This window comes from Microcoleus sp. T2B6, assembly GCF_036700475.1.
Classification (GTDB): domain Bacteria; phylum Cyanobacteriota; class Cyanobacteriia; order Cyanobacteriales; family Microcoleaceae; genus Microcoleus.
Window position 1 is genome coordinate 3,928 of the sequence record NZ_JAUBOZ010000040.1, and the last position, 48,725, is coordinate 52,652.

At 44.7% G+C, this 48,725-nt stretch carries 28 protein-coding genes; 10 read left to right on the forward strand and 18 right to left on the reverse strand.

Annotated features, from left to right (window positions below):
* Nucleotides 1-283 precede the first annotated feature (283 nt).
* The 5 genes from QUA00_RS18310 to QUA00_RS18330 form a co-directional block, all read right to left on the reverse strand.
* The gene (locus QUA00_RS18310; protein WP_333146062.1) at nucleotides 284-637 is read right to left on the reverse strand and encodes a slr1659 superfamily regulator; all 354 of its coding nucleotides are present in this window, start codon (nucleotides 635-637) and stop codon (nucleotides 284-286) included.
* 66 nt (nucleotides 638-703) lie between these two features.
* Entirely contained in the window at nucleotides 704-1,312 is a 609-nt protein-coding gene (locus QUA00_RS18315; protein WP_333104315.1) for a DUF6272 family protein, read from the reverse strand.
* 31 nt (nucleotides 1,313-1,343) lie between these two features.
* A complete protein-coding gene (locus tag QUA00_RS18320; protein WP_333146060.1) occupies nucleotides 1,344-2,579 on the reverse strand; it encodes an adenylate/guanylate cyclase domain-containing protein in 1,236 nt (411 codons plus the stop codon).
* A 360-nt stretch (nucleotides 2,580-2,939) separates the two neighbouring features.
* A complete protein-coding gene (locus tag QUA00_RS18325; protein WP_333410648.1) occupies nucleotides 2,940-3,974 on the reverse strand; it encodes an RRXRR domain-containing protein in 1,035 nt (344 codons plus the stop codon).
* A 200-nt stretch (nucleotides 3,975-4,174) separates the two neighbouring features.
* Complete coding sequence (locus QUA00_RS18330; RefSeq protein ID WP_333410650.1) at nucleotides 4,175-6,334, reverse strand: SpoIIE family protein phosphatase; 2,160 nt, start codon at nucleotides 6,332-6,334, stop codon at nucleotides 4,175-4,177.
* A 176-nt stretch (nucleotides 6,335-6,510) separates the two neighbouring features.
* Between QUA00_RS18330 and QUA00_RS18335 the strand changes: the two genes are divergently transcribed.
* Both QUA00_RS18335 and QUA00_RS18340 read left to right on the forward strand, forming a co-directional pair.
* Nucleotides 6,511-6,870, forward strand: a complete 360-nt coding sequence (locus QUA00_RS18335) for a VOC family protein (RefSeq protein ID WP_333410652.1) — start codon at nucleotides 6,511-6,513, stop codon at nucleotides 6,868-6,870.
* A 3-nt stretch (nucleotides 6,871-6,873) separates the two neighbouring features.
* Nucleotides 6,874-8,154, forward strand: a complete 1,281-nt coding sequence (locus QUA00_RS18340) for a recombinase family protein (RefSeq protein ID WP_333410654.1) — start codon at nucleotides 6,874-6,876, stop codon at nucleotides 8,152-8,154.
* A 158-nt stretch (nucleotides 8,155-8,312) separates the two neighbouring features.
* Here QUA00_RS18340 and QUA00_RS18345 read toward each other — a convergent pair whose 3' ends face one another.
* From QUA00_RS18345 to QUA00_RS18355, 3 genes are all read right to left on the reverse strand, one after another.
* Nucleotides 8,313-9,452 (reverse strand): adenylate/guanylate cyclase domain-containing protein, encoded by a 1,140-nt coding sequence (locus QUA00_RS18345; protein WP_333410681.1) that lies wholly within the window; start codon nucleotides 9,450-9,452, stop codon nucleotides 8,313-8,315.
* A gap of 170 nt (nucleotides 9,453-9,622) precedes the next feature.
* Nucleotides 9,623-13,327 carry a GAF domain-containing protein gene (locus tag QUA00_RS18350; RefSeq protein ID WP_333410656.1) on the reverse strand — a complete coding sequence of 1,235 codons (3,705 nt, stop codon included), beginning with the start codon at nucleotides 13,325-13,327 and terminating at the stop codon, nucleotides 9,623-9,625.
* Between the two features lie 91 nt (nucleotides 13,328-13,418).
* Nucleotides 13,419-14,969: an ATP-binding protein gene (locus tag QUA00_RS18355; RefSeq protein ID WP_333289010.1), complete on the reverse strand. Its 1,551-nt coding sequence runs from the start codon at nucleotides 14,967-14,969 to the stop codon at nucleotides 13,419-13,421.
* Nucleotides 14,970-15,639: 670 nt separating this feature from the next.
* Here QUA00_RS18355 and QUA00_RS18360 point away from each other — a divergent pair.
* Nucleotides 15,640-16,962 carry an AAA-like domain-containing protein gene (locus QUA00_RS18360; protein WP_333410658.1) on the forward strand — a complete coding sequence of 441 codons (1,323 nt, stop codon included), beginning with the start codon at nucleotides 15,640-15,642 and terminating at the stop codon, nucleotides 16,960-16,962.
* Here the strand turns inward: QUA00_RS18360 and QUA00_RS18365 are convergent, their stop codons facing one another.
* A complete protein-coding gene (locus QUA00_RS18365) occupies nucleotides 16,963-17,589 on the reverse strand; it encodes a Uma2 family endonuclease (RefSeq protein ID WP_333309320.1) in 627 nt (208 codons plus the stop codon). It abuts the gene before it with no gap.
* Between the two features lie 232 nt (nucleotides 17,590-17,821).
* Between QUA00_RS18365 and QUA00_RS18370 the strand changes: the two genes are divergently transcribed.
* On the forward strand, nucleotides 17,822-21,553 hold the full coding sequence (locus QUA00_RS18370; RefSeq protein ID WP_333410660.1) for a WD40 domain-containing protein: 3,732 nt from the start codon (nucleotides 17,822-17,824) through the stop codon (nucleotides 21,551-21,553).
* A gap of 35 nt (nucleotides 21,554-21,588) precedes the next feature.
* Nucleotides 21,589-21,762, forward strand: a complete 174-nt coding sequence (locus QUA00_RS18375) for a hypothetical protein (protein WP_333146037.1) — start codon at nucleotides 21,589-21,591, stop codon at nucleotides 21,760-21,762.
* An 836-nt stretch (nucleotides 21,763-22,598) separates the two neighbouring features.
* Here the strand turns inward: QUA00_RS18375 and QUA00_RS18380 are convergent.
* Nucleotides 22,599-22,931 carry a DUF4870 domain-containing protein gene (locus QUA00_RS18380; protein ID WP_333146328.1) on the reverse strand — a complete coding sequence of 111 codons (333 nt, stop codon included), beginning with the start codon at nucleotides 22,929-22,931 and terminating at the stop codon, nucleotides 22,599-22,601.
* 529 nt (nucleotides 22,932-23,460) lie between these two features.
* Between QUA00_RS18380 and prfC the strand changes: the two genes are divergently transcribed.
* The 5 genes from prfC to QUA00_RS18405 all read left to right on the forward strand — a co-directional run bounded on the left by prfC (nucleotide 23,461) and on the right by QUA00_RS18405 (nucleotide 32,914).
* Nucleotides 23,461-25,089 carry a peptide chain release factor 3 gene (gene prfC, locus QUA00_RS18385; protein WP_333146331.1) on the forward strand — a complete coding sequence of 543 codons (1,629 nt, stop codon included), beginning with the start codon at nucleotides 23,461-23,463 and terminating at the stop codon, nucleotides 25,087-25,089.
* A 766-nt stretch (nucleotides 25,090-25,855) separates the two neighbouring features.
* Nucleotides 25,856-26,125 carry a hypothetical protein gene (locus tag QUA00_RS18390; protein ID WP_333395752.1) on the forward strand — a complete coding sequence of 90 codons (270 nt, stop codon included), beginning with the start codon at nucleotides 25,856-25,858 and terminating at the stop codon, nucleotides 26,123-26,125.
* Between the two features lie 293 nt (nucleotides 26,126-26,418).
* Complete coding sequence (locus tag QUA00_RS18395; RefSeq protein ID WP_333410663.1) at nucleotides 26,419-28,323, forward strand: glycosyltransferase family 39 protein; 1,905 nt, start codon at nucleotides 26,419-26,421, stop codon at nucleotides 28,321-28,323.
* Between the two features lie 399 nt (nucleotides 28,324-28,722).
* Entirely contained in the window at nucleotides 28,723-31,230 is a 2,508-nt protein-coding gene (locus QUA00_RS18400) for a zinc metalloprotease HtpX (protein ID WP_333410665.1), read from the forward strand.
* Between the two features lie 1,117 nt (nucleotides 31,231-32,347).
* Nucleotides 32,348-32,914: an RNA-binding protein gene (locus QUA00_RS18405; protein ID WP_333146347.1), complete on the forward strand. Its 567-nt coding sequence runs from the start codon at nucleotides 32,348-32,350 to the stop codon at nucleotides 32,912-32,914.
* A gap of 286 nt (nucleotides 32,915-33,200) precedes the next feature.
* Here the strand turns inward: QUA00_RS18405 and QUA00_RS18410 are convergent, their stop codons facing one another.
* The 8 genes from QUA00_RS18410 to QUA00_RS18445 form a co-directional block, all read right to left on the reverse strand.
* The gene (locus tag QUA00_RS18410; protein ID WP_333410667.1) at nucleotides 33,201-34,208 is read right to left on the reverse strand and encodes a tellurite resistance TerB family protein; all 1,008 of its coding nucleotides are present in this window, start codon (nucleotides 34,206-34,208) and stop codon (nucleotides 33,201-33,203) included.
* Nucleotides 34,209-34,524: 316 nt separating this feature from the next.
* On the reverse strand, nucleotides 34,525-41,370 hold the full coding sequence (locus tag QUA00_RS18415) for a CHAT domain-containing protein (protein WP_445305752.1): 6,846 nt from the start codon (nucleotides 41,368-41,370) through the stop codon (nucleotides 34,525-34,527).
* Between the two features lie 917 nt (nucleotides 41,371-42,287).
* A complete protein-coding gene (locus QUA00_RS18420; RefSeq protein ID WP_333146942.1) occupies nucleotides 42,288-42,851 on the reverse strand; it encodes an REP-associated tyrosine transposase in 564 nt (187 codons plus the stop codon).
* A 369-nt stretch (nucleotides 42,852-43,220) separates the two neighbouring features.
* Nucleotides 43,221-44,327: a hypothetical protein gene (locus QUA00_RS18425; RefSeq protein WP_333410670.1), complete on the reverse strand. Its 1,107-nt coding sequence runs from the start codon at nucleotides 44,325-44,327 to the stop codon at nucleotides 43,221-43,223.
* Nucleotides 44,324-46,177: a CHAT domain-containing protein gene (locus tag QUA00_RS18430; RefSeq protein ID WP_333410672.1), complete on the reverse strand. Its 1,854-nt coding sequence runs from the start codon at nucleotides 46,175-46,177 to the stop codon at nucleotides 44,324-44,326. Before QUA00_RS18430 ends, QUA00_RS18425 begins: the two co-directional genes overlap by 4 nt.
* Nucleotides 46,178-46,208: 31 nt before the next feature.
* On the reverse strand, nucleotides 46,209-47,369 hold the full coding sequence (locus tag QUA00_RS18435) for a DUF1822 family protein (protein ID WP_333410674.1): 1,161 nt from the start codon (nucleotides 47,367-47,369) through the stop codon (nucleotides 46,209-46,211).
* Nucleotides 47,370-47,387: 18 nt separating this feature from the next.
* Nucleotides 47,388-48,179: a hypothetical protein gene (locus QUA00_RS18440; protein WP_333410675.1), complete on the reverse strand. Its 792-nt coding sequence runs from the start codon at nucleotides 48,177-48,179 to the stop codon at nucleotides 47,388-47,390.
* 237 nt (nucleotides 48,180-48,416) lie between these two features.
* On the reverse strand, nucleotides 48,417-48,725 hold a 309-nt coding region (locus tag QUA00_RS18445; RefSeq protein WP_333410677.1), incomplete at its 5' end, for a hypothetical protein.

Here is a 48,725-nt window from a genome sequence, read left to right on the forward strand (position 1 = left end):
GCCTGTGTTAACTGTGTGTGGCACGGGCGTCCCGCCTGTGTTAACTGTGGCACGGGCGTCCCGCCTGTGTTAACTGTGGCACGGGCGTCCCGCCTGTGTTAACTGTGTGTGGCACGGGCGTCTCGCCTGTGTTAAATGTGGCACGGGCGTCCCGCCTGTGTTAACTGTGTGTGGCATAGGTGTCCCGCCTGTGTTAACTGTGTGTGGCACGGGCGTCCCGCCTGTGTTAACTGTGGCACGGGCGTCCCGCCTGTGTTAACTGTAGTTAAAATTTACACATATCCTACGCTAATTCGAGCTTCAAAGTTGGCAACAGCTTTTCTAAATTTCTGAGAGATTTCTGTTGCCAAGGAATATCATTTGAACCCAATACCAAAAGTTGAATCGTTTTCTTTTTTCGGACGCTAATGACAAATTTAGACAGCATACTGATACCAGAACTGTTAACAAATTCCAATTGTTTTAGGTTCAAGGTAATAGTAGGCGGTTCGCCATTGGCTACCTCATCTAACAACTCGGCTATTGGTGCATATTCGGGAGGGCCGCTCAGGCTGAGTTCCCCTTGGAAAGTGAGTGTGACTGATGCTGGTTCGTATTGAATGCTGTAATCTTCACCTTTAATTTCTTGAATGCCCATTGTGATTTGGTTTCCTGACTAAAATATTGCGATCGCACAAGAGAGTAAATATTGAAATGCTAGAAACTAGACCCTAATTTGAACCACAGTCGTAACACTGATGGTATCACTATCTGGCCTGGGCTCGAATTTCCAACCTATCTTAGCTGAATAGTCATTAATCATCGTCAGCAATCCCAATCCCGATGTATCACTTTCCGATTCCGCATTCTTTTCAAGCTGCTGCAAATAAAGTTCATTTGGATCGGAAGCCATAATTTCTTCAATAAACTCCTTCAACTTCTTCGCCCCTTCTGAAGTGACACTATTACTGGCAAAAATTACCGCCGTCACCTCTGTTTCACCAATAAAATGTATGCCAAATCTGACCTTGTAATGAGTATCATCGTTATTAAATTTTATCGCATTTTCTAACAGTTCGTTGGCTACGTAACTCACAGCTCCCTTGCTTTGTTTGATCCGTTTCTCGCTGCTAGCATCCTCCTCATCCACCGGTAGAAAGCTAGACAAATAATCTGCTACAAAATGAGCTGAAAGCCTGTTGTTGCGCCAGCGCTGTTTGATCGGGCGAGAACTGGGAGTAAATGTAAGTTCTAGGGAGTCGTGTTCAGGAGGAAATTCTTCAATGAATTCTCCAAAGATTTGTGTCATTGTTCTTAAGCTGCCAGATGTCATGATTTTTCTCGCTCCAATTGATGTATTAAGGTCACTTCTTGGTGAATTTCCACACGCCATTCCAGTTAGCAGGAATACTTTTTTGTAACAGCGATTGGATGCGTTTTAGGTAAAGTTGACTGGGCTTGTCATCTGGATTTAGGGCTACTATCTGTTCAAAACAAACTATGGCCTTAGCAAAATTTCCCTGACAATATTCTTGGAGTCCCTCCTCAAATATAGGCAAAGTTTGAATTTTGAGCGATCGCACTGGTTCTACTTCAACATCTAACACCTCACAAACTGTAATGGCTTCTTGTCTACCTTTAACAATAGCCCGATCCAAAAAACGGATATGATACTTTTCGGGTTGACTCAAACGTTGTACCACATCTCCAGAAATTAATAAAGATACGCCATAATACTTAGTCAAACCTTCCAGACGAGCGGTGAGATTGACATGATCTGAGAGCGCATCTGCTTGCATCCGATTCGCATCTCCAATAATCCCAACCATCGTATCACCCACATGGATACCAATGCCAATATTCAGCGGTATATCCCCATTTATTTTACGGCTTTGATTGTATTTTTGCAACTGCTCCAACTTCACAATTCCTGCCTGAATAGCATCATCAACGCCATCGGGAAAAACTGCCATGACTCCATCTCCAATATACTTGACAATAAAACCGTTGTGCTTACGAATTTCCGGACTAATTTGCTGTAAATAATTATTGATGAAGTCAAAGTTTTCTTGAGGAGTCATTTGCTCCGCCATCGTGGTGAACGAACGCATATCGGAAAACATAATTGCCATCTCTTTGCTCACGTGATCTCCAAGCTGGAAATCAACCATGCTTTGCTTGCCGAGAAATTGGAGAAATTCATCGGGAACGAAACGTCCGTAAGCCTGCAAAAGATTCTCTAATTCTTGTTCCCGCGCTTTCACCGTTTGCACCATATGGGAAAATACCTGTGCCAGTTCTCCCAGTGCATCACTGCGCGCTGCCACATCTGACAATATCTGGGGTTGAAAGCTATTGTTTTTTACAGCAATAGCTGCATCTATAACCTTTTTTACCTGCTCGATGTAAGTCTGCATCTCTCGGTTTTTATGATGGATCTGGTTTTCCAGATCCGTGGAGTGTTCCGTGATAATTTCTACTAAGGTTTCATAGCTATTTTTTTCATCCTCTACTTCCTCAAGTTTTTCGCTCAACTCCCGTAGCTGGGTATGGAGTTCTTCTGGACATTTAGATGATGCTAAATTTATTTGTGGTTTCATAATTTATACTTCCGAATCTGGAAGCGCAAAATTGTTTGACTCGCTCGCTGTAAAATATTAGAAGTTACAGGCGCGGAACTCGAAATCCGGTTTCTGCTTCGATGCTTGACCACTAAATCCAAGACCCCTCGTCCTAGGAACCGCGTTGACGACCGTCAATCGATTTTAGATTTTAGATTTTAGATTTTAGAGGCGACCCCACGGATAAATTCGGGGGGCAAGTTTCATGGGATACAGGTTTTTTATTTCTGGGTCCTGAGTCTGCGAAGGAATGAATCCGGGGGCTTGTATCCTGGATGCTTTCGGTCACTCATCAGAAAAATGGGTAGAAACCCCGTCCTTCTAGGACGGCTTTACAATTTAATTTGCAATGCGCCACGAGTTGTAGGACAAAAACTTACAATCTGCGGGCGATGCGTTTTGAGTTAGACGCTTGCCTGTTTTTAAATCGTGCAAGCTAATTGTTTTCCGGTACGGGTCTTTCTTCGTTGGAGATTCTTGCCAACCGCCAACGTAACAAAATCCGTATTTAGGGTGCTTGACGACTGAACCGCGCTTAAACCCCACACTCAAAGTGCCGCCATAACGGGGGCGAATATGACCTGTGGAATGCTGCAAGCGATGGAGTTGTCTGCGATGAAACTCAAGAGAGATTACTTCTATTAGCTTGGTATTGTCGGGTTGAGTATGCCCGCCCACGTACCAATTAGCCAATACCCAAGAATCAACGCAGTGAGCCTCAAACTTGTTTGATAGCTTCTGTTTTGATTTTTTAAGTCCAAGTTCTTGACGCAGGTTGTAAGTATCATTGCCCGATTTAATCTCAAGATGGGCAATCTTTCTAAGCTCAGAGTAAAACCAGTGCTTGCCAACCTCTAAAGGACTAAACGATACGTTCCACTTACGTCCGTTTTTCCACGTTCGCGCTTTGATGTCCTCCACAACAAATGTTGATATCGGAAACATCAACGTTAGCCAGTTAACTATCCTTAACTTCCACTGCCATCTCGCCTTAGTAGATGGAGGGAGCCGATTTTTGTTAACCAACCTGTTAGCTCGGTTTTGACGGCACGGTGTCTTCCGAAACCGCCGAGCACGTCGCATATTTCGCCTTACTTCAACATGGTCTTTTACCCAATCAATTGCATGGGTCTGGATGTTTAAGTAGGTATGCGATTTGGATTTAATGGTAAATCCTTCGCGTTTGCTACCTGGATCGATGCCAACCGCTATGGGTTGATAGTTGTGGCTTGAAGGTTCTATATTCAATCGCACACAAAATACCCCCTTTTTCCAGAATGGTGTTGCCTTACCTGACTTAATCCAGCGCTTAGCGCGGCTTGAGGTAGTCGGCATTAACGGTCTATTTTCACTGTTTACAACGGGTACAAACATTTACGGTAAGTCCTATCTATAGGTATATATTTCCCTTCGCCACTGGCACATCCGAGCGGTTAAAAACTAGGGAGGCATTCTTAACGTCCGGTGGGATACCACTCCCAGATGGCTCAGTTTGTCTTAAAGACGCAGGCTAGACACTGTTTTAGTCTTGAATTAAGAAGACGGTGAATCTTCCTCTTTCAAGCCCCATGCCTTTAGGCTGGGGTTAGTGACAAATTATGCACAATATTTCCCTGTTGCTTCAATACTAGCAAAGTAATGTCATCAAAAACTTTTTGTTCTCCAATAAAGTCTCGCAAATCAGCGATGGTGGCTTCCTTGATTTGTTCGGCGCTCAAATGCCAGTTTTGAGAAACCACCTCACAGAGTCTTTCAATACCGTAGAATTTTTTGTGCATATTTCTAGCTTCGGGGATGCCGTCAGTATAAAGCACCACCCCGTCCCCCGGCTCTAAGTCTACTAAAACATGGCTGATCCAATCGGAAATATCATCATGTAAGCCGAGGGGAAATCCTAAATTTATGGTGTCTATCCGCTGGATTTTACCGCCTTTCCTGACGACAAGAGTTTCCTCATGTTGACCGCTGATACTAATTGTGCGATCCGCATAGTTGAGCAAAGCTAGTGTCATATTTTTGTCCGAGTTCATGCGCTGGACATTTTTATAAATAGTGCGGTTGAGGGTATCTAAAAAACGCACCGGGTTGGATTCTTGCATTTCCTGAAGAGTGCGGACAGCAGCTTGAGTCATCACCATCAAAATGCCGCTTTCTAATCCGTGTCCGGTGACATCACCAATGCAAATCGTGACAACTCCGTTAGTACAAAGTACGTCGTAGTAATCACCACCTACTTCCGATGCTGGCTCCATAAATCCGGCAATATCTAAATCTTCAATGGCTGCAAGTTCAGCAGGTTTTGGCAGAATCAACTGCTGCATTTGTTTGAGCATATCGAGCTCGGAGCTCATGCGGAGGTTTTCCGCTTTCAGGCGCTGGTTGAGAGCAGCAATTTGTTTAGTGGCTGTAGCGAGTTCAGAGGTACGTTCTTTGACTTTATCTTCTAGGGTTTCAAAGGATTCTTGCTGTTGTCTCGCCATGCTATTAAAGGAATTTCTTAAGGTTTCAATTTCCAAAATCAGACTGGAATCAACGTTCTGGTTGAGAGTACCACCTGCTAGATATTCTGAAGCTTGAGCAATTTGGTTCAGGGGGCGAGTAATCCAGCTAGCAGTGAAAATACCCACTCCAACAGAGACAATGAGAGCCACAATACACAGCAAAATAGTCTGCCGAGTGTGAGCATAAATTTGCGGCATAAAGTCCGCTTCAGGAACTACTACTACACTCAGCCAATTGAGGCCGTACTTGTCAGTTAGCGGAGAAACTTGGATAAATTGCCGCGCACCGTTCAGCTTAAAGTCAAGTTGAACAGTTTGATGGATGTCTTCCAAACGCTTGAAGCGATCGAGCAGATAAATCACACTTTGACGCATCAGTCGGTTGCTGCTTTCCTGTGCTTTGAGCCGTTTTGTATCTTTGCCTGTTCCCACCGAAAGAGGCTGTTCTTTAACCGAACTGGCTATTAACTCACCCTGGGGTTCAATGATAAATACTTGACCGGAATTACCCACTCGTAAGGTTTGCAGGAAGTGGCGAATTTGATCGAGTCCCATCTGGCAAGTCAGCACGCCAATTAGTTTCCCTTCGGCATCGTAATAGGGTAGACTCGCATTAATTTGTAGCGTACCGTAGCCAAAATTAATATAAACTTTACTCCAAGCTGCCTGTTTTTTCTCAACAGCTACTCTGTAAAAAGGGCGCGTGCGAACGTCATAATTGGGCGTGTTTTTTTCGATTGTTGTGGGGTTTCCATTATCGTCAAGGTTGTAATATATCAAGTCGCCGCCCCCCGGAATCAGTTGCTGGGCAAGCTGAGGTTTTTCAAGTCCAACTAGCCGATTTACCCAACCCACACGCAGGTACTGACCTTTTTCGTTGGCAATTCCCGCGTGACCGATCGACTTAAATTGCAGAACTTGTTTCCAAAAATATGGTCTAGCTTGCTCCAAATCGTCAAAGTTCAGCACCCCCAAAGGTACAGCATCCTGATTGATCTGATTCACCAGTGGCGGAGCTTCCAGATAGGTTTGAACACGTTCGTAAACTCTCGCACTCACTTCCTGGCGCAACTGACTAACAATATCGTTGACTATCTGCTCTCCGTTTCTGTAAGAGAGATAGCCAACGCAGCCAACAGCCGCCAAAATTTGGAGAACAAAGGGAACTACCAAGACATTGCGGAGACGGAATTTGCCCGCTCTGGAGACGATCGCACTTTTTTGAGAAACCATTGTTAAAAACACTCCCAGCGGGCAGTTTTTTGTTACCAGACTTGATAATGGATATATTAATAGCGACAGACAATGTTATCATATCAAAAACTCAACCAACCTCAAAAAAATCTGCGTTCATCAGCGCTCCTCAGCCTGCATCAGCGGTTAAAATAAAACCATAAATCCCAACAAAAATGCAAATTACTCAATCCCTCCACAGCGCCATCCTCATCTCTAACCTGGAACAATCCCAACACTTTTACAGCACCGTACTAAAACTGCAAAAAATCGATCGAGACTTAAAATTTCCCGGAATCTGGTATCAAATCGGCAGCTTCCAGCTCCACCTAATTTTAGGTGCAACAATTATCCCAGATGCCGTAGACAAGGGTAAATGGGGACGCAACCGACATCTAGCATTTTCTGTTGCTAACTTAGAGGCAGCCAAACAGCAGTTAATCGCTCACAATTGCCCTTTCCAAATGAGCGCGTCAGGTCGATCGGCATTATTTACCCAAGATCCCGACGGCAACATCATCGAACTCAGCGAGTAACAGATGAAAATCATCGCCTATTCTTACACCGAACCGCTACTCGAAGCAGCACCCGCACCGGAAAATTGGGGCCAAGAAGTCGATCGCACCTATCAAGACTTAGGAGGGCGGCAGCAACTTCAGCAACTCCTCAAAGACTGCCAAACAGAACCAGTCAAATACTTATTAATTCAGCGGTTTGAAGAACTAGGCGACACATTGCAGCAAGTGTGTTCGCACCTCGCCCAACTCGAAAACCTCGGCGTCGAAATCATCGTACAAGCAGAAACAGAACCACGAAACCGCCAAAACTTGCTGCAAATCCTCGCAGAAATCCAGCGCAGCCAACACAGCCGGAGTATTCGCAAAGGACACGCGCGCAACCGCATCAAATCACGGATTCCACCGGGTAAGGCTCCTTACGGCTACCGGCGCGGCAAAGATTGTTATACGATCGATAAAACCACCGCCCCCACCGTCAAAGACTTTTTTGAACACTTTTTAATTTACGGTTCCTTGCGAGGTTCCGTGCGGTATTTAGCGAAGAAATACAACAAAAAAATTTCTGTAAGTACCGGCCGCCGCTGGCTGACAAATCCCGCCTACCGAGGCGATTTGGAATATCAAAACGGCCAAGTAATTTCTAACACCCACGTCCCGATTATTTCCAGAGAAGAAGCCGCCCAAATAGACAGGTTGCTGCGCCGGAACCGCTGCCTTTCTCCTCGCAGCGCTAGCGCCCCACGTTCCCTCGCAGGTTTAGCAATTTGTGCAGAATGCAAATCGCCCATGACAGTTGCCAAAGTCACCTCCTACCGCAAAGAAAAAGAATACCTTTATTTGCGACCGATTAACTGTCCACAACAGCCTAAATGTAGCGGCCTTTCCTACGATGAAGTATTGCAATTAACCATCGCCGGTATTTGTCGGGATTTACCCGATGCTGTTGCTGGGTTGCAAATGCCGAATATGAGTGGAATCAAAGCAGGAATTGTCAGGGCGATCGCATCGAAACAAGAAATCATAGAGCAACTTTGGGCCCTGATTGAAAGCGGCATTTTAGACACGGAAACGGCAGAGTTTAGAGCATACAAAATCCGCACCGAAATTGCCGAACTGCAAAGCAAATTAGCGCAACTACCCCCAGTAAATTTGCGAGAAATTGCCCAAACAGTTTCCCTGCAGCAATTTTGGCTCGATTTATCAGAATCAGAACGCAGGTTTTACTTTCGAGAATTTATCGATCGCATTGAAATCGTCCGGGAAAATACAAATTGGAATCTGCAAATTATTTTCATCTTTTGATGAGTTCGGCTATAAATTAGCAATTAGCTTTAACCTGAGATGTTGCACCCTTCTCAAGAACGGGCAAGATGCCCGTTCCACAAAGAGTAGATTTTCTTGTGGAACAGGCATCTTGCCTGTTCCTAAAAGGCTAATTAAGAATGGTGCAAGATGTGAGTTTAACTAACTTTTTTAGCTTTTAGCCAATAGGCGATCATCTCTCCTTTACCTTTAACCGCGATCGCACCTCTTTCTTCAAATAAATACCGATTTTTTAACACTTCGTAAATAGCCGTAGTAACTTGAATATATCCCGGTAATCCTTGACATTCCATCCGAGAAGCAACATTAACAGTATCTCCCCACAAGTCATAGATAAATTTTTTAGTGCCAATTACGCCAGCAACTACGGGCCCTGTATGAATGCCAATCCGAATTTGAAATGGTTCGCCTCTGTCAGTTTGAAAATCAGCGATCGCTTCCTGCATATCCAAGGCCATATTCGCGATCGCTTCTACATGATCTGCCCTCGGCACCGGCAACCCCCCCGCTACCATATAAGCATCTCCAATTGTTTTAATTTTTTCCAAACCGTGTGTTTCAGTTAGTTGGTCAAACCTTGAAAAAATCTGGTTCAGTACATTTACCAATTCTAGAGGTAACATTCTAGCAGCAATAGACGTAAAATCGACAATATCGGCAAAAAGAACTGTTGCTGAATCAAACCTCTGGGCAGGAGAACCCTGGCCCTTTTTCAAACTTTCAACAATCGCTGCTGGTAAAATATTCAGCAATAAATGATCCGACTTTGTTTGAGCAAGCCGTAAAGCTACCTCCACCCCCTGCCGCTCTTTAATTTCGTTTTGCAAACGTTCGACAAGTTCTTGGTATTGCTTCGTTTGCTCTTGAAGTAACTGTTGTTGACTTTGAATTGTTAACTGATTGGCCACTCGTGCCAATACTTCTTTACCTTGAAAAGGTTTAGTAATATAGTCAACTGCTCCCACCTCAAAAGCTTTCACCTTATCTAAAACGTCATCTAAGGCGCTTAAGAAAATCACGGGAATCGAACTGGTTTGTGGTGAAGCTTTCAACTTTGCACATACCTCATATCCATTCATTTCGGGCATCATCACGTCCAGCAGAATTAGAGTCGGCGGAAACTCCAGCACTGTAGCGATCGCCCTTTGCCCGTTCAGCGCTTTACGAACCTGATACCCTTGTGTCGTCAAAATTGTTGATAAAAGCCGCACGTTATCTGGCTTATCATCAACTACTAAAATGTTGGCTTGAATTGTAGGATATTGATGGCTGTCCATGCACTCGCTCACGGTAGTTTGTTAAGAGAAAAGATATTAACAATTAAGAATTTTACATCAAAAAAAACGCCAGAGTATAAATTCCAATTGGCTCTCCTAAAAAGTGATGGAAAGGAGACGCTATTGGGGCTGAAGGTTAGGTCTTTTTAAAATAAATTAGCCTCCTAAGTTTAGATTAGTTGAAAACTGGTATCTTCACAGCGTTGAACTGCTGACTGCGCTATATCTATAATATCGTCAAAGAGGAAATCTTCCACTAAAGTAGTTAAATATTCTGCGGATAAAGCAAAGTCGCTAGGGATTTCCTCAATCAACTTGACAATTTTATCGTCGCAACATTCATGAGCAGCATGAGATATCTTTTCTACCCACTCAAGAGGCATTTGAGCGAGTTGTGACTCGACAGATTGATTGCTAGTCCCTCCGCTAATTTCGCTTTCATTTTCTAGTGGGGCATCAACAGATTCCTCGTAAATGTAACGCACTCCTAAAAGTTCTTCCATTTTCGCAAATAATATCTTTGCCTCGAAGGGTTTACGCATGAAATCATCGCAGCCTGCTCCTAAAATAGTTTGTCGTTCCTCTTCAAAAGCGCTAGCAGTAAGAGCAACTATTACAGTTTGTTTTCCGAGAGGATGAGCTTTAATTTTTCTGGTGGCTTCATAGCCATCCATGACAGGCATCTGCATATCCATCCAGATCAGGTGTGGTTGCCAATCCTGCCATACAGCAATAGCTTCTTCACCATCTCTAGCCGATCGCACGATGAGGCCTAGTGGTGACAATAATCTCTCTATGACTAGGCAGTTATCGGCGCGATCGTCAACAACCAAAATCCGGTATTCTGGTTGATTTGGTGCTAAACTAATGACCTTTTTATGCGGTTGAAGGATTTTAATCTCGGTGGGAGTGGCAAGGCTGATTTGAATATCAAATGCAAACTTACTTCCCAAATCAGGTGTACTGCTGACAGTAATATCTCCTCCCATCATTTGTACAAATTTGCGGCTAATTGGTAAACCTAACCCAGTCCCCTGTTGAGATTTTTGACCGGTTTTTGTTTGCTCAAATGGTTCAAATAACTTATTCATCTCTTCAGGGGCAATGCCAAGGCCAGTATCTTCAATTTCAAACTGAAGGCGTAACAATTCCGGGCGAAGCTCATTCGCGTCTACACAATTACAGTCTGCCAAGCTTATGGACTGATTAAAACCAGTGCACCATCCGGGTTTTTTTTGTATAGCTGCGGTTTCAACCACTAAGTTTTCGGAATGTTCAGAACCCGCGTCGGCAAGTTTTGTTTGTGTGTCGGACAACTCTGCGGTTTCAGCCCCCAAACTTTCTTCTACCTTCTTTTTCACTCGCAAAGTAATGCTACCCCTCTCTGTAAACTTGATCGCATTTCCTACAAGATTAATCAAAATTTGCCGCAATTTACCTTCGTCTCCACTAACAAAGTCCGGTACGCCGTCACCCACTTCCAAATTTAGCTGCAATTTCTTAGATTTAGCTTTTAATCGAAACATTTCTTCTAAGGTTTTTAGCAAGCGCATTAAATTAAAACTGCTTTCATTAAGCTGACTTCGGCCCGCTTCAATTTTGGACATTTCCAAAATGTCATTAATTAGCGAAAGCAAGTGTTCGCCGGCGCGATTAATAATTTCTAGGTGCTGCTGGTGTTGATTGTTTAAAGATGAATCGCGCACCATCACCTGACTAAATCCGAGAATGGCATTTAGGGGAGTCCGCAATTCGTGGCTCATAGAAGAAAGGAATTCGCTCTTGGCGCGGTTAGCTGTATCAGCAGCTACGACAGCTTTTTGTAATGCTGTTTCTGCTAATTTACGTTCGGCAATTTCTGTTTTGGCTTGTTCAAAAAGGGTGCATTGCTGAATTGCAATTGCTAGCTGCACGGAAATTTGCTTGAGAGATTCTATCTCAGAAGAGTTCCAATGCCTGTGACTGCGGCAGTGATGAGCAATGAGTAGCCCCCATAGTTTTTCACCTTGCAAAAGGGGAACCACGAGGTTAGCTTTAACTTCCAACTCGCTCAGTAAATTAACGTGGCACTCTGAAATACCTGCTGTATAAATATTGTCGATCGCGCGAATGTGTCCCTGTGCGTAAGCAGAAATGTAGCCTTCTCGAAAGCAAGGGTCATTAATGTCAATGCCCAAAATCGGCATTGTATCGGCTGCTACCGACTCGACGGCTACCAATCCACTCCAATCAGGGTTAAAGCGGTAAATAATAGTCCTGTCTGTTGACAAAAACTGGCGGACTTCTTCCACAGCCATTGTCAGCACTTCTTCTAGGTTAAGAGAGGAACGAATTCGCTCTTGAATAGCATTCACGAGCCGCTCCCTTTTTACTTGTTGCTGCAAGGCTCTTTCCGCCTGTTTGCGAGCAGTAATATCTACTCCATAACCAACGCACTCCACAGGTATGCCAGCAGCATCTTTGACTAACTTAACCTCATCGTATATCCAGCGATAACTACCGTCTTTGTGCCGTTCGCGGTATTCGTAGGAAATCGATTCTTTTTCCAATATCTGAGCGTATGAAGTAGCAACAAGTTCTCGATCGTCTGGGTGAATGAGGCTATGCCAATCAAGAGAACCATCAATAAATTCTCTGGCTTCGTAACCAATCATTGAAACAATATTATCGCTGACAAATGTTACATCAAAAATTCCCCCTAATTTGCAGCTAAAAATCACCGCCGGAGTAGTCGCTAGCAAATATTGCAAGCGTTCGGTGACAGAACGCAATGTTAACTCGGCTTGCTTGCGATCGCGAGCTTCCATTGCTAAAGCTGTCATCTGTGACAAATAGCTAGCGAAGCTTTGTTCGTCGAGCGTCCACTTCCTCGGCGTGCCCTGACGTTCCAAACAAATTACACCCGCAAATCGTCCTTGATGGGTAATAGGAACATCTAGCATTGATGAGATGTTTAAAGGAATCAAATAAGATTCTCTAAATTCTTGGGTGCGCGGATCGGTTTTGGCATCAACCGCTGCGATCGCCTGTTCTGTCTTCAAAGCTTGGAAATAGCTAGGATAGTCAGCCACTTTCAGTTCTGCACCCTCACTGTGTTGATTTGCCGTCAGTTCGTAAAGATCGGCACAGCAGAGTGCTGATTTATCTTCTTTATAAAACCAAACGCTTCCCCGATCGACATCCAGGGTACGGGTTGCCATTTGCGTAATCTCTCTCAACGCCTCGGCGATATTTCCCTCGTAGATACTAGAATTTTTTGCTAATTCTAGCAAGCCATTTTGTTGTTCTGTTAATCTAGTTTCTCGTTCTCGCAAAGCGGATTCAGCGGCTATTTTATCTTTAATTTCTGCTTCTAAATAACCGTTGATTTTTCTCAACTGTACGGTGCGTTCTTGAACTTTAATTTCTAAGTCATCATAAGCGTGGCGCAAAGCTAATTCAGCCTCTTCACGCACCGCAATCTCAGTCTGCAACTTGCAATTTATTGCCTCTAATTCTTGGGGGGTTTTTAAGGACAAAAACTGGGGCAATAGTGTTACCATCGAGGCGGCGGTGTAGCAGGAAACCAGTGCAGTAATTCCTTTTTCAATCCCCGACAGCCAATAAGCGGAATGCCACAACGTCCAAATGTCTAGCAAGTGACCCGTGCCACACAGAATAATAAATGCACCAAATAAACCAAATATTCCTAAAAAAGGAACATCGCGGCGCTTGAAGATAAAATAAATTAGCATCGCCGGAATTGAATAGTAGGCGATCGCGATTAAAAAGTCCCCAGTTACGTGCAGCCACACTAAAGGCGTTTGCCAAAGATAGCAATGACCGTGAGGCATATACTGAGTTGGGGAAAAGATATTTTTGAGTGCTTCCCACATAATAGTTGTTATTGGCAGATAAGATGGATTTGATGATGCCTAAGTTAGGCAAAAAAATAAAATAAGCCGAAAATTGTAGCTGGATTCAGCATTATTTATTAACGCCTAAACCCCGCTTGTTCATAACAGCTTGCTTGTGCAGATGGTGGCGCTCGCCAAATTGCGAGCGCAAAGGAATTTCAATAATAAACTCCGTACCTCTCCCAACCTCGGAAGTGCAGCGCAAATAACCTTCATGGGCTTGAATAATCTGATAAGAAATCGCCAAACCCAGCCCGGTACCAGCACCGATAGGTTTCGTTGTATAAAATGGATCGTAAATTTTAGCGATCGCATCATAATCTATGCCAGTGCCATTATCCGCAATGTGAATCTGCACCCACTTGCCATCAACTAAAAGGGTGCGGAGGCGAATTTTTAGCAGTGGGCAATAGGTGTTTTGTAAGTTGTCAGATAAATTATTTTCCCAATAGCCGTTGGTCGAATATCCCTCCTGTACAATCTGTTCTAAAGCATCAATAGCATTTGAACAAATATTCATAAATACTTGGTTAAGCTGCCCAGCGTAGCATTGCAATGCTGGCACATCTCCATACTCTTTAATCACTTGGATAGGTGGACGGTTTGGTTGTTCTTTCAAGCGGTGCTGCAAAATCATTAAAGTGCTATCGAGCCCTTCATGGATATTTACTTTTTTCATTTCGGCTTCGTCTAACCGGGAGAAAGTTCGTAAAGACTTAACAATTTCCCTAATTCGCTCTGCGCCAATTTGGATCGAACGAAAAAGTTTTTGCAGGTCTTCTAAAATAAAACCTAAATCAATTCTGTTAATCTTGTCTACAATTTCCGGTGCAGGAGTGGGGTAATAAACTTGATAAGCCTTAATCAATTCCAAAATATCTTTAATGTATTCCTCAGCCGGAATCAGATTGCCATAAATGAAGTTAACAGGGTTATTTATTTCGTGGGCAACCCCAGCTACCATTTGCCCCAAAGACGACATTTTTTCAGTTTGCACGAGTTGAGCTTGAGCGCCTTTAAGTTGTTGCAGAGCGTTCTCTAAATGCTGAGTTTGTTCTAGCAGTTTAGCTTCCGAGTGCCGCAATGAATTTTCCGCCAAAGAGCGATCGCGATTTTCCTGTTGCAAACGTTCATTAGCAACTTCTAAAGCGATCGTCCTCTCAATAACCCGTTTTTCCAATTCTAGCATTAATTCCGAGAGTGCTTCTTGAGCTTGTTTGCGATCGCCAATCTCCTTTTGTAAAGCCCTATTTGCCACCGCCAATTGAGCGGGACTGGGAATCGCCAAGATTTTTGGGATTAGTTCCACCAGCACTGCTGCTGTACATAGCGAAATCAGCGCAGTAATCCCTTTAAGAAAACCAGAGAACCAATAATTAGGATGCCACAGCGTCCATATTTCCATAATATGGGTAATCCCGCAGCAGATAATAAAAGAGCCAAACAGCATGAAAACCCAGTCAAAAGGCACGTCTTGCCGCTTTTTGACAATATAAATCAGCGTGAGCGGTATCAAAAAATAAGCGACGGCTATCAAACCATCGGACAAAACGTGTAGCCCCACCAATCCAGGCTTCCACAAGTAGCAATGGCCGTGAGGAATAAAATAATTTGGAAACATTTTATGAACCATTTGCCTCAAACAACTCGGTTATTTGCTAATATTTTTTAGAGGTGGTTACAGGAGTATTAAAAAAAATGCTAGCCCCCCAATAATAATTAGAGTTTGGGACTTAACACTTGTGAGCAGTAAATGCAGCGAGCTGAAACTACTGTTAATTAACTTAACATCAATCGACTAAGCTTTAGCAAAGTCAACTGTCACATTTTTAATTCTGCCTTCACTATCAACTGTGACACCGACATGACATTTTGGCCAACGATCAAGAAAAACTGAGCACAGATTCCTTTCCAGTAGGAGCGCCAGCGCCCATTGAAATTAGGTTATAGCACTCAGCGATCGGTCAGGCAACGGGGAAATCACCAGATTTAACGGATGTCACGAATTTAACTTAACGAAGAGAACCATTCTCAAAAACCTGTAGAGATGGGTTCACTCTTGTACCCTTGAAGAGTGCAGACAGGTTAAATACACCCGCCCCCACCGCGCGAGGGAATTCTTGATTATTGATAGTGATACTCTTCGGGAGAGATTTAACCGATGTGACCAATTACCCCATGAAAAATGTCGCGACAGGAGCGTGTGGCAATCCAATAGGCGATCGCTCTCAGCTTTACAGTCAATTATAAGTGATAATATCAACGATACACTGACGGGATAATTGCAAATTATGACGATAGATGAGGTACTACAGCTAACTCGTGTCCGATTACAAAAAGATTTATATCCCGTACAAGAAATCATACTCCGCCAAGTTTGGGAAGGAAAGACTTATACAAGTATCGCATCTGCCTCTCATTACGGAGAGCATTACCTGAGAAACATCGCCTCATCCTTGTGGCAATCTCTCTCTCAAATCTTGCAGACATCTATTAGTAAATCAAATTTTCGCTCTTGTGTAGAATCACGTTCCCTGACCACAGAGGAACGAGAATTAATTGAAGCATTCACCCGCAGCCAATGCCTAGCCACACCTTTAGAATTTCCCGGATCTCCCGTGCCCCTCGGTTCGCCATTTTATATCCATCACCCGCTAATTGAAGAACTCGCCTATCGAGAGATTGCCAAACCAGGAAGTGTGCTGCGGATTAAAGCTCCCAGGAAGATGGGAAAAAGTTCCCTTCTGCTACGCATTTTAGAGCGCGCGACTTCTCTTGACTATCGAACTGTAAGTTTAGATTTTCAGCAAGCCGAGGAAGCTGTCTTAGCCAATATCGATAAATTTTTACGCTGGTTTTGTGCCAACATCAGCCGTCACCTAGAATTACCACCTCTATTAGATGATTATTGGGATGAAGACATGGGTAGCAAAGTAAGCTGCACTATCTATTTGCAACAATATATATTAGCACAAATAAGTACCCCTCTTGTGTTAGCTTTAAATGAAGTAAATAGAATTTTTGAGTATCCCAAAATTGCCAGAGAATTTTTGCCGCTGCTGCGAAGCTGGCATGAAGAAGCAAAGCGGATTGAAACTTTGGGAAAACTGCGGTTAATCGTTCTTCACTCCACAGAAATTTATATTCCTTTAAAGCTCACTGAATCGCCTTTTAATGTCGGTTTACCGCTGCAATTGCCCTATTTTACAGAAGAGCAGATACTTGCTTTAGCGCAGCGTCACGGACTGGATTGGACAGAGGGTTCCGATGCCGAGCGACTGATGGCAATGGTGGGGGGACATCCTTATCTGGTGCGGCTCGCTCTTTACCACCTCTGTCAAAACAGTGTAAGGCTAGATCAGCTACTACAAGAAGCTCCGACAATCGCGGGAATTTATAAAGATTACTTGCGGAGTTTTTGGGCAACATTGCAAGAGTATCCCGAACTTGCGCTTGCACTTAAACAAGTGGTAAAATCGGAACACGGAGTGGAATTAGATCCGATAGTAGCTTCTAAATTATTTAGTATGGGCCTGATTCATATCGATAACAACCGCTGTACGCTAAGCTGCGAGTTGTACCGCCTATATTTTGGTTCGCACAACTTTAGTTAGTTATTGCCCCACCTGAAAAATCTGTTTTGCCGTTAAGTTTAAATCTGGGAATGCAAGCGATCGCACCACATCATCACCTCTAAACTGATTAACTACATACTCACCATCAACTAACTGATAAACGGAAATAGTTGGTTGCTTGGGGTTGCCAATATATCTTCTTCCCCCCAACCCCAAATAATCGACAATCCAGTATTCAGGAATTGCCAATTTTTCATATTCTGCTAACTTTATTAAGTAGTCATCTTGCCAATTTGTACTCACGATTTCGATGACTAAACGGATAGTTTCACCTCTGGTAATAGTCGAGCGCTTTTTCCACATCGGTTCCGTTTCGATTTGTTGCCAATCTAACACCATCACATCTGGGCTGTAGCCAGACTTATCAGAATCAATAGCCTTAATAATTCCTTGGCGGGGAATGAAATAGGGCAAAGCCAAACGTTTAATTTCTACTCCCACTTCAAGGGCTAGGAAACCCCCCACCTGTTCGTGTGTTCCAGTTGCTTGCATTTCAATAACGGCTCCATCATGTAGTTCAAAGCGACCTTGACCCTCTGGATACCAGTCCAGAAACTCGTCTAGGGTCATTTGTTTAGACTGTGCTGGTTGTTCTTGAATGAGCATATTGATTCTCCTTGTTTGCTGTTAATTTAAATGTCAATATAAATTGACAACATTAGGCTATATTGTATAATAACTTCTAGTTGTTACTTTGTCAATTTATTATAAGAACAACTCCTTGGGAAACCTAAATTTTACCGAGGGATTATAATTCAGTAGAGATGGTGACAAAAATAACGCTCACACTGCCTCTTGTTATAGTCAACTTTCACCTTTAAACCAACTCATAAACGGCATGACCAAGGTTACATACCAAATCGGTGGCAGTCTCGCTAACGATGCGCCTACTTATGTGGTAAGAGAAGCAGATTCCGAACTCTATGAAGCCTTAAAAGCAGGCGAATTTTGTTATGTGCTCAATTCGCGGCAAATGGGAAAATCTTCCCTATTAGTCCGCAGCCTGCACCGATTGCAAGCAGAAAATTTCCTATGTAGCACGATCGATATGACCCGCATCGGCAGTGAAAATATCACTCCTTTACAGTGGTATAAAGGGATGATTGGTGAACTGTGGCGCGGCTTCAATCTTTTAGGGCAAGTTAACCTAAAAACCTGGTGGCGTGATGAAGAAGATGTATCATTTCTGCAAAGATTGAGTCATTTTATTGAAGATATTTTGTTAGCCAAGTTTCCTGAACAAAAAATTATTATATTTATTGATGAAATTGACAGTGTTCTCAGTCTAGAGTTCCCTGTCGATGATTTTTTTGCCCTAATTCGCTTTTGCTATAATCAACGCTCAATTAATCCAGAATATAATCGCATTACTTTTGCAATATTTGGAGTAGCAACCCCTAGCGATTTAATTGTTGATAAAAAACGAACGCCTTTTAATATTGGTCGCGCCATAAACTTACGAGGTTTTGAACTCGAAGAAGCCCAGCCATTGGCGGCTGGATTGGCAAGTGTAGTCAATAATTCTCAAGCTATTCTCACACAGATATTGGCTTGGACTTCTGGGCAGCCATTTCTTACGCAAAAACTGTGCTATTTAGCCTACATAGCAACTCAAACTACACCGCAAAAAGTAGTAACAATTCCCGCCGGAACAGAAGAGTTTTGGGTAGCTCGTTTAGTGCGACAAAATATCATCAATAAATGGGAATCTCAGGATGAGCCGGAACATTTAAAAACCATAAAGGAGCGGATTATTCGCAACGAACAACGCGCGGGCAGATTACTCGGCATCTACCAGCAAATTTTACAATCTAACCCCCTCTTAACCAGCGGTTCTGTTTCATTGTGGGACTTTGAAGAGGACTATAGGGGCAGTACCCCCGTGCCTGACCCAAATCTTTATCGGGCAACTACAGGAGAATTGCCCCTACAAGGAAATGAAAGATTTTTACCTTTGAGCAAAAGAGCGGGAGGGGTATCAACTGATGACTCACCAGAACAAATTGAACTATTATTATCGGGATTAGTTGTCAAAAAAAATGGTTATTTGCAGGTGAGAAACAGGATTTATGCTGAAGTTTTTAACCTCGAATGGGTAGAGAAGCAATTAGGGCAACTGCGCCCCTACTCCCAAACCTTCGATGCTTGGGTTGCTTCACAACAAACAGATTTTTCCCGACTTTTGCGGGGACAAGCCTTAAAAGATGGTCAAATCTGGGCACAGGAAAAAAGCTTGAGTAACCTTGACTATCAGTTCTTAGCTGCTAGTGCCGAACTAGATAGGCGAGAAGTTCAACAAGCTTTAGAAGCAGAACGCACCAAAGAAGTGGAAGCGCGGCTGGCAGAGGAACAAATGCGATTAATTCAAGAAAAAAAAGCAGCGAAACGACAGAGGCGCTTACTATTTTCTGTTAGTATTGCACTGCTGATTGCCGGTGCTTTAGGAGTAACAAGTTATTTTCAGTATCGCCGAGCCGTTATTAGTGAGCGCGAAGCTCGGATGAGTGAAATTGAAGCGCTGGTTTCTTCCTCGGAGGGGCTGTTTGCCTCTAATCGCCGATTGGATGCACTAATAGCAGCAATTAAAGCTAAGCGCCGACTACAAAGTTTAGGCAAGACGGATAAAAATATTGAACATCGAGTGATCAATGTATTGCGTCAAGCGGTTTATGAAGGGGATGAATACAACCGTTTATCGGGACATAAAGCGGCTGCTATTGGAATTGATATTAGTCGGGACAGTAAGTTTATTGCTTCAACAAGTGTGGATAAAACTATTAAACTGTGGCGGCGGGACGGAACGGAAATAGCAACACTCAAAGGTCATCAGGCGATCGTTCGGTCTGTCAAATTTAGCCCGGACGGTCAGTTTATTGCTTCTGGAAGTGATGATGGAACTGTAAAACTTTGGAAACTCGATAGGGCAGGCACGGGGGCACTGCCCCTACGAACTTTTCAGGGTCATACTGCTGGTATCTGGACAGTGGCGTTTAGTCCCGACGGTCAAACAATTGCCTCTGCCAGCATGGACAAAACGGTGAAACTCTGGAATAAAGACGGGGCAGGCACGGGGGCACTGCCCCTACGAACTTTCCGGGGTCATACTGCTGGGGTATCCTCAGTGGCTTTCAGTCCAGACGGTCAGACTATTGTTACGGCAAGTGGCGATAAAACGGTGAAACTCTGGAACAAAGACGGGGCAGGCACGGGGGCACTGCCCCTACGAACTTTCCGGGGTCATACTTCTGTGGTATCTGCAGCGGCGTTTAGTCCAGACGGTCAGATTGTGGCTTCAGCAAGTGGAGACAAAACGGTGAAACTCTGGACAGTTAATGGGCCAGGCACGGGGGCGCTGCCCCTACGAACGCTTGAAGGTCATTCTGCTGTAGTATCGGGAGTTGTTTTCAGTCCAGATGGTCAGACTCTTGCTTCTGCAAGTCGGGATCAAACTGTAAAACTCTGGAATCTTGACGGAACAGAACGGACGACATTTAGAGGTCACACTGCCTCGATTTGGGGGATAGCTTGGAGCCCGGATGGCAGTTTTATTGCTTCGGCGGGTGCAGAAAACACGGTGCGGCTGTGGCGTCAAAATCCATTGCGGACGATGATTACTGCACATAAAGCCGGGATTTGGGCGATCGCACTGAGTTCGGATAGTTCTACAATTGCTACAGGCAGCGAGGATGGCACGACTAAGCTTTGGAGTCGGCAAGGCAAATTGCTGGCGACTTTCGATCTCGAAAAGGCTGCGATTTATGCTGTTGCCATGAGTGGCGATGGCAAGTTAATTGCTTCTGGCAGAATTGATAATAAGGTGACTATCTGGGCTCGAAACGGAAAAGCGATCGCAACTTTGGTAGGTCATAACACTACGGTTTTTGCATTGGCTTTCAGTCCTGACGGTCAAATTCTTGCTTCTGGAAGTCAAGATAATACTATCAAGCTTTGGCGGCCCGATGGTACTTTATTGCGTACTATTATGACAGGACATCATGCTCCTATTTGGCAGGTGTTATTTAGCCCTGACGGTCAGCTAATTGCCTCGGCAGGGGGGGATGGTACTGTGAAGCTGTGGAAGCTTGATGGTACTTTGGTGAGAACTTTTAAAGCTCATACTGCTGCTGTGTGGAGGGTGGCATTTAGCCCTGACGGTAAATTTCTGGCTTCTGGCAGCGGGGACAATACGATTAAGCTTTGGACTGTGGATGGTAAGTTACTGAGAACTCTGGAAGGTCATCTCGCCGCGGTATGGGGGGTGGCGTTTAGCCCGGATGGTAATATTATTGCTTCTGGTAGTGTAGACAATACGCTGAAGTTTTGGAAGCTTGACGGTACGGAATTAACGACGATCCGAGGTAACTCTGCGGCGATTCGGGGGGTAGCGTATAGTGGGGATGGATCGTTTGTGGCTTCTGTCGGTGAGGATAATACGCTGATTTTGTGGAATGTGGAGCGAGTTTTGAAAGTGGATTTGTTGGCTGATGGTTGCGATCGCGTGCGCGATTATTTGCGAACAAATGCCGATGTGAAGGAGGAGGATAGACATTTGTGCGATCGCCTTCAGTAAATTAGAATGAAGACCACCTAAAGCAGGTAATACTAATGTTCACAAGCGAGCTCAACGCGCTACTTGACCAACAAGGGATCCAACGCCAAGATCCTGAATGCCACTACATTACCGATCGCGTTAACTGGGAGCAATATGAAGCCTTGCTCACTACAAATGGCGATACTTCGGCATATCGAGTCACGTATTTAGGATCGCGAATTAAATAACTTACAATTTTAATTGTTATGGTGGGATGGGCGTCCCGCCCGTCCAAAAAGGGCGGGCGGGACGCCCATCCCCTACTCCCCACAAACTTGTGTAAGTTATTTAATTCTCATTCCTTAGATCAATACTCCGGACAGTTTTTGAGACCGAGGCTGAAACCCTCATTCTACCGTTAGCATTTGACCTCACTGAGAAGGTTGAAACCCGCATTCTGCCGTTAGTGATTGAAAACTGTCCGGACTATTGTTAGATGGAGCCTTAGACATTATGTCACCCTCCCGGCGCAGGCTAAACGCATCTTAACTTTAACGCAAAATATGCTACAGTTAAATCCGACTAAATTTCAATGTATTTTGTTGTATTTTAGTGGGAATATCAAGGGCAATAGGTTTTAGTAAAGCTGTAAGTTTCCAACAAAAACAAACAGATTCCTGGTCTTCAATGAATATTTGAAATGCCAGTTTTTTAGAACATTTTGCCAGTTTGAAGGGCCCAAGAATAGAAAGAAGTAAAGCACACTTACTCAAAGATATTATCGCGATGGCGATTATAGCGATCCAGACGCGGTGCAGACGGATTGCTGGCAAGAGAAGCCTATGGTAACGCCAAATATGAATGGTTAAAAAGCTTTCGATAATTCAATACGCTTGGGCCCGTGGAAAATTATAGCGAAAATGTTGGGCGGAGTAAAACGGAGGGTTCGTTCACTCGTGCCCAACCTACGCACGATCTGTTTTTTTAGCACTAACCCAAGCGTCTTGAGTTATAAAATAATTAAAAACCCGGTTTTTTCAAAAAATCGGGTTTTTGAAATAGATAGTGAAGCGCGATTCGTTGTCTAAACTATTCGGAAAATAAAAGGGTAGCGGTAAGGTTGGTTAGGATCTTGCAAAATGTGGAGAATAGCCATTATTGTCAGTCCCCAGTGTAGTACGAAACCGATTAAGCCAGCCAAACCCAATGTCAAAAAAGATAGCGGCACCAGAATCAGAGCGTACAGCCATACATTAAAGTGAAAATTGATGGCTTCTGTGGCGTTTTCTTTGACAACGGGGTCATCTGATACTAACAATACAGCGATCGGCGCTCCGATCGAGAACAGTAACGTGCTGAAAAAAATCGCCCCGTGGCACACCAGTGATAGCAGCTTTCGCTTGTCGGAGTCGTACATATTATTTTTGTTCCTTGACTTTAGTGATAATTTTACCTTTAATAGCAACTGTAGCACAGGCTATAATGGCGATCGGGTGATGATTCCCCTACCTAATTTGTGGTCAGTAACCCAGCCCTAAAGGGACTGAGCTTGTAAGAGTAATCAAGCAAGCTGTACTGACCAGCCTAAGTCTTAATTGACTACGTTATTTGAGTCACGACACCAGGCGAATGCGACGCCAGTTCCCTGCTCTGTCGCTTGCAATTAAACAGTTTTAAGGTCACTGAAACAGTGTTGCAAGCCTAACAAGCTCTTATAACCTTGGCGAGGCGAACATTACCCCGAAAGGGAGGCTCGAAAGAGCAAACATTATGCGTGAGCGGGTTGCGAGGTTTGAGGTGGTAATTGTCCCACTGAAAGTACATTACAAAAGTACACCGAATTAAGCAATCCCCCTGTAATGGAAAGATTCACGGCGGTTGAAACCGCCGAGCCGTTTCCCTCTCAGCCCTAAAGGGACTGAGTTCCCACTTACGGATTTTTTTTGATGACAACAGAACTCGAAACTGAACTGCTAACTGCTGTTGAGCGCCGGCGCAACTTTGCTATTATCTCGCACCCCGACGCGGGAAAAACTACTTTGACAGAAAAGCTGCTGCTGTACGGAGGTGCAATTCACGAAGCAGGTTCTGTGAAAGCGCGGCGGGCTCAGCGACACGCTACGTCTGACTGGATGGCGATGGAACAGCAGCGGGGAATTTCTATTACTTCTACTGTTTTGCAGTTTGAGTATAAAAAATATCACATTAATCTGCTCGATACTCCGGGACACCAAGATTTTAGCGAAGATACTTATCGAACTCTGGCGGCGGCTGACAATGCGGTGATGCTTGAGGATGCTGCTAAGGGTTTGGAACCGCAAACTCGGAAGTTATTTGAAGTTTGTAAGCTGCGAAGTCTGCCTATTTTTACTTTCTTTAATAAGCTCGATCGCCCTAGCAGAGAACCTTTGGATTTGTTGGACGAAATTGAGAAGGAATTGGGGTTGCAGACTTATCCGGTAAATTGGCCCATAGGTACGGGCGATCGTTTTAAAGGTGTTTTCGATCGCAGGGCGCGCAAAATTCACTTATTCGAGCGGGCTAAACACGGTTCTCGTGCTGCTGTTGATACCGTCATCGAATTGGGCGATCCGCGCATTGAAGATTTGTTGGAACAAGACCTTTACTATCAGCTCAAAGAAGAGTTAGAACTGCTGGATGAGTTGGGAACTGAACTCGATTTAGACTTGGTTCGGGCTGGAAAAATGACACCAGTTTTCTTTGGCAGCGCGATGAGCAATTTTGGGGTCGAATTGTTTTTAGATGCGTTTTTAGATTACGCTATGAAGCCGATCGCCCGCAAGAGCAGCGCCGGAGATTTGCCGCCAACTTATGAAGACTTTACCGGGTTTGTGTTTAAATTGCAAGCGAATATGGACCCGCGACACCGCGATCGCGTTGCCTTTATTCGGGTTTGTACGGGCAAGTTTGAAAAGGACATGAACGTGACTCACGCTCGCAGTGGTAAAACGGTGCGTTTGTCAAGACCTCAAAAGTTATTTGCTCAGGATCGCGAGTCGATCGAGGTTGCTTATCCGGGCGATGTGATTGGTTTGAACAATCCGGGGGTATTTGCGATCGGCGATACTATTTACACCGGCCAAAAACTGGAATATGAAGGGATACCCTGTTTTTCTCCTGAACTTTTTGCTTTTTTGAGAAATCCCAATCCTTCTAAGTTTAAGCAGTTCCGCAAAGGCGTTTCTGAGTTGCAGGAAGAAGGCGCAGTGCAAATTATGTACTCGGTTGATGAGTCGAAACGCGAGCCAATTTTGGCGGCTGTCGGACAGTTGCAATTTGAAGTTGTGCAGTTCAGAATGCAGTCGGAATATAATGTGGAAACGACGATCGATATGTTGCCTTACAGTGTAGCTCGTTGGGTTGACGGCGGTTGGGAGGCGCTGGAAAAAGTTGGGCGGCTGTTTAATACGGTGACGGTGAAAGATACTTGGGGAAGGCCGGTTTTGCTGTTTAGGAATGAGTGGAATTGCCGACAAGTGGAAGGGGATCATCCTGTGTTGAAGTTAAATGCGATCGCCCCTGTGGTTTCGGGTTTGGCTGTTAGCGAGGAGTGAGGGGGATAGTTGGTTTGTAGGGAAACGGCATTGCCCATTAGTGTCAACTTAATCTCTTAGTCCGCCAGTCCGCCAGGGAATGAATTCCCTGGCTAATAGTGAAAGTCCTCTAAAGAGGACTAATGAGTTTAAAAGTATTTTTCTCAGTCCTCTTTAGAGGACTTTCGCTTTGAGACAGGGGTTTCAACCCCTGTCGGACTGTCGGACTCTCGAAGTGCGGGTTTAACGTTAAATTGACACCAATGGGCACTGCCGCATCCTCTAAAAAATCGGGATTGTTATTAACAAAAACCGTCATTACCACAGACAAAGGACACAACAGTGTTGTGTCCCTACCAATGATATTTATTGTAAGATTTGTAGGAAAAAGGCACTGCCCTGTACTCAATCCCGCCTGCTTAATCGAGTAAGGTGCGTCAAATCTAAATCCTCAGCCCGGCCCAAAACCTCTCAATCCCGATTGTCAATCCAAAATCCAAAATCTAAAATCCAAAATGGATTGACGGCGGCCCCCATCTGCGGCTACGCTTTGAAGTGAGAGGTTGCTTTGCTTGTAGAGGAGGCAGCCCGCGTCGCCCAAAAATCTAGTTGCACTGCCCAAAGCTGTTGGTAGCAGCAATGGACAGCATAACCGCCAAACTGGAATCAGCAGTCTGGAGGCTCCGAGAATCTTAACATTCTCTGTAGCCGCCCTGCTATGTCTTGAAATGCGGGGCGGCTGGGTTTTTGGGTTTTTCTAGAAAACCCAAAACCAGGAGAACATATTATGTCACAGGAATTCGTGCCTGACGACAACAGATCCCAATGCCCAAATGACGACTCAGCAGCAGTATGCGAACAGGAAGTGGTGCTGTTAACGGTTGTCGGTTCGCCCAAAGGTGTCCGGGAAACCATACTCACTTTGTACCGGCTGGGATTTGCAGAAGTGGGCGATTGGAGTCCCGTACAGCGTGCGGCGAATCCGAAGCAGGTGATGAGCGTGCTGATCCGTCGGAAGCGGGCTGATGGTACATCGCCGAGACAATCTGGGCGGTAAGCTGCAAGGTTAAGTTTTTTTAGCGCTTACGCATGGGGTATATAATGTACGATGCGCCATGCTACCCCTGTCAAGGGGGTGAAGAAGGCTTTCAAATGCCTGGAATTTCGTAGCAGCCGATCGTTCGATCTGATTCTTTTGATGCCTCGATCGACAATCAATCTTGTTTATTGCCGATCGCCAACAGCTAGGATGACGTAAATACCTCTATCGCACCAAGAAGTGGCTGGGCGCTCAGTGCACCCAGCCCCCAACTAAAAAACTTTATAAATCAACCAGTTAACAGTTTTGATATGTATATTATTCTTCCAATCCTTTGCGGGCTTTTGATATTTATAATTTTTTATAACTTTCATAGGTGCTGGCGGGTTGCCATCTTGGAAACGGCAATAGTATGGGGGGTTTTAGTAGCTGGAATTACGGAATTTTTGAGTTCAATCAGGTTCCTTAACTTTAGTGGAATATTTGCTTTTTGGTTGTGGCTGGATTTGATATTAGGATTTATTGTAGTTAGAAAAGTAAGACTTAAAAAAAAATCTGTCAATTTTCAGAATATAAAAATACATCCTTTCTTGACTCTGCTTTTAACTTGCGTAGCTTTCATAACTTTGGCAGTAGGTTTAATTGCTGTAGTAGCACCGTCTAACAACTGGGACTCTTTGGATTATCATCTGCCGCGCGTAGTTCACTGGATACAAAACCGCAGTGTTGAACACTATCCGACAAGCTACACGCCACAGTTATACAGTGCTCCTTGGTCGGGATTTGCTGTGATGCACTTGCACATTTTAAGCGGAGGCGATCGCTTCGCAAATCTTGTGCAATGGTTCAGTATGGTTGGTAGTCTAATTGGAGTATCGCTGATTGCTAAACAATTGGGAGGCGATTTGCGGGGTCAAGTTTTCTCTGTTGTCGTCTGTGCAACTATTCCTGTGGGAATTCTCCACGCATCTAATGCTAAAGATACGTATGTAGTTGCTTTCTGGTTAGTTTGTTTTGTTTACTATGTTGTATCGACAAAAAATGAGAAAACAAGTGGGAATCATATATTGAAAATGAGTGCCAGTTTGGGACTTGCTATTTTTAGTAAAGGCACAGGATATATATATGGACTGCCATTTTTTATCTGGTTTGTATTGATGGATTTTCAGCGAGATCGCAGACAAGTCTTTAAGCATATTTTTGCGATCGCTGCGGTGATTTTGCTGATTAACTCCGGTCACTATCTCCGGAATATAGAATTATTTGGCGCGCCCACTTCTACATATCCATACAAATGGAGTCCTGATGCCTATGGAATCGCTATTTTTATTTCAAGTATAGTGAAAAATGCTAGCTTGCACATGGCTATACCCTTGGATTTTATTAGTATCGATGCGCTGGAGAAAGCAATACATAAACTCCACGAAATACTAGGCTTGGACATTAATGATCCGCGTAATACATTTGCGACAGATTTTAATTTGCAAGCCCTCGTTCCAACTTTTGAAGACACAGCGGGAAACCCAATTCACTTCGGGCTATTATTGCTTGCTGCGGTGGTGTGTCTAAGCAGTCGCAATTTGAGAAAAAATAAATATCTTGTCAGCTATCTAACAACTATATTGTGTTCGTTTTTGTTATTTTGCTTGCTGATAAAATGGCAAATGTGGCACAGTCGCCTGCACTTACCTATTTTTGTGCTGGTTTCCCCATTTATTGGTATAGTTTTCTCAACAAAATATTATAAAAATATAGGAAATGTTATTATGATAATTCTCCTACAGACATCATTAGTATATGTTTTATTAAACGAGTTTAGGCCGATATTAGGAGAGCAAAATATATTTAACACTAACAGAATAGATCAATACTTGAGACCTGTTAGGAATGATAAAAATAATTATATAAATGCAGCTAAATTTGTAGCAGCAAAAACGGAATGTAAAAATATTGGGCTATCTTTATCAAGTATGGAGTATCCTTGGTGGATTCTTTTGAATAAATCTAACCAATTGGTTCGCATTGAACACATTAATGTCGACAATATATCAAGCGCCAAAGACCGATTTTATCCATACAACACTTTTATGCCTTGTGCTATTATTTCTGTGGGATCTGCTCAAAGCGAGGAGATTTCTACCGCAGGGGATATCTATATGAGAGGGTGGCATTCAGAAGCTTCAGGGCAGAAAATTCAGGTATTTGTTAGGCGATAATAAGCTAATATCATTGCGGCTGTCTTAAGTGTTCAGGAAAGACTTTATTTCTCCGCTAATCGTCTGAAAACAGGAACGCGCAAGAGATGAACAAGCTCAATTAAGAGCCGAAAGGTTGGCTGAGCAATTGCGCTCGGCAGGAATTGAACCAGATATTTAAGTAGAATAACTTAAAAAAATAGAACGCCGAGAGCCACGACTTGTTAAAGCAGTTGGGACTCTAATATATATATGACTTAGGCATAAATACCAAAGAAACCTGGTTTGAGAAACCGGGTTTTTCACTTTAGTTAAAGCGTCAAATGCAGTATTTTCCTAAAAAACCCGGTTTCTGCATCTAGGACAGATATATTTTCAGGTCTAGGCTATCTTAGAAAGGACGCTAGCGAAAGCACAGTCATGGCACCTCCCACTAATCCAAATCCGGCGGATTCATCTGCAAAACAGTCTCTAGAGGCTGGGCTAGCAGCTTTGAAACAGCAGGATTACCCCACCGCGATCGCCCTTTTAGAATCCGTTACCCAAACCGCAGCTAATGGGCCGTCGGGAATCCGCGCGCAGATGGGGTTGGTGGGTGCGTACAAAGCAACCGGTAATCTGAAAAAGGCGATCGCCCTGTGCTCTTCCCTCGCCAAAAGTCCCAACTCTCAAGTCAAAACTTGGGCCGATCGCGCTTTAACAGAATTAACCCCCCCTCGCCCCCCAAAACCACCGGAAAATCAACCAAAATCCGCAGAAACTCCCCCCGAAACAGGCTTTGTCGCCTTTGATGCCGGAACAAAATCGCCGGAAAAAACGCCTGGGGGCGATCTACCGACCGCCGATAAAAAAACAGGATTTTTACCTTTAGAGCCTTCTGTAGAGCCTGGGAACGCCAAATCGCAACCGATTTCCCCGCCACATCCACCCCCCACACCGCCGATTCGCCCGACATCAGAGGGCGGGCACGGGGGCACCGCCCCTACAGAAACCGCACCGGATACCGCAGAAATTAGTGGCGAAAATAGTTCCGCTTCCCCAACAGATATTCCCGGAGTCGCCAGCCCAGATACTTACCAACTCACTTGGCGCGAAGCAGGGCGCGCGAAAAGCCCGCGCCCGCTCAAACCGCTGAAGTTGCTGGAGTTTAGGGTGGAAGCCGTTGCAAGTGCGATCGCCCTATTTTTCCTAGCCCGGTTTATCCTGCAATTCTTGCTGACAAACACTAATTCTCTGTTGGTTCAGCTTTACATATTCAGTAGACTGCCTATTTTCGCGCCGATTCAGCTTTTTTACCGCGATCCAACTCCGTTTGTTCAGATGGTTTTTGGATTGCTTTTGGCCTCCTCTCCGTGGCTGATAGACGCGCTGCTGAAACTGTTTTGCGGCATCGAAACTCTGCGCGGGTCAGTTTTATCCAAGCACAGCAAAGAAGCTAGTCGGGTGGTGCGAAGTTTTTGTACCAAGCAAAATATGCCGGTGCCGGTGCTGAAACTCTTGCCGCTGAATGTTCCTATAGCTTTCAGTTACGGCGGTTTGCCCCGTTTTGCTCGGATTGCTGTGAGTCGGGGGCTGTTGGAACAATTGACGGATGAGGAAATTGCTACTATTTTCGCGCGGGAGTTGGGCCATATTTCTCACTGGGATTTTGCGCCGATGTCGCTGGCGCTGCTGGTGATTCAGATTCCTTACTTGATTTATTGGCAGGTGGCGCACTGGCAGGAGCGGTTGTGTGATTTAATGACGATCGAGTTTTTGCGTTCTGCTGTCAAATTTGTGGCCGCTGCAATTTCTGCTACCAGTTATGGGATTTATAAGTTGTTGCGCTGGCCGATGTTGTGGCTGTCGCGCCGCAGAGTGTATTTTAGCGATCGCACTGCTGCGGAAATTACGGGTAATCCTAACGGTTTGACGCGGGCACTGGGTAAAATTGCGATCGGCATTGCTGATAATATCGAACAGCAAAAACAAACTAGCTTTTTCCTCGAAAGTTTCGATCTATTGTTACCCGTAGGTGTTGGACAAGCTGTAACCCTTGGTTCTGCTGCATTACACGCGCCGCTAGAACAGATTTTGCTGTGGGATGTCAGCAATCGCGAGCGCAATTGGTTGACGGTTAATCGCGCGCATCCTTTGCTGGGAGAGCGTTTGAAGCTGTTGGCTCTTTATGCTCAATTCTGGCAACTGGAGACAGAGTTAGATTTGGCAAACGCGGGAGTGCCAGAACAGCCCCGGAAAGGAAAATTGTCTGTGTTTAAGTCAATACTCGAATTTAAAGACTCAAAACTATTTTTACAGGGTGCGCCGTTTTTTGGGATTCCGATGAGTTTGGCGATAGTCGGGGTGCTTTGGCTGATTGGGGGGATTTTTTCGAGGACGAGTATTTGGCAGTTGGATTGGCTTTGGGGCGATCGATCTATTCTTTGGGGCTGTTTGCCGATCGGATTTAGCATCGGTACTTTGATGCGGATCAATTATTTCTTCCCGGATATTATACCGCGAGAAACCGCTTCGCCGAGTTTGCCGGAAATTTTGTCAAATCCCGATAGTTTGCCGCTGGATGCTGAACCCGTGCGGCTGGAAGGGCAACTTTTAGGTCGATCGGGTATGAGTAATTGGCTGGGACAAGATTTGATTTTGCAAACGGCGACAGGGTTGGTGAGGTTGCACTATGTTTCGAGGTTTGGCTACATTGGCTCTTTGTGGCCATTTTTGTTCAAAGAGACTACTCGCCCTAGCGATTTGATCGGAAAATCTGTTGTGGCGACTGGTTGGCTGCGCCGGGGTGCTACTGTGGCGATCGACCTTGAAAGTCTCCGCAGTCAAGGAGGGAGGGTGAGTGACAGCGGACATCCGATTTGGTCTGCGATTTTGGCTTTTGCTGCTGCTTTTTGGGGCGCATACATCATTATCCAGGGCCCAAGGTGAGGAATAGCGATCGGATTGTGGCGTGAATCTCACATCTTGCACCTTTCTCAAGAACAGGCAAGATGCCTGTTCCACAAGAAAATTCACTCTTTGTGGAACAGGCATCTTGCCTGTTCATAAAAAGCTTATTGAGAATGGTGCAACATCTCAGGTGAATCGATCTCAACGCGCAGCCTCGATCGGTGTTGAGTTAAACAGGGGATTGGCGATCGGATTCTGGAGTTTCTCCCTACGCACCCTACAGTCTATCCGTTACATCCGTTACATCCGTTACATCCGTTACAAAATCCGTTGCCGAACTTCCTTCGTAAAGAAAAGTTGCTTTTTTGCCCGCAGCCTGTTACATTAGTTTACATGAATTGGATTGAACCAAATAGCGCGATAACTTCAGTTGGCTAAAATCCCTTAAGGCATTGCGTAAAAATTGTCAACATCCCAACACAGCAAGTACAGCCAGCCGCTTGTCGGCTGTTTTTTTTCGATCGCTATTTTTGCTGTGCCGGATGAATTCTCAAAAGTGATTCAGATGTGGTTTCCGTTAAATTCAGACTGAAATCTTCCTAAATAACTAGCTCTGTTACCAAGGCTGTGATACCTTTAAAGAATGCTCGGACTCTGCCGGGCCTGATTTAAGGGATAGCGGGTAAGTGAGTAGTTCTCAGCATTAGGAGCGAGATGAGGAGCGAGGTAAGATTACTGGCTGAAAAAATGTTAGCCATTTTATCCATCACTGTATTAAACTGAATATTGGCATTCCGATCGCTTGCAATTGACACATCCTTGGACATAAATTTCTAGACGGCCCTGGCTATAAACATTCTGAATCAAAACCGGAAGCAAGTAATACAGAATAGCCAATAGCCTAAACATTTGAGTGATGACTAAAAGTTTACACAACAACCTGAGATTTAAAAGCTCTCTGCATCGGCGGTTAAGTTCCGGCCTTATCAGAGTAAATCATCTTTTTGTTCTAAAAGGTGGGGGAGCTGTCAAGGTTGGTGGGAGGAATGCGCCAATTTTCGGGTTATGTGGTGTTTGCCTGAAGTCAATATTCAGTTGAGTTCAGGTAATTCTGTTCGAGCAAATTAATTAAAATCCAAGTCGGGAGGAATTTTTCATGTCTATTCGTCTTTATGTTGGCAATCTACCGAAGGAACTCGATCGCCAAGAATTGCAAGAAGTTTTTGCACCGGAGGGCGAATCTGTTACCACCAAGGTAATTACAGACCGCAAAACTGGAAAATGCAGAGGATTCGGTTTTGTGACGGTGCTAACCGACGAACAAGCCGACCAAGTTATTGAGAAATATAACGGCTTGATGTTCAAAGAAAACCCGCTGAAAATAGAGAAGGCATTGCCCCGCTCTAAGGGTAAATCTGAGAAGGGCGAAGACGATCAGCAGCAGTCGCCGCAGTCACCGCAGTTGGTGTCGGCATCGGCGTCTGTCCCTATGCCTGTGCCTGCGCCACAGCAACAGCAACGCTCGTCGGCTCCCCCTAGTCAAGGTGGAGGCGGTTCCAGCAAAAGCAATCGCCGTCGGGGTGACAACAACAAGTCTCGCCGCAATCAGTCAGCAACAACGGTGTCGAGCGCTGATTCGGGCTCGGTGCAGCCAGATCCGCGCTGGGCGAGTGCTCTGGAAGAACTCAAGCAAAGATTGGTGGAAGCTCAGACTACTAATTAGTCGAAAATGGCGGCTAATTGCTGCTGCCTCTCGACTGTGGTTGACTGAATGTATCTGGAAGTGCGATCGAGAATTGGTCAAAAAACCCTGTTGTCGATCGCACTATTTTATTGCAAAAAAACCTGTAATATCATGTCCTATCAATTACCATTAATATGGTAGGGGCGGGTTCACCAACAATACCCGCCAATAATTGACAATCTCAAAAACCCGCCCCGGCCGGGTTCTTACGGTCAATCGATCGCACCAGTCCCAATTCTTTAATCGAAAAAGGTATAAGTCCTCTTTATTCGATCGGCCCGAATTCGATTGTCTCAATAAAGTCAAAAATCTTGTTCATAATTCCCTCAACTTCAGACTCCAGGGAACCCAATTCATCCCCCTCCTGATAAATGCGCTGACAGCTTACCGTGTAGCAAAAATCGTCAGCAATAAAAGCCATAAGTCCCCGGTAAGCATCCAACCGAGTCAGAGGGCCATCGTTTTCTTGCACGCTGATAGTTGCACCCGCCGGCAAATCTAAAACCACGAAATAAGCTTCTTCATCTTCTAAATATTCCGCGTGGAGTAACTTAGAATTGGGAACATTAGCAAGAATTGCCTGAGAAACAAAATTGTCGAGAAAAGACTTGAGATAACCTTCCTCGCCAACCGACTCGATTGTTTCTTCCACTTCACCAGCAACAGGGAAATAATCTATTTTCAGCAAAACGCCAAAGTCGTCAGAAAATGCGACACAGCCTTCTTGCTCATCCATTTTACCGCCTCGTTCCTGGTCAACTGGAATGGGAACGCTAAAATTGCCTTCAGGAGATACGTACCATGCCGCATCGAAATCAGACTCTTCGCCCTCCACTTCCGAGTAAGCAGCAGTTACATCCTCAATAATTTCTGCTGCTTCCTCGTCTTCCACACCTAATGCTTGCTGGAATTCCTGAAGAAAAGCCTGGTGCTTCTGAGATATTTCGCCATCTGCGACAAACATTGCTGCGGTTATGGCAAAAGTATCCAAAACTAACTCATCTGGCATAGATTCGCAAGCAGTATTAAATAATGCTCCTAAACCGTCTTGGGCGACAATACCTGCGAGTCTTTGAAACATTGCTGACATATCATCTTCCGAGTATTCAGCAAATATTTCTGATTCCCAAAGTATGCTTTCTAAGATATCAGCATCCGTATCAGGGGAATTTGCCTCGGCTGCGACAAGTGCTACCGCTGCTACGGATTCTTCTAAAGTCAAGCTTGCTTCGGATTGGTCTTCTGAATTGAATATTTTATCAAACTTGCCCACAGGTTTTGCCCCGCTAGTGTTTAGTTTTGCTATTCATAGCAAATTTATGACATAAAAAGATAGTAGTCAATCGATTTTAGATTTTAGATTTTAGATTTTAGATTTTAGAATTGAAGCATTGACTTGCGCGAGATAAATTCGGGGGCTCCTTTATCGGATACAGGTTTTTTATTTCTGGACGGATGAATCACGTGGCGGGTATCCTGGATGCTTGATTGTCAGGGATACTCTGGACGCCGGACACTGGGCCGTGTTGTTTGCCTACAGATATCGCACCCGACATGGCGCCGTGCCGTTTCCCTACAAATATCGCCTATTACCAAGGACTGCCAATTATTGTGAATCCGGCCCAAAAGTTCGGGTGAGAGAAATCTGCATTTGCTACTTGTGTGGCTTGATTAATGTCGATCGCGCCTTGAGTTCCCCGCAATTGACCGTCTTTTACTACAATTTGTTTGTGGATCATTGCCAGTTGAGCTTTTCTGAGGGCTTCAGCTTTAATTGGCGCTGAACGCAAATTGCCATAAAACTCGGTCATCAACGCCAAAGTGCCGATATCATTAACTTTCCACAAACTCGCTACCGCTGATTTGACACCGCTGCGGACGGCCAGTCCAGCAAATCCCATTTCTGCTGTATTGTCGCCGATCGCAGTTTGGCACGCACTCAGCACTAATAATTCTACTTGTCGGCGATCGTACCACTTCGCCAACCTAAATTCATCCAGCGCCAAAGAGCTGTCCCACAAATCAATCTCAGCTTCTTTTCTTCCATTTTCGCCTTGAGGAAAACTGGCGTGAGTAGCTAAGTGAACGATTCCAAATGCCTGTTGTTCTCGCTGTTTTCTCAGGTTTTCTAGGGTAAATTCTTGATTGAGAAAAGAGCGGCCTTGCCACAAGGGAAATGCTGCTTGATTTTGCGTTTCTGTTCTCCTCCCGGCGATCGCAGATAATTCGATCGGCACCGCAGCCAAACGCTCTTTCTTGGTGTGTGGAAACTCTGAAGCACCCATTGCTAAAACTTGAGCGTTTTTCAAACTTTGATACTTTGTGTTACTGAGGCTGACACTGGGGATTGAGCCGAGGCTGTACTTTTCTACTAGAAATTGCTTGCCGTCGTGCAAAGCGGATAGTGGCAGTTGGCGCAAACCTGCATCGAATGAAAAAATTAGCGTATCGATATTTAACGATTCCAATTCTTTAGATATTGGTGCAATTAACCATTGATAAAGTTGCTGCGCGTTTTCCAAATATGCTGTATCTTGGGAACTTTGTGGCTGTGCCAAATAGCCCTGAAAAAGATTCACAGTTTTTAGCAGTGTTTTGCTGTTAACCGGCGCTTGTTTGAGAATAGGAGGCCCGTCGGGAACTACTAACACTAGCGACACTTCTTTGAGCCGGACGATCGCGTAAACAATTACAGCTTGCTTCCCGGTTTCCTCCTTAATTGTTTTCAGAGTTTCTCTCAGATATTGAACGTTGATTTTTTTATCTGTAAAGTTTTCCCCATAATAATTTTCGTAGTCTTGTTCAAAGAGTTGGTCAATTAGAGCAACCGCATCGTTAGCATTACCTTGGTCTAAAGTTTGTTCGACGAGCGACCTGCTAATTTGTGAGGGAAAGATATTTGGGATATCTGGGGGTAAGGGATTTTCTGCGATCGGAGGGGGAGTGGGAGTTGGTGCGGGAATTGGCGCTGGTGCGGGGGCAGGAGTTGGAGTTGGGGCTGGTGTTGGTGCGGGCGCTGGAGTTGTTGCTGGTGCTGGTGTTGGTGCGGGTACTGGATTAACGGGAGGTGATTCTATTTGCGGCAGAGAGATTTGGGGAATATTTACCAACCAATTAGTAGGGTTTTCAGCAGGTTGTTCTGGAAGAGGCGTCTCGGCGGGAGGGGGATTTAAGACTATGTATCCGTCGGGTTGTTCGGTGGAAGAAGCGCCAAGCTGCGGCGGGTTTTCGGGAGGGTTTTCTGAAGCTGGGATAAAGGTAAGATTGGGTGTTTCAACAACGGGCGGTATGTCGATCGATATTTGTCGATTATTGTCTAGTTGGAAGCCAACTCTGGTATTTCCAGTTTCAGGATTTAGCTCGAAAGAAGTTTCAGCACCCAATAAATCGCCAATTAAAAAAGCTAAATTTTGTTGGGGAGTTTGGCTGGGGCTGACAGCGGGTGCGGGGACGGGTGCAGGCGCGGGTACGATCGCACTTACAGGCGCGGGTACGATCGCACTTGCAGGTGCTGGCTGAATCTGAGTTAGAGGCTGGGTTACGGAGGCAAGAGGGGCTGTGGGCGAGGGATTTGGTGGGTTTGAAGGTGGAAGGGCGATCGCAGGTTGAGTGGCGAGGGAGGAGTTGATTTGGGAAACAGAGGGAAGGGTAGGCCTCGAAGCTATGCGGGCAGCAGCGTTTGGGGTTGTGGGTGTTGAGGGCTGTGTGGGGCGCGCGCGGGGTGGCAGTACGAATGAATCGGGCAATTGAGGTAGTTGGAAGTCGATGGGAAAACCAGGTATCGGATCGGGTGTTGCCGAAGGTGCGATCGAAGTTTGGGGAATTGGGGCAGGTGGGATAAATATTTGGCGAATTGGGGAAGGTGCGATCGAGGTTTCGGGAGTTGGGGCAGGTGCGATCGAGCTTTCGGGTGTTGGGGAAGGCGCGACGGGTAAACGCGGTGGGAGTTCCGGTGGGGGTGTGGGTGCGGGCGCTGGAGTCGGTGTTGGGGAAGGCGCTGGAGTAGCTGCGGCTGTGGGTGCGGGCGTGGGAGTAGCTGCGAGTGTCGGTGCGGGCGTTGGAGTAGCTGCGGCTGTGGGTGCAGGCGTTGGAGTAGCTGCTGGTGTCGGTGCGGGCGCTGGAGTAGCTGCGGGTGTCGGTGCGGGCGTTGGAGTAGCTGCGGGTGTCGGTGCGGGCGTTGGAGTAGCTGCGGCTGTGGGTGCGGGCGTTGGAGTAGCTGCGGCTGTGGGTGCGGGTGTTGGAGTAGCTGCGGCTGTGGGTGCGGGTGTTGGAGTAGCTGCGGGTGTGGGAGTAGCTGCTGGTGTGGGTGCGGGTGTGGGAGTAGCTGCTGGTGTGGGTGCAGGCGTTGGAGTAGCTGCTGGTGTCGGTGCGGGGGTTGGAGTAGCTGCGGGTGTTGGAGTAGCTGCTGGTGTGGGTGCGGGTGTGGGAGTAGCTGCTGGCGTGGGTGCAACTATTGGCGGCGGTACGGAAATAATTTGAATGCGATCGACATCCTGTCTGTGAGTATAGAGATATTCGCGATCGGGCAAAATTGTTTGAATAGGATTAGAATTTCCCCTAGTAATTGCACCCGCCGTTCCATTTGTGGCAGAATCACCGACAATAAACGGGGTTAATCCTGCGCCTCCGTGGCGGATAATTATAGTACCGCCGCTGCTATCTCCAGGACTTCCAGCCGTAGAAATGCTAGCATTGATGCCGTTTCTGTCTGTGAAGGAATTGAGCGATCGAAAAAACATTCCCATCAGAATCTCCACATTTCCGCCGATACCGCTGCCCTGACTCTGAGCATCAATTTGACTCACAGTAATATTGCCAGAAGTGCTGCGGTTATAAGCCGTGACATTCCCTGCATTCCCCTGGGCCGAAGAGTCAATTTTACCAACAGTAATACTTCCGGTAGCGTCGAGCAAGATACTGCCGCCATTACCAGCAGACGAGGTATTGATATCGCCCGCAGTAATATTAGTTCCAGCGCTCAAAGCGATATTGCCGCCATTGTTAGGAGAAGTCGCATCGAGATTTTTAGTTTTGATTTCTCCGTTCTCACTAAACAAAGAAATTCCGGCGGGTGAGGTAATTTTTTGAGCGGTAATATTATTCGTAGTAATAATGTTAATTGCAGCGGAATTTTTGGTGATATCATCTTCAATATTGATGCTGTTGAGGGCAGTCGCTTTGCCAACATCCTTACCAAAATCCACACTTCCCGCCTGGGGTTGAACAGTAAGACTGTAAGACCCGTCAACAGTAGACTGAAAAGTAATATCGCCAGTCTCTAAAATTTTGACCGAAAGGTCGTTACCTAATGTTACCGGAGCGTTAAAAGTAATGTTATTGCGGTTGGTTGCGATATTTCCCTTAGCAGTAATACTGTCCTTAGCCTGGACATCAATATTGCCACCAGTCACAGTAATACTGGGAGCGAAAGTGCGGGAATTAATATCTGATGTCGAAACAGTTCCGCCAGCATTTATGGTGATATCTCCGCCTTTACCCTTGGCCGCAGCGGTAATAATTGGGCCGGCAGTTGTGTCGATATTACCGCCGCTTTGAATGCGAAGATTACCGCTATTGGCGTTGAAGCCGCTTAATAATAAAGCGCTACCAATTCCTGCCGTACTGATGTTGGTTCCAGCTTCGAGGGAAATATTGCCGCCGTTGTTGCCGCCGATCGCATTGATGATTCCGGCGGTAGTGTCGATCGCCCCGCCGCTTTTAAATGTGATTGAGCCGCCGTCTTGATTTCCGATCGCCCGGATGTCGCTGGTAGTAATATTTCCCCCAGCATTTAGATTAACATTGCCGCCTGTGTTAGTTTTAAGGCCAGGAGATGAACCGTCATAACTTGTCAATAACTGACCTGTATTGATATTTCCGTTGCTGTTAGTAAAGTTAAGATTTCCACCCTGTATTCCCGATACTAAAACATCGCCTATATTAATGTCACCGCTGGCAGTAGATAAAGTAACATTGCTACCGTTGCCGTTACTAGAAGTACCCGCGATCGCGGTTCCTGTTGTCGGTGTTATGATGCCACTTTTGGCTTGAATGGTAATATTTCCAGCAGCGCGATCGCCCGTAGTATCGATCGCGCCGATATTAATTGTACCCCCACTTCTAAGGGCGATCGAGCCGCCGCTTTGAATTGCCCTGACATTGAAATTGCCAGTCGTAATATTATCGCGATCTGCTATTAAAGTTATTGACCCACCATTTTCAGGGGCAAAACTTACAATAAACGGCCCACCATAATCCATATCACCATAAGACAAAGTCAAATCACCATAAGACGAAGTATTTTGGTAGAATTCACCTGTGTTAATGCTGCCATTAGTGCTACTAAAATTAATTATGCCTCCCTGTGTGTTACTCTGCCCTCTACCGTAGGCAGACACTTTACCTGTTGTAATATTTCCATTAGCAGATACACGTATATTGCCACCTATATTATTGCTTTCGGAAATAACATCTATCTCGCCAATGTTAATAGTTCCATTTACGCTAGTAATATTGATATTTGCAATATCAGCTTGTCCTCCAAATATACTACCTGAGACTATATCACCCACAGAAATATTACGGGCGGCCTGTAAAATGATAGAACCAGCAACGCGGGAGCTAAGAATCGATCCAGCGATAATCGATCCTCCATTGGGAGGAAAAATAATTCCTCCCTGTTCGCTGATGATGGTAACATTACCGCTCCTGCTACTAGATATGTCCTGAGTATTTCCTCTTGCAGAACTATTTATACAAAAAGAACTAATGCAGTTGAAAGATATATCGTTTTTTGCTTTGATAGTAATATCACCCGAGTTTAGGGTCGCCTCAGAATCTAGACTACCTGTAGTAATAGTGCCACCTGCATTCAAAGTAATGTCACCAGTTGTGAGACTCACACTGCTGATACTGCCTGTCACATTTGCAGTAGAAAGTCTATCTGTAAGGATGTTGCCTCCAGCGGTCAAAGATATTATACCACTATTATCTGTATAACTGAATGTACTAATCTTTCCTGTTTGAATATTGCCACCCGATCGCAAAATTACCGATGGGGAACTGCCCAATATAAATTCATCACCCGTAGTAGCACCAGCATAAGTTGCATCGGCACTCGTAATATTGATATCTCCATTAAAAGTAATATTTCCAGTACCCGAAGTTGTATCTACCTTGAGAGAGGCACCCGTGTAACCCCCTGAAGTATAGTCATCAGGTTGTGTAAAAATTGGATCGTACAGACTAATAAAATTCGCAGGTTTACCAGATAAATCAACAATCGATGTGTTACTGCCACTGCGAAAGTGAGCATCTGTAGAGATGATGCCATCACTCACTAAAGTCAAATTTCCACCACTGACAAAAGGCGTTTGCGAAAGATGGTTCAGAGCCAAAAGATCGATACTTTGATTTCCCTGAATGTAGAGATTACCGCCAGCATTCGCCACAAACGGATTTGCCACACTATCGCGCACCCGCACTGTATTGTTAGCCAGCAAATTCAAATCGCCAGTTGTACGCAACTGACTTTCAACTAATGTCAAATTGCGATTAGCTGACAGCGTTGCATTCTCCGCCATTACTTCTTTAGCAGCGACATCTCCATTCTCTACCTGCAAACCCGAACCCGTTAATTCTACTTGCCCTCCAGCGTTGACTGTCACCCCCGTTGCACTTCCCCCGCCACCCGCCAACAACTGCGGCAAAGATGCAACTGGCAACACCCAATTTTGAGGCAAACTCCCCGCGACAGATTGCGGCTGAATCTCCAAACTCAACAGATTTCCCGGTTGACTAATTCTGACTAAACTCTCACCCGGTACAGCCGCAACAGTAATATTTCCTCCCGGTGCAGAAAGTTGTCCCGTACTCAAAACCGTGCCGCCCAATAAAGTTAAATTTTGCCCTTGTCCCACAGCCAAATTGCCTAAATTGATAATTCCTCCAGGCTGTGTATTTGTAAAAGCAAAAGTATTAGGATTTCCGATTAATTGAGTATAATTATTTGTACCAGCCGCACTAAACCAGTTATTGCCAAAACCGATGCCCGTCGCAGTAGTCGCAGTGAAAGCAGCAGGCACATTCAAACTGGCATTTGCACCGAAAACAATCCCCGCCGGATTCATTAAAAATAAATTGGAATTGCCACCCGTTATTTGAATTAATCCGTTAATCAGCGAAGCATCGCCGCCGACAACTCGCCCTAAAATATTGCGAATATTGGGATTTGATATAAAATTGGCAGTTTGCCCTTGAGTTAAACCAAATTCTTGGAAACTGTGAAAGAGATTTGTGCCGTCACCGGATTGTTGGCCGCCGTTGATGTTGAATTGGTTGCCGCTGGGAGTAATTTGAGTATTGGTTCCGTCGTTTGCGGGGGTAATTTGGGCTGTGGCTGTTTGGGATGGGGGGAAAAGTCCTATTTCCCACATTGCTAAGGTGGTGAATGAGAGAAAGGTGAGGAAAAAGCGGTTTTTTTTGTGTGTTGATTTCATGGTTTTGTTAGTAGATGTTATGATCGTAGATTCATCAACAATAGATTATAATATCACCATCCTGTAGGGGCGGGTTCACCGAAATATATGACACCCAACGACGAATCGTAAAACCCGCCCCCACCCCACCCAAATATTAATAATTCATTGAATTTAACCATAAATTGATGTTATTTGGGGTTGTTGGTTGGGTGGGGGCGGGTTTATTAAAATTGTTTTTGGGTGACAAAATTAGTCGCGAACCCGCCCCTACGAATTTTGGTTATTGCGAGCGTAGATTCATCAACAATAGATTATAATATCACAATCCTGTAGGGGCGGGTTCACCGAAATATATGACACCCAACGACGAATCGTAAAAACCCGCCCCCACCCACCCAAATATTAATAATTCATTGAATTTAACCCGGTGGCGGGGATGTTGTTTGGGGTTATTTGTTGGGTGGGGGCGGGTTTATTAAAATTGTTTGTGGGTGACAAAATTAGTCGCGAACCCGCCCCTACGAATTTTGGTTATTGCGAGCGTAGATTCATCAACCATAGATTATAATATCACAATCCTGTAGGGGCGGGTTCACCGAAATATATGACACCCAACGACGAATCGTAAAAACCCGCCCCCACCCCACCCAAATATTAATAATTAATTTAATTAAACCAGAAATTGATGTGATTTGGGCTTGTTGGTTGGGTGGGGGCGGGTTTATTAAAATTGTTTGTGGGTGACAAAATTAGTCGCGAACCCGCCCCTACGAATTTTGGTTATTTGGGGTTATTGGTTGGTTTGGGGCGGGTTTATAAAGATTGTTTTTGGGTGACAAAATTAGTCGCGAACCCGCCCCTACGAATTTTGGTTATTGCGATCGGAGATTCATCAACAATACATTTTTGTTATCTAATTTTATATGGATTTTATTGGAATTGTAAAATTTTTTAGATGGGTGCATTTCATCGGTTTCCCATTTATACGGATTGTTGATAATATATTCCTGAATTTTTGCAAACGTTGTCTCATCGCGAATAATATGTTCGTAATAACCCCTTTGCCATACAGGGATTCCTGAAACACGACGCAGTTGATTGATCCGACGGGAAGAAAATGTTTTAAAGCCTCTCACAATTTCCGATAAGCCGTGACGTTTATCCCGATTTTTTATGAGGATAATTCCATGAATATGATTCGGCATAATCACAAAAGAATCTAATTCAATATGAGGATATACTGTCTTGAGATTAAACCAATTAAAGTTAACCACTTGACCGTAACAGCTTAATAGCATCTTTCTTTCTTCAATGTCACCTAATAAACACTGACGTTGCCAGATACAAATTGTCACAAAATATGCACCTGGTTGCCTATAATCATATCCTGGTAGACGAATAGAACGGCGATGATGGATATCGGGATTGTATTTCATATTTTTTTTGTAATCAATACAATATCGAATATTATATCACAATCCTGTAGGGGCGGGTTCACCGAAATATATGACACCCAACGACGGATCGTAAAAACCCGCCCCCACCCCACCCAAATATTAATAATTAATTGAATTTAACCATATAAATTGATGTTGTTTGGGGTTAGTAGTTGGGTGGGGCGGGTTTATAAAGATTATTTCTGGGTGACAAAATCCCTCGCGAACCCGCCCCTACGAGTTGATGTTGTTTGGGGTTATTAGTTGGGTGGGGCGGGTTTATAAACATTATTTTTGGGTGACAAAATTAGTCGCGAACCCGCCCCTACGAATTTTGGTTATTGCGAGCGTAGATTCATCAGCAATTTACTATTTCCTCTGTTCCCTCCTTTGCAAATCTCGCAATTGCTTATCTACCTTTTCCACCATCGGCAAATCTCCCAAAGTTGTATATCCATCTTTTGCCAATCGCAAATATTTCATAGCTTCCAGATTATTTCTCATCGCTGAATGAACTTGCCCCAATCCGTATCGAGCGGCTGTCAACTCCTCAATATCGTCAGGTTTCGCCGTATTAATCACCTTGGAATAGTAGACTTCAGCCTGGGGAACCAGTTGTAGCTTTTCCAGATACAAATCGCCCAACGTGCGATAAATGGGCGGTGTTTCCATGCCTGTTTCTTGTAAATTTTCTAAGATTTCTCTTGCTTCGGCTATCAAGTTGGTGTTAAGATAAACGCTAGAAATTGCTAATTTTTTGGCGTTTTCGTTAGGTACTTGTTTGTCGATCGCCCCAACCGCATCTTTAACAGCCTCAACTTGCTTCTCATCCAGCAAGCTAAACTCTGTATCTCCTTCTCCCACAGCACTTTCGGAAGAAACACCCGTATTCGCCTCGACAATCAATCGGTATCTAACACCCGGTTTCAGCGCTGGTTCTCCCGGATACACAGCTTCAGTACCGCTAACAGTCATTTGCCAGTTTAATTTCGCTCCATTTTCGCGGAGGCTCAACTTATAGCTAGTCGCACCAGCAACCGGATTCCACCGCAAAATTGGCTTGCTGTCGAGCAATTTCGTCCGCCGCGGACTGATTATATAAGGAATTGGCGCGCTATTCCAAGCAATTTTATCGTCGCCGCGATCGGGACATTTAATCAAGTCGGTGCTGCAATCAGATTTCGACTCTTCTTTGGCTAACAAACAGCTATTCAATTGATTTTCACCCGGTGCGATCGACTTAATTCCCAAATCTGCACATTGGATCGTCAGTTGGGCGTTTTGTGCTGTTCGCAATTTGTCTCCCGGATAAATCGGCGTACCGCTGGTAGGGCGGACAATTCGACCGTTTTGGCGATCGATCGCAACTTCCCCGCTACTATGGATAATCAGTCCGTTGGATATTCTGTTACTCGCTGCTAGTGCAGTAGTTGCGATCGAGCTTAAAGCTATAAAAACTGCAATCCTGATTTTCACTTGATATTTCCTTTTGCTTGTAAACGTTGCTGGGCAATCTGGATACATTCATCTTGTTTCGGCACGCGGTAATCAGAATATTTAAGCGCCTGATTCCAGGCTTCTAAGGCTGCTTGTGGCTTACCTTTGATTTCGAGAACCTGTGCTAAAAGGCATTGAGCTTCCGGGCTATCGCCTCTGAATCCTATTGCTATTCTTAAATCTGCTTCAGCAGCGTCATATTGCTTTTGTTTAAATCGCGCCCAAGCCCGATTTTTAAAACAAGCGGCTTTTACTCCGTCATATTCAGTATGTTCTAAACAGCGAGCGATAAATTTTAAAGCTTCTTGAGGTTGATTGTTGAGAATGAGCGATCGAGATACTTGAGAATTCGCCTCAGCAGAACCCCGCCGCGCTGCATCCTTCATTAATTTTTGCGCGTGTTCTTTTTCATTCAAGTCCTCATACAACACAGCTAAGTTATAATGAGGTGTGGCATAATTTAAATTTAGTAAAGTTGCTAATTGGTAGCATTTTTCAGCGATCAATAGTTGACCCTGACGGTGGCTAGTTTTTCCTATTTCATTCACAACGCGGCCAAGTATCGGGCCCATTAACATATAACTGATAGCGGTAATGCCTAAACTTTTTGCCGCCCGCTGCATCCAATCAATTGGAAGAATTAATGATTGGTTATTGGGGCGATCGCCCCAAATATCTCCCGCCCGAATAACAGGGCGATCGCATCCCAACTCTAGTAATTTTAATCCCTCAAATGTTGGATGCTGACACAGCATCGGTATTCCGCTCGCCCCCGGAAATTGATGTTCATAGCGCAGCAAATCATCCTTAGCTTTCCGCACCGCCAAAAACAGAGGTTCTTTGAGCGCCAAATATCTAAACAAAGATTTCACAAATTCCTGAGCAATGAAATCCGGGATTGGCGCCCGCATCACAATTACTGAGGGTAAATAAATGCCCTCAGCAACCAAATCTGCTGCTATTCCCAGGCTCGAACAGGAATTGAAAATTAGTAACTGCAACCCTTGAAAAATAGCTTTTTTCAGACCTTCTTTTAAATCCTCTAAACTAACAGTATTATTTTGAAGTTCTTGATTGATATATAGCAGTCCATTGGCAGCATTAATATCGCTATCGCTGTGTCCGGCATAAAATAAAACTTGCCAGCCTTTTTCATCAAACAACTGGTCGCGAAACTGTTGAGGTGTCGGTTCTTCAAGAAACTTTATCTCGCAGCGATCTCCCAAATATTTTTCAAGCTCTTTTGTATCTTTTCCAACATCAATTCCCTTGCTGTTGCCTACAACACCTAAAATTCTGCCTCGCGAAGGTAGAGGCATTCCCCCTATAGTTGCCTGTTGAGGAACTTTTCCATATTCTGGGGAACTGCCGATGATTTCCGAGTTGCGGTAGTCTTCGCGAAATTGCCACGCATCCCAAGGCAACTGCCAAATCAGAGAGTTATTGCACTCTAGAAATATTTCAACGCATTCCGATGGATTGCTGATTTGTGTTCTGAGTTGCGCCTCAATTTTTCTGTAAAATTCCTCAGCACTCAGCCACTTATTCATCTCTTGTTTCAAACCTCGATATATAGCATCAGGCTTGTCTTCAGAAATATTTGTTGTACCTGCAGACTTGATTTTGATCCGAGAACCGCTTCTGTTATATTGGGATGCGCCACAACTAGCGTTCCACCTTTTATGCAACTCCTGAATTTGAGGCGCTGGTGGCAAGCTTGCGAAACGTTGAGCTACAGTTTCTCCTTCTTTTTTTAACTCCGCTGTCACATGAGAAAAACCATTTTTTAAATCCCCATACCCCAAAGCCAAGATGACAGTCCAGCTCATAAATTGTATGCGATTGCAGTTAATCAAAGTATCATACCACAAAAGTTTCTGTTATGCTTAAATCATCTAAAGTTACTCGAATACTAAAGCTCTCGTCTGGCTCTACGTGAAAATCTTTCAGCAAAATGCACAAGTTCTGAACTGTTGCTTCTACCTCGTGTAGATTTTCTCCGATGTCGGATATTAAGGAAAGTTTAATATTCGTTGGCAGGTAAGGTTCTCCAATCGCCGGATGCAGTTGGACGTGAACTCTGAGAGTGCGATCGTCCTCTTCAGCAATAGCAACCAACAAAGCAACACTCGTCCTTCCCAAACGCATTCCCAAGTCAATCAACTTTGCCCGCGTGACATCAGCTTCGGGAAACCTATTGATACTGCTTTGACTGCCCTGCAAGGCAGATTCGGCTCTCGAATTTCCACCTCCTCGGAAGGCAAAATTGGGGGTTTCGTCAGGAAAAAGTAGGTCATCTAAATTTTGTTTACCTTGCTCAAATTTCTGCCAACCTGTTTCGGCAACATTCTTAAACCAATTGCCTAAATTAGATTTCACTGGGTTTTCAATTTCTGTAGGAGAAGTCTCCGGGTGCGGATTAAAGATTGATTCAACTGACTCCCACTCTGATGTAAATACATTCTCCAGCCACTGACGCAGATTGACTTGAGATTCAGATATATGTTCGAGGTGGAGCAAGAAGTCATCCAGGGAATGCAACTCGCTCAATACTAATTCCCCCGTACAGGCAGTTGGGGAAAATCCCAGCAATCTTGCTTCCTTTTCATCTTCATCAATATCTACTACCAGATAACCGATGCGCTCTTCCCTAGCTTCGGGGGGAACGTGACAAGTATGCGATAGGTTTTGCGGCGAATTGATGCGATTATTTTCTCCAGGTGTCGGCAAAGTTCTCAGCGGACGGCATTCGATTTTTCCGAGACTTTTGATATATAAATCAGCCACATTTTCCAACAAGCGAACAACTGGATTCCAGCTATCGCAATTAGTTAAATCTGTTTCAATATCTAAAAGCGTCAAGTAATCGCGGACGGCCAACACAGCCAAAGTGTTGAAATAAACTTGTTCTTTTTTGTGGGGGTGACGCTGTTCGGAAGCAAATTGCCGTGCTGAACGAATTGCCTTTTGGGTAATTGGCAGTGCCAAGGATTGGTTTTCGATGCTGTTACTCTGTGCCATTGTTAACTCCTTTGATGATTAAAATTCGTAATTTTCGCGAAATCTTTGCAAGTGAGGGCGACATTGAACTCGGTGAAAGGCATACAGGGTAGGATACGAGCAGGAAAGTTCTGCTGCTAATACGGTGAAACTTTTGCCCGCTGATAAACCTTTTAATATAACTTGACAAGTTATATCTGGTCGCCCTCTAACGTGTTTACTCAACACCCGATCGGGATCGGTATCAATCCAGGCTTGAAGTTCTGTAAAAAGCTGAGCTGTTTCGAGAATGTGAGTTCGATCGCGATCGGGCAAATTTTCGATTCGATCGATCGGCGTTCCGTCTTCTGAAATTTGTTCTCGATCGTCTCTCCTGTTATTTTCTCTATCTACCCTCGAAGCCCAATTTTGCAGCCGTCGCTTGAAATAATACTTGAACCAAGTAATGACATTGCCGCGAGTGCGATCGTACTGAGTTCCCGTGCGGGATTCGCACAAATTGCTAGAGAAAAACTCCCACTGTTCTTGCAAAGCATCTTCATAGTAAGGTACATTTTCCTTCCCGATCAGGCCGGAGTTTTTCATCTTAGTCACAAGCTGGTTCAACAAACGGCTGCGCTTCAAACCGGGAGGATGCTGGCAAATTTGGGTGACAAGCCGATCGAGCTCTTGATATAGAAGTTGTCTGTGGGATAAATTCGATTCTCCCTCACCCTCAACAGCATCGGTTTGGTTCTCAGATAATTTCGATTCTCCCTCACCCTCAACAGCATCGGTTTGGTTCTCGGATGGGCGGTCTTCCCCCTCGGAGGGGATGTACTCATCATTCATAGTTCAGTGCGGCCGCAACTTTGTTCCTACATTTACTTATCAGGGTAAGTTGGGGGAATTTATGCGAAATTCTGAAAGTTTTTTTGAGCAGATGGTTGAAAGTCTTGCTGTGCGGTGGATTGGGCCGTTGAATTAGATGTGAATTTTTGTTAACACGCATCAAAACCTGCATAAACCGGGTTTTTGCGATTTATGCAGGTTTGTAACGAAGTATTCTGCGAAAAACCCGGTTTCTGATCACCAGTGCGTAACACCGATCGCCCTTAAATCCCCAAAACAACCGTTGTTCCGTACTTTCACCCAGTGTTTGCCAAACTCGACCAAAAAAACTTGAGAGTTTTGCATAAAACTACCGAGCTCACCCTGATAAGTAAATAGGAAGAACAAAAAGGCTTTAGGGGCGATCGCCCTTAAATCCCGAAAACACCCGTTGTTCCGTACTTTCACCCAGTGTTTGCCAAACTCGACAAAAAAAACTTGAGAGTTTTGCATAAAACTACCGAGCTCACCCTGATAAGTAAATAGGAAGAACAAAAAGGCTTTAGG

What these genes read in the sequence shown, in the direction of transcription:
- QUA00_RS18310 (WP_333146062.1), bottom strand. Translation starts at nt 637, where the DNA reads ATGGGCATTCAAGAAATTAAAGGTGAAGATTACAGCATTCAATACGAA.
- QUA00_RS18315 (WP_333104315.1), bottom strand. Translation starts at nt 1,312, where the DNA reads ATGACATCTGGCAGCTTAAGAACAATGACACAAATCTTTGGAGAATTC.
- QUA00_RS18320 (WP_333146060.1), bottom strand. Translation starts at nt 2,579, where the DNA reads ATGAAACCACAAATAAATTTAGCATCATCTAAATGTCCAGAAGAACTC.
- QUA00_RS18325 (WP_333410648.1), bottom strand. Translation starts at nt 3,974, where the DNA reads ATGTTTGTACCCGTTGTAAACAGTGAAAATAGACCGTTAATGCCGACT.
- QUA00_RS18330 (WP_333410650.1), bottom strand. Translation starts at nt 6,334, where the DNA reads ATGGTTTCTCAAAAAAGTGCGATCGTCTCCAGAGCGGGCAAATTCCGT.
- QUA00_RS18335 (WP_333410652.1), top strand. Translation starts at nt 6,511, where the DNA reads ATGCAAATTACTCAATCCCTCCACAGCGCCATCCTCATCTCTAACCTG.
- QUA00_RS18340 (WP_333410654.1), top strand. Translation starts at nt 6,874, where the DNA reads ATGAAAATCATCGCCTATTCTTACACCGAACCGCTACTCGAAGCAGCA.
- QUA00_RS18345 (WP_333410681.1), bottom strand. Translation starts at nt 9,452, where the DNA reads ATGGACAGCCATCAATATCCTACAATTCAAGCCAACATTTTAGTAGTT.
- QUA00_RS18350 (WP_333410656.1), bottom strand. Translation starts at nt 13,327, where the DNA reads ATGTGGGAAGCACTCAAAAATATCTTTTCCCCAACTCAGTATATGCCT.
- QUA00_RS18355 (WP_333289010.1), bottom strand. Translation starts at nt 14,969, where the DNA reads ATGTTTCCAAATTATTTTATTCCTCACGGCCATTGCTACTTGTGGAAG.
- QUA00_RS18360 (WP_333410658.1), top strand. Translation starts at nt 15,640, where the DNA reads ATGACGATAGATGAGGTACTACAGCTAACTCGTGTCCGATTACAAAAA.
- QUA00_RS18365 (WP_333309320.1), bottom strand. Translation starts at nt 17,589, where the DNA reads ATGCTCATTCAAGAACAACCAGCACAGTCTAAACAAATGACCCTAGAC.
- QUA00_RS18370 (WP_333410660.1), top strand. Translation starts at nt 17,822, where the DNA reads ATGACCAAGGTTACATACCAAATCGGTGGCAGTCTCGCTAACGATGCG.
- QUA00_RS18375 (WP_333146037.1), top strand. Translation starts at nt 21,589, where the DNA reads ATGTTCACAAGCGAGCTCAACGCGCTACTTGACCAACAAGGGATCCAA.
- QUA00_RS18380 (WP_333146328.1), bottom strand. Translation starts at nt 22,931, where the DNA reads ATGTACGACTCCGACAAGCGAAAGCTGCTATCACTGGTGTGCCACGGG.
- prfC (WP_333146331.1), top strand. Translation starts at nt 23,461, where the DNA reads ATGACAACAGAACTCGAAACTGAACTGCTAACTGCTGTTGAGCGCCGG.
- QUA00_RS18390 (WP_333395752.1), top strand. Translation starts at nt 25,856, where the DNA reads ATGTCACAGGAATTCGTGCCTGACGACAACAGATCCCAATGCCCAAAT.
- QUA00_RS18395 (WP_333410663.1), top strand. Translation starts at nt 26,419, where the DNA reads ATGTATATTATTCTTCCAATCCTTTGCGGGCTTTTGATATTTATAATT.
- QUA00_RS18400 (WP_333410665.1), top strand. Translation starts at nt 28,723, where the DNA reads ATGGCACCTCCCACTAATCCAAATCCGGCGGATTCATCTGCAAAACAG.
- QUA00_RS18405 (WP_333146347.1), top strand. Translation starts at nt 32,348, where the DNA reads ATGTCTATTCGTCTTTATGTTGGCAATCTACCGAAGGAACTCGATCGC.
- QUA00_RS18415 (WP_445305752.1), bottom strand. Translation starts at nt 41,370, where the DNA reads ATGTGGGAAATAGGACTTTTCCCCCCATCCCAAACAGCCACAGCCCAA.
- QUA00_RS18420 (WP_333146942.1), bottom strand. Translation starts at nt 42,851, where the DNA reads ATGAAATACAATCCCGATATCCATCATCGCCGTTCTATTCGTCTACCA.
- QUA00_RS18430 (WP_333410672.1), bottom strand. Translation starts at nt 46,177, where the DNA reads ATGAGCTGGACTGTCATCTTGGCTTTGGGGTATGGGGATTTAAAAAAT.
- QUA00_RS18435 (WP_333410674.1), bottom strand. Translation starts at nt 47,369, where the DNA reads ATGGCACAGAGTAACAGCATCGAAAACCAATCCTTGGCACTGCCAATT.
- QUA00_RS18440 (WP_333410675.1), bottom strand. Translation starts at nt 48,179, where the DNA reads ATGAATGATGAGTACATCCCCTCCGAGGGGGAAGACCGCCCATCCGAG.